Source organism: Pseudochrobactrum kiredjianiae (assembly GCF_030362795.1).
In the GTDB taxonomy this organism is placed as follows: Bacteria; Pseudomonadota; Alphaproteobacteria; order Rhizobiales; family Rhizobiaceae; genus Pseudochrobactrum; species Pseudochrobactrum kiredjianiae.
This window is the reverse complement of sequence record NZ_JAUCBM010000002.1, coordinates 344,946-385,876: the sequence shown is the minus strand read 5'-3', so window position 1 is coordinate 385,876 and position 40,931 is coordinate 344,946. Positions and strand designations below refer to the sequence as shown.

Below are 40,931 nucleotides of genomic sequence, written 5' to 3'. Positions count from 1 at the left end.
TGACCTGCCACTGAGAATTTCCTCCAGAATGGATTAGAGTCCGGCCCGATAAAGGACGGACGAATGAAGAAGCAGCGATTTACGGAAGAGCAGATTATTGCGGTGCTGAAGGAGCAGGAGGCAGGCATGAAGGTGGCCGACCTGTGCCGCAAGTATGGGATTTCGGACGCAACATTTTATAACTGGAAAGCCAAATACGGCGGTATGGAGGTGTCCGAGGCGAAGCGCCTGAAGGCACTCGAAGAAGAGAACGCCAAGCTTAAGAAGCTGTTGGCCGAGCAGATGCTCGATGCCGCCGCACTCCGCGAGCTTCTCGCAAAAAAATGGTAGGGCCTGCCGCCAAGCGTGACGCCGTTGCACATCTGAAGGACATAATGGGTCTTTCGGAGCGGCGGGCCTGCCAGATTGTTTCGGCTGATCGCAAGATGATCCGCTATCGGTCCTGCCGACCGCCGGAGGTCGAATTGCGAGCAAAGTTGCGCGATCTCGCCAACGAGCGACGGCGCTTCGGCTACCGACGGCTGTTCGTCCTGCTCAGGCGGGACGGAGAGCCATCCGGCGTCAACCGCATCTATCGGCTGTATCGCGAGGAAGGGCTTTCGGTTCGCAAGCGGAAGGCTCGACGAAGGGCCGTCGGCACGCGTGCGCCGATCCTGGTCGAGGCGAAAGCAAATGCCCGTTGGTCTCTCGATTTCGTGCACGACCAGTTTGCATGCGGGAGACGGTTCCGGATCCTCAATATCGTTGATGATGTGACACGGGAATGCCTGGCAGCAATCCCGGACACCTCAATCTCCGGCCGCCGTGTCGCCCGAGAACTGACGACGCTGATCGAACGACGCGGCAAGCCCGGAATGATTGTCTCCGATAACGGCACGGAACTCACCTCGAATGCCATCCTGGCCTGGTCGAAGGATCACAAGGTTGAGTGGCACTATATCGCGCCAGGAAAGCCTATGCAGAACGGCTATGTTGAATCCTTCAACGGTCGGATGCGCGACGAATTGCTCAACGAAAGCCTGTTCTTTGGCCTCGATCACGCCCGCAGCGCCATCGCCCAATGGGCCGACGATTACAACAATTTCCGGCCACACTCGTCGCTGGGATACCAAACCCCGGCAGACTATGCTGGATCCATCGCCGCAACCGGCTCCAACGCTGCGCAAGATGAAAGCTTGGCGTTTCCGCCGGTTGCTACCAACACGCCAATTGGCGTAGTCAAAACCGCCGAGGCTCTAATCGCCGTTGGATGAAAGTTCAGTGGCAGGTCAGCCCCGCCAAAAGGTGCCTCTATTTGCACAAAGTTGGTTAATAGCGATGGCTCTTTTGATGGTGTATAATTGGTTCGTGGGTGCATTTGATCACAACCGTTAAAATCACAACCAAAGCCTACGAATGAAGCCCTCGACTTTTGTATCGCTTTGAGTAAAGTCACCTGATTATTGATGGGTGTTTGCATCACCGAAATTTACGACCAACCCGGCACGCAGGCAACCGTGAACTGCTTAACGTGACAACACCCTGACTTGTCTAACGCGGGATCAGCGTCGACCACAACAAGCGACCAGCACACGTGGCGTTAAACCATATGACTGAAATAATGAGCAAATAACCATCCAAAGCCACTACGAAAACGAAGCGTAACAATGTACATATTACGATGGGACTCCTTGGGAAGGTAAAATTGTGCATTTCGACAAATCATCAAAAGTTTCTTGTGTTTATGAGCTATTAAAAACCGATATTTTACATATTAAAATCCCCCCGAGCGCTCCCTTAAAAATAAGCTGGCTGCAAGAGAATTATAATTTTGGAGCAACACCATTACGTGAGGCGTTAACCCGCCTTGAAAGTGATCGTTTAGTCGTGTTGCACCCTAATAAAGGATATTTGGCAGCACCGGTTTCCATTGATGAATTGATGGAATTATACAAAAGCAGAAGATTGCTCAAACAGCATCTTTTAAAAGAGGCAATGCTTTTCGGTGACATAAACTGGGAAGCTGAGATTGTTGCGAGCCATCATCGGCTTTCACGCGAAGTATCACCGTCAGAAGGTAAGTGCTCATATGAGGAGTATATTGCATGGACGCAAGCACATGATGCCTTTGACGATGCTTTAATTGCGGCTCATCGCTCACCTTGGATGAACAGCTTTCATCTGCTGCTTACCGAGCATATACGACGCCAAGGCAGAGTAATGCGGATTTTAATGCCAAGCTTTGAAAACCAGGAGTTTTCAATCGCAACACTAAAATCCCCTGCACTTCGCACCTTATATGCCTTAGAAAGATATACAGACCTAAAAGAAGCCGTCCTCAGTCGCAATTTCGACCAAGTAACATTTCTAATAAACAGACATATCGATCTCGTCATGTCTACATATGACGAATTATATGCGGAGAGTAAGAGCGGATGATGCAAACTATCTTTTAAGTTTGATCCCTGTATATCACTGCGCAAAAGGCCACATGCAAACTGCCAGTCAAAAAGGTCAATTTCATGAAATGTCTACGCATTTACGCCACACCAGACGGTGAATCCCATTTTGATGAAGTCGAGCTGCCAACGAGAAAAATATCAGTTCATCCCGATGCTGCGCCATTCGATGCTACAACCAATTATCCGGCATCTCAGGTTCGCATCACCCACATTCCCGCCGGGATGCGGGAAGTAGCGTGGCACGGGGTCCCTGCACCGGTGCTAACGGTCAGGCTTGATGGTTCCGTTGAGTACGAAACAAGCGATGGCGAAATCCGAAATGTTTCTGCAGGCAGTTTTGTGTTGGTGGAAGACACGCATGGCAAAGGACACCTCTCACGCCACTCACCTGAGGCACAAACTGTTATTTGGATAACATTGCCCAACGGCTTAGAAAACCCATCCACATAGAATATAAAGAATTATTCTTCATAAAACGAAAGCTATCTATAGCCATATTTAGCCATACAGTGCCAAACCCATTTTGCAGTGGGATAGACTAGAGCATAATTCCTTAAACTTGAATCAGTTTAAGGAAAAATTATGCTCTAATTTTAAAGTGTTAGAGCGACCTTTGTGTGCCAAGCCTGGCACACAAAGGTCGCTCTAACACGCGATCACGGCCTTAAACTCCGTCCTGCTCTCACTCATGCCAGCAATGATTATTCGCTCTCGGCAAGTCAGTTTCAGCGCAGTATCATTTATCGTCATAAGTTACAGTCAGTTATTGTGCCGAAGGTAGCCCGTTGGAATAGGCCTCCATTTCACTTGCAAAAACCCATCCCTGCGGACAGCCGGAATACCCCTTCTGGCTGTCAGACTGACAGTTAGCCATTGTCTCTTGATAGTCCTTTGGAAGCGGCTGAGGTTTCTTACACAATTCCTCACCCTTGCATTCCGGACCATGATCCATCGGCAGCGCCATCACATAATATTCCATGTCTGTCGCATTCACTTGTGCCGCCGCTTTAATACAAACCAATTGCTCAGATGCCAGCGCACCCTCTGTTTTACCGTCAGTACCCGTTGTCGCGACTGTTTTTCTCAAAGAAACCGGCTTATCGCTTATCCGACCAAAATAAGCGGCGTTTATGCAATCTCCGTAAATCCGTACGTTATAATAATCACCGCTTTCGACATTACCGGCAATACAAGTCGCATTCTTGTTTGCATCGCAAGTGATACCTGCAGCTTGCTGAAGCTCAGCTTGCTCTTTGGCAGATAAATCTCCGGAATTTGATGAGGCCGCTAACGCCTGCGTAAATGACAAGGACAACACGCTTAGAAAAATCGTTATTCCGCACAATGTTTGTTTCAGGGTGATCATCGGGGAGCTCCAAATTTCTGCTCAGCGTTAGCGATATGCGGATGGCATTCCATCCACGCCCATAATTTTACTCTTCGGCAGAAACCTTCTAAACTGAAAACGTGTTTCATGAAAGAGCCACTCTTTCAGACCGGATTGAGAGGAAGAGTTGCCATAGGCCGTCAAAAGCCGCCCAGCGGGCGGCTTAACGGGTCAGATTAACGAAGCATAGGCTGAAAGAGGCTCTATAATTTTACTGCAGAATTCCCTCCATCCGCAAACAATGCAGAACCGGCAACAAAACTCGACATAGGACTTGCAAGGAAAAGTGCTGCTTTTGCAATTTCTTCCGGCTGCGCAATACGTTTCATAGCATGCAGGCTGGCCGCCCACTCTTTCTGCGCGGCATCTCCCGCCATTCTTGTATCGGTTCCACCCGCCATCAATGCATTTGCGCGGATGCCCTTAGCAGCATAATCGGCAGTAATTCCTTTTACCAATCCCATCAATCCTGCTTTGGCAGCAGCGTAAACGCTCATATCCGGCAACCCCACGCTTGTACCAACAAAACTGGAGGTGAAAATGACTGACCCGCCACCGCGCTTCAGCATTGCTGGAATTTGGCGGCCTGAGCCCAAAAATGCGGATGTCAGGGTTGCAGCAATCGTGTCCTCCCACTCCACATAAGAGACATCAGCCAGCGGCTTAATTGGCCCTATTGTTGCTGCATTGTTGAAGGCAATATCAAGACCTCCGAATGTTCTTTCAGCCTCACGTACAAGCCTTTCATGCGTCGTCATCAATTTGACGTCACCGGATACCGTACGAACCTGACCGCCTGCAACACGGATCGTTTCCGCAACTTCCTGCAAGCCCTTTTCGCCCCTGGCGTTCAATACAACTGCCGCACCTTCCGCACTAAACAACATAGCGGCAGCGCGCCCAATTCCGGATGATGCACCGGTGATAATCGCGACCTTGTTCTGCAACATTCCCATGACTACTCTCCTTTGAATAAAGGAAAGCGATACGGAATCTTCAGGCGATGCCACTATGCATTTCTTGTGATCAAATTATTATCCTTAGGCTTTCACTCATTACCAGTACCGGCCGTCGAAGCAGACGTGTTCTGAGCCAAACCGGACAAAACAGCTAGGATCGCTCCGCATGATTTATTTAGTACGCCATGGTCAAACTCAGTACAATGCAGCCGGCCGATGGCAAGGACAAGTCGACTCTCCCCTAACAGAATTGGGCATAACTCAAGCCACAGCAGTTGCAGAAAAACTTAAAACTCTCACTCAAGGTTCAACAACAGCAATCTTTGCCAGCCCTTTGAGCAGAGCGCATCACACTGCAAAGATCATCGCAAAAAAGGTCTCATCTGAAAATGACATAATACTCGATCCGCGTCTGATGGAAATCGGCATGGGCTCCTGGGACGGCTTGACGGATTACGAAATTGAAAAAGAATGGCCAGATTCCCTTGCCGGATTGGATCGGCATGAGTGGTTTTTCCATTCTCCCGATGGCGAGACATACGAAGATATGTCCGTTCGGGTCGAAGCAGTTCTGAATGCGATCGATAACCACAATGCACAAATCAAAATCATTGTTTCTCATGGCGTAACCGGCAGGTTAATCCGTGGTATTCATTCTAAGCTGTCTAAAGAACACAGCGTGAGACTGGATGTCCCGCAAGATGCAATCTTCAAACTATTCGAGAGTGGCAAAATTGATCGTATTTCAGTGATGTAATCACTCGACATTTCCGACGCTGACAGTAAAGTACCACCATAAAGATCGCCCCTCGAAAACATAAGGTAACCCGCTATGTTTCAAGAAGCCTTTCAAAAAAAACTCATCATAGTCAGTTGCTTGGTGCTGGCTATTGCGGGCTTCGCTGCTGGTACTCAAATGAAGTCTTTTCGGAGTGCAAAATTAAAATCTGCCAGTGCAAACATATATGTACCACCCGCAACAAACTTATAATTTAAAAAACAAACGCCAGCAGACATAAAAAGTGCCCCACTCCCTCAGCATCCCTCTCAAGGCTTCCTTTGGTGGCTGGACATTCCTCCCATGGTTTGCCTGGGGCTCGAATAGTATGAAGCCCAAGCTCATATTACACGCTGACACCATTGAGTTTCGTTTATTCCGCTTACGTCAAAAGCCCTACACAAGCATTGCAAAGGTAGATTACCGATCCGCATGGCGTACTGAAAATATCATCATAGAATTCAGCGACAGTATAAATACTTTTATTGGTAATACCGGCGACCGCGATATAACCCGCAATGCAATCCAACGCTTAAACGAAAAAGGATGTTTATTGTCTGATGCGGCCACCGCACTCATCGCATATGACAGGGCATAGTCTCGCATATTTAGAGTATTTCACAGTCAAGTTGGATCAGGTGGACTGTGAAATGCTCTAGAGAGTGGAGCTCGCCCTTCAGCAGAAGTGCTACTTTCTGTTACGACAACGGCTACAGCGCTATATTAACCTGCCATTGAAAATCCAAACTGATCATTCGGCTACAGCCGATCACTGCCAGCTTGTGTACTGGCAAGCGTCTAGATGCCGGGCAAAGAAACGATGCCATATTCAAAACTCTTTTGACATCAATAAGCGTATTATTGATAGTTACTCGGCAAATGCCAACCGGAAGATCATGCTTTTCTTGTTATTGATAACACAGCACCGCTAGCTGATTTTGAACAATAACTGATACATCCCCTCTTTCATCGCAAACCGGCAGTACAATACATATTGCCGAGCAAAAAATACTGTCGGGACAAGTGCCCATACGCTCTGTTCTCCTGCAAAAATTTCTAAAGACAGTGACCATTCAGGTTGGTGTCAGCAAAACCGTTCACTCGTGCTGTCCGAAGAAGAAGCATTTCAAGGACAATGAGCCATGGCATTGAAAATTCCGGCAGATTTGCGCCGCCCGCATATTGAGAGTGTTACCTTAAGCATTATCGTTGCCGGTTATCTTACCGCCGTGAATAATGCGACTTTCTGGCAGCGTTCGCAGGAATTATTACCGACAGGCGCGCTACTGGCGCTTGTTGCTGGACTTTTCTGTCTGTTAGCAGCGCTTTGCATCACCATTTCGGTGAAATATGCCACTAAACCGCTGTTTATCCTGCTTATTATGATTTCAGCTACAGCATCTTGGTTCGTCGATAAATTCGGCACGATTATTGATGTGGAGATGCTGCAAAGCGCCCTCGACACAACTAATGCCGAAGCCGGACATCTCATCAGTTTCGGCTTTATCCGCCATGTTGCGCTTTACGGTATTTTACCCTCTCTGCTGATTATATGGGTCAAGATCGAGCATCGCTCCATTTGGAACAAATTGAAGCAGAATTCTGCTTATATTTTTCCCGCGTTGATCGTAGCAATAACAATATTCATCCTCAATGCCAGCACGTTCACATCCCTGGGACGCGAGCATCGGGAATGGATTGCAACGCTTAATCCGGTGATGCCGATTGGCAATGCTGTGAAGCTCGGTATTCGTTCAAGCAAAAATCAAAACATTATCGTCCAGCCTCTCGGGTTGGATGCGAAAATCGCATCCATTACCTCCGGCACAAGAAAACCAAAGCTCACCATTGTTATTGCCGGTGAAACTGCCCGCGCAGAGAGCTTTTCGCTCGGGGGTTATAAGAAAAACACCAACCCTGAACTTGCTAGCCAGGACATCACCTATTTCTCAGATACCAGCAGTTGCGGTACAATCACGGCCGTATCCTTGCCATGCATGTTCTCTGTCTATACGCGTGATGACTACAGCCATGAAAAAGGACTGGCGACAGAGAACCTGCTTGATGTGCTCAAACATGCTGGTGTGCGCGTGGAATGGTGGGATAATAATACCGGAGACAAAGGTGTTGCCGAACGTGTGACCAATGAAGCGCTGTCCGGGTCAAACAATCCAAAATACTGCAAAAACGGCGAATGTCTGGACGGCATTTTTCTGGATAAGCTCGACGCATGGATGCCAACTGTCAAGCAAGACACGGTTCTGGTTCTGCACCAGCTTGGCAGCCATGGTCCTGCTTATTATCTCCGCTATCCTGAAGAATATCGTCGCTTCACACCGGATTGCCAAAGCGCGGAATTTTCAAAATGCAGCCGTGAAGAAATTCTGAACGCCTATAATAATACGATCGCCTACACGGATCATATTGTTTCATCGGTGATAAATAAACTCAAAGACAAACAGGATACGCTCGACACATCCTTGATCTATATGTCCGATCACGGTGAATCCGCTGGTGAATTTGGTCTGTATCTTCATGGTGCGCCCTATTTTGTAGCGCCGTCACAACAAACCCATATCCCTTATGTCTTGTGGCTCGGAAAAGATGCCAAAACCACGATCAATCAGGACTGTCTCACTAAAGAAGCACCTCAACCGCAATCGCACGACAAACTGTTTCATACGGTGCTTGGTCTGATGCAGGTTAAAACGCAGGCCTATCTGCCGGAACTGGATACGCTTGCATCCTGCCGTTTGAAGACGACAGATCCTGTAGTTGCACAAAAGCTTGAACCACAGACCGCTAAATAAAGACTTGAAACATGCAATGAGGTGATGGATTGTCCGCGGACAATTCATCATCAAGGCTATTTGCCGGAGAATATTGCGTGAGAGTTCTGCTTGTCGAAGACGATGACACACTTGGTCAGGCCGTGCGTGATCATGCTCTGGCCAGCGGCCATGCTGTGGATTGGATGCAAACGGCAGAAGATGCAGCACTGGCTGCCACAAGCGTCAGCTATGGCCTGATCTTGCTGGACCTGCGCCTGCCGGATGGCAGCGGTCTTGATATTCTAGCAAAGTTGCGCCTCGCCAAGAATCCGGTACCGGTCATTATCCTTACCGCGCACGACCAGATATCGGACCGGATAGAAGGGCTGAATGCAGGGGCTGACGACTATCTGGTCAAGCCTTTCAATTTGGATGAGCTAACCGCACGAATGCTGGCGGTATCGCGTCGTTATGGCGGCAATAGTGCATCCGTGCTGCATGTCGGTGATCTCGAGGTCAAAATCACAGAGCGCAATATCCAGTCGCCGCAGGGGGAAATCACTCTGTCAGGCCGTGAATGGGCGGTGCTGGAATGCCTGCTGCACCGCTCCGGCGCGATTGTTTCCAAAACCCAGATTGAAGAAGCGCTTTATGCTTTCGGTTCAGAAATTGAGAGTAATACAGTCGAAGTCTATATCAGCCGTTTGCGTAAGAAGCTTGGGTCTAACCGTATCAGCACCGTGCGCGGTGTCGGTTACAAAATCGAGGACAAAACATGAAGTCTCCCAGTCTGATCGGACGCCTCATGTTTTCGGTCACCGCTGCAGTGGTGTCTTTCTGGATCGTTGCAGCGGTTGGCGGCATTATGGTGATGAAGGACGAATTTGCCGAAATTTTTGATAGTGCCTTGCAAGAAACAACGGAGCGATTAGCGCCGCTTATCGTTGATGATATCCAGCATGGTGATCATTCTGATGAGGTTTTATCGCTGGAAAACAGTGCGCAAGCCTCCTCCCGCCAATATTTGACCTATCAGGCGCGTGATGCTGCCGGCAAGATACTCATTCACTCCTCTGACATTATCAAAGGCCCCTTCCCCGCGCCTCTGACTGAGGGTTTCTGGGAAGATGATGATGCACGCTATTATACAGTTGCCGCAGCCGATAACACGATCTTCGTTCAGGTTGCGGATCAGATGGCAAATAGACGGGAGGCCATTAACGAAGCTGCCCTTGCGCTATTGCTGCCAATTCTCGTGCTGGTACCGCTCAGCCTCTATATTATTCGCCTTGTGGCACGGCGTTCCGTCAATCCTATCAATGATTTGCGGCAGGCAATTTCTGAAAAAGACAGCGGAGATCTCAACCCGATCAAAGCTGAAGGACTGGCAATTGAACTGCAGCCTATCGTTCATTCCGTGAATATTCTGATGGGGCGTGTACAGTCCGCTCTCGAAGCTGAGCGCGCTTTCACAGCCAATAGCGCCCATGAATTACGCACGCCGATTGCCGGCGCGCTGGCGCACACGCAATTGCTGATGACCGAAGTGAAAACGACGTCAGGGCAGGCACGGGTTGAGCAGATTGAAGCATCACTGCAAAAATTGAAGAGACTGGTTGAGAAACTGATGCAGCTGGCACGCGCCGAAGCCAATATCGCGCTGGCCGATAAACCCGCAAATCTGTTGAGTGTTCTCGACCTTCTGGTTGAAGAGTTCCAGCGCAACATGCATCGTGATGAGCGGATTATCTATGAGCGCAGCGCTGAAGCACGCCTTGTTAAACCCGTGAATGAAGACGCTTTTGCTATCGTCATACGCAATTTAATTGAAAATGCCCTGCTGCATGGCAAACAGGATGAGCCTGTATTGATCCGCGTCGAAAAAGACAGCACCATTCGCATTATCAATGGGGCTAAGAGCTTGTCGTCTGAAGAGCTTGCCAATGCGCAGAAGCGGTTTGGGAGAGGAACAACGACGGCACCAGGCTCCGGTTTAGGTATGCCAATTGCCATCGAAATTACGGGACAGATGCATGCGCAATTGCAATTCCGGTCACCGGCTACGGGACGCACAGATGGCTTTGAGGCCATTTTAAACTTTATAACTCCGGCCTTAGCCGGAGCCTAGAGCATAATTCTGCTTTGAACAGAAAGTCGGTCAGGCGCTTATGCCTGACCGACCTGTTTTTTATTTCCTTGCAACAGGGCGAACCAATGGTGTCACACGCCGGATTGTTACGCGGCGGTTTTCCTGTTCTGCGGTTTGTGTCTTAATTTTCAGGAACCGTTCGCCATAGCCTTGCGTAACAAGATTTTCTGCAGGGATGTCATAAACTTCTGTCAGCAGACTTGCCACGGATTCGGCTCGGCGGTCGGACAGAACCAGATTGGACTTGTCGGAGCCGACAGCATCCGTATGCCCTTCGATGAAGAAGGTTTCGCCCGGATCTTTCGCCAATACTTTCTGCATCGCAACGGCAACTTTACGCAGAGTTTTAGCCTGAGAGAGCGAGACTTCTGCACTGCCGGTGGCAAAATGGATCGTATCGAGGTCAATACGGCGAACTTTGTCGCGCAGACGGGCAGAATGGCGCACTTCATCAATGGAATAGATGCGTTCTACCGGTTCAACCGGCGGCAGGCTGAGGAAGTTATAGAAGTCACGATCAGGATCAGTCGCCACATCAATGATGTAGTCACGCACCGGCATGGTCAGACGCATCGGCGGCAGATCATAACCGACATCAAATATTGCTGCGCGCGGCGTATCATTATAATCGGGTGCATAGATCATCAGATATTCATTGCCGTCGCGATCAATGCGGGAGCGCTGCACAATATCACCGTAACGATCATAGATTGTCACGATCTCATAACCACCGGGACGGACAATGGTTTCGCGGGTACGGCCGTGCGGTAGCTGATCATAATAAGTGCGTTCAGCATCACGGCGCAGACGCGGACGATCATCGCCGCGTACAAAGAAGCGGTCGCCGGTTTCCAGAATGATGCGGTTATCAATCTGCTCAACAACTTTGACATTCGTGACGTTAGTCACATTAGTTACATTCGTAACATTGTTGATGACCGTATTATTAATCACGGTGTTGTTGTTATTGATAATATTTGTCGTATCCGGAACTACGAAAACCGGCGCTTCTTTAATACGCGTGCCTTCTTCTTTGAGGTTGGCCTCAATTTTTTCAGGTAAAGTGACTTTCAGTGCATCAGGGATTTCAACCTGCGCAGCGGCATCAGTAACCGGTGGCGGGGCTTTGTTTTCATCTGCAATGCGCTGTTGTTCACGCTGCTTGCGACGTTCTTCACGCGATTGATTGCCACCGGAATTATCCGCGTCCTTGTCGCTGTCCAGAATAGCGGCACCATTTTCAACCGGCAGCACAATGGTTTCATCAGTGCTGGCAGGGTTTTTGGCAACGTCCTGTTTCTGCTCCACTGTGCGATCGTCGATAATCTCAGCTTTTGGTTCCGGTGCCGGATTATCAACCGGTTGTTTGACTTCCGGTTCAGGTTGCGGCTCTGGTTGTGGCTGGGGCTGGGGCTGGGGCTGGGGCGCTACCTGCTCCGGCTGCTTCACAGGTGCAATTTCATTGTCCTGAGGCTTTACTTCAGGTGAAGGTGTTTGCGGTGCTGGCTGCGCAGGTTGCGTTAGAGGTTGCGGCTGTTTTTCAGGTTCTGGAGCCGGTTTCTGCTCTACAGGTGCAACAGGCACTTCTTCAGAAGTCGCAGGTTCGGGCTGCGGAGCTGGCGTTTCTTTAGGTTTAGCTTGTTCCTCAGCATCCTTCGTCTGCTTCTCAGCGGCGGCATCAATTGCTTTCTGCTGCTCAACTGCTTCGCGCTGCGCTTGTTCAGCCGCTTGTTGTTTCTGTTCTTCAGCCTGTCGGGCTGCTTCTTCCTGAGCGGCTCTTTGCTGCTCTGCGGCTTGTTTGGCCTGAGCTTCCTCTGCGCGTTGTTGTTCCGCAGCACGCTTAGCTTGCTCTTCGGCTTCTTTCTGTTGCTGGGCAGCCTGACGAGCAGCAACTTCAGCCTCTTTACGGCGCGTATCTTCTTCCGCCGCACGCTGTTGTTCTGCGGCGCGCTGCTGCTCTGCGGCCTGACGTTCTGCTTCTTGCTGGGCAGCGCGTTGCTGTTCCTCAGCTGCGCGACGTGCCTCTTCCTGCGCTGCACGTTGTTGCTCTTCAGCAGCCCGTTGTTGTTCCGCCGCTTGTCGGGCTTGTTCTTCCGCCTGTTGCTGGCGCAGCAGCTCATCATTAGATGACTGATCGCTGTTTTCCTGCGCAAGAATAATCACTGTTTCCGATGCACTGACCGAAACAGGTTGCATCATAACGGAGGCTGAAAATGCAGGAAAAACAACTGTTGCAAGCAGTTTGGAACGAAAACTCATAATCCCTCTCCTTCGGAAGGCAGAAACTGCACAGGTTGCATTGCATCAGCCTCTGTTTGAAGACCGTCTGCTGCCACCCTTATGATTTGCTGATTAATAGCAAATTTTGGCAGCATCAGGAAATTGTTAGCTAAAAAATTATGAACCGTAGCTGAATGTAAAAACACGATTATGCTGGCCTGTGTAAACGGTCACGCCTGAAAAAACAGGCCGAATTGACTTAATTTGAAACCGCCGGTTGACTTTGAATTTATCTACCTTATATTTCTCGTATCGATATTTGCTTGTTAGCTTTGCTATTTGCGCAAAATTTGCGCGTCTGACGAACCTTCCTTTCAAAAGATCGCTATCACTCTCGCAGTGTAATCGTGCATCGCGAGTATCTAAATTTTGTTACGAAAGGGTTCGTTATGGCCACTGGTACAGTTAAATGGTTTAATTCCACAAAAGGCTTCGGCTTCATTCAGCCTGATGATGGCGGCGCAGACGTGTTCGTTCACATCTCAGCTGTTGAACGCGCTGGTATGCGTGAACTCGCAGAAAACCAGAAAATCGGTTACGACCTCGAGCGCGACAACCGTTCGGGCAAGATGTCTGCTGGCAACCTGCAGGCTATCTAATTCGGTATCTTCTTTCTCTTTCCGCAGGCAACTGTGGTAAGGTTGAGAGAAATTACCAACAAAGGGTCAGACAATTTGTCTGGCCTTTTTTATTGTTCAATGATGATCCTCATCACAACCAATTTTATAGTTTTGGTGAAATTAATGCATTTTCAGTCAAAATGCGAAACGGCTTTGTGTGAGAATAATGCATGAAAGCAAAGAATCACAGACCTCGAATGATTCCTTTGTAATTTGAATTGCCGCGAGTCTGAGTTTTCTCTTTAAACTACTGGCCTCACGCCGCCTTCTGCAATTTCACCTGCGTTTATTAGCTAAAATCTTGACATGATGAGATAGCATACGTTTGTATCTTACAAACTCAAGCGCCCAGATAAGACAACAAATCAAAGTAGCTGCATGCCAAGTGAAACAGATAACGAGATCAATGCGTCTCTTTCCTCACCCTTTGGAAGAGAGCGTGTTGAAGCCGCTTTAAAAAAAGCTGAACAGCGCCGCAAAATCATTCTATCCGCAAGCATAGTCGTTACATTTTCAATCGCATTTGCGGTATTCCAAATAAGCTTTTTCGATATTGCAATTATAGGCTCTTATGCTGCAGCTCTGATGGCAGCTTCTTTGTGCTGGACGCTCTGCAACAGGATGTGGCGCAGTGTTGCTATTTGCAGTATCGCGCCAGAAATAGGCGCACGATACGGGCAGATCAATATCCAGAATGCATGGGAACTCCTGACTCTGGAGGATTGGCTCAAAGCCACTTTCACCGCCAAAGACATAAGGTCAACCACATGGAAAAGCGATGGAAAGTACCAGGAAATTTCGTATCGCCTGAGCGAAGTGTCCATTACTACTAAAAATATCAACCATGAACGCGCTCCGAACCCACCCTCTTACATGCTGGTTGCAGAAATCTCAGTCCCTGTTTCATTCACAGGCTGTATTGAGATCAGATCGCGCAGCCGCGTTTTAGGACAAATTACCAGCATCATACAGCATATTCTCGGTGATGAGACCCGCTACTATACGGGCGACCAGCATTTCGACGAAATGTTCGAAACATATGTCAAAAATAACAAGAATTATCAGGAGCTGCTCAGTCCGGCCTTTCGGGTAAGTCTGCTGAATATGACCCGCCATGGGCTGAGAACTGAATTCTCCGGCCGGTTTGAATCAGGGTGGTTTTATCTTGAGGTTCCAATTCAAACCAAGACCTTCAAAAACGCCTCTCTACTGAAGCCTATGCCCGCACTGATGAATGAAACGCAGGCATTATGGTGGGATCTGACCGTACCCCAGCGCCTCATTGACGGGCTTACCGGCAAGTATGACGGGCCTCTTCACTAGAGCATTTCACCGTCAGGTTGGATCAACTTGACGCCCATGACAATGCGACCAAATAAGGAACCTAGAGCATAATTCCTTAAACTTGAATCAGTTTAAGGAATTATGCTCTAATTTTAAAGTGTTAGAGCGACCTTTGTGTGCCAAGTATGGCACACGGCGCTCTAGAGCGAACGCTATGATCCAATCTGGACGTAAGCCGCTCTAATTCAGCGCTTCAGAACAAAACTGGCGATGCTTAACATTACTGACGACAGCATGATTTATGTCTTGACTATAAAATGACTAATTTTAGCATCGCGCTGCATTCTTTGCTGTTCTTTAATGCTCAGTATTGTTTTAATATTGAAAGCGGCTTAATCAGAACTTTAGAAAAATCCCCATACATGCGGGCGTTTATTTAAAATCATCCCAAAAGAAGGTGTACAAAATGGTCATCCGACTATCAAAAATTTCAATGGTAATGGCAATTGCCTTATTTGCGTCCTTAGTCGCCTTTGGTAACATTACCGATTACGGCTCTAATTTTGCATTTGTTCATCATGTCTTCCTGATGGATACAATTTTCCCTGATGCCACGATTAAATACCGTGCGATTGAAGCTGAATGGCTGCACCATGTCGGCTATATCGGAATTATCACGCTCGAAACTCTGACCGCAATTATCTGCTGGGTTGCCGGTTTCAAACTATTAGCCGTTCGCAATGAAAGCGCTAAAATCTTTAATAAAAGCAAAAATCTCGCTGTTATCAGCCTGACGCTGGGCTTTTTGACATGGCAAGTTGCCTTCATGTCAGTGGGCGGCGAATGGTTCGGCATGTGGATGTCAAAACAATGGAATGGCGTTCCAGATGCCTTCCGCTTCTTCATCACAATCATTCTGGTGCTGATTTATCTGGTTCAGCCTGAAAAAGATGAAGATAGCTCATCATAATATTGACAGATTATTCCCTGTAACGAAACTTCATCGTTGCGGGGAATAAGCTTCTGACACATTGTGTCCAAACCATATTTCACACCTGTTACACGGCCTGCCATTGGACTAAATTATTTAAATATCCCATATACTTAATTTTAACATCTGCTGTTCAATTTCAAAATCGTAGTTTAGAGTAGTATTACTAAATTTTGCCGCATTCCCGGCTCAGGTATCCTTATCATTGATGCTTACGGAGCAAATTATTATGAAACGATACTTACCCTTTGCCTTACTGATACTATCGGCTGCAAGCGCATTACCAGCGCATGCGGCATCCCGCGAAGCTGTTCATTCGCCAAAACAGGGTGTTATTTGTGACAAATACGCATGCGCAGATGATAAAGGTCTCTCCAAAACGCTGACCGAAAAATATATTGGAAAAAAAGCTGCGACAAAACTCTTCTCCCAGGGCGAGTTTGATACGACTGAATTCACACTTTCCAATGGTATTTTTTGCGATACGAAAGAACGGTTATGCAGAAAAGACCGTTATTTTGGAGCCGGCGGCAAACGCAGCGCTGTTTCGGATAAATATACAAAAATGCTGTTCGGTAAATAGGTCTTCATTGTCCTCTGCCATCAGGAACAGGGGACATAATGCCTCTGACCAATCCTCTTTGGTGAATTGGTGCGCCCTCAAAAATTACAAATAGCCGGACTGTAATACAAATTTTTACACAATGTGAAAGTTGTTCAGGCGCATTTTTTATTTCACCATGACTCCAGCACCGAAATTCGCTGGACTACGCTACAGCCCGATACAGCAGGTTTATCAATGACTTAAGCGAGTTCAACATATGCCGGTGCTTTCCGAAACCTGACCTGACTTCCGACCGCCTGACTCCTATCCGGCCCTTGGAATCCAGGTCTTTCCAAGGAGTCATCATGGCTAAGATCAAACTCACTAAGTCCGCTGTCGATGCGGCGCAACCCCAGGCAGAGGCCGTCGAACTCCGGGACACGCTGGTCCCCGGCTTCCTGTGCAAGATTACCCCGGCGGGTCGCAAGGTGTTCATGCTCCAGTACCGGACGAACGCTGGCGAGCGCCGCAAGCCCTCGCTAGGACTGTACGGGGAGCTGACCGTCGAACAGGCGCGGTCGCTGGCGCAGGAATGGCTGGCCCAAGTCCGCCGAGGCGGAGATCCCGCCGCAGAGAAGGCGGAGGCGCGCCAGGCACCTACGGTCAAGGAGCTATGCACGAAGTTCATGGAGGACTACTCCAAGAAGCGCAACAAGCTCAGCACCCAAGCCGGCTATCAGGCTGTCATCAATCGCAACATTATTCCGCTGCTGGGACGCAAGAAAGTTCAGGACGTGAAGCGTCCTGAAATCGCCGGACTGATGGAAAAGCTTTCGTACAAGCAGACCGAGGCGAACAAGGTATTCAGCGTCTTGCGCAAGATGTTCAACATGGCCGAGGTATGGGGCTATCGGCCCGACGGTACCAACCCTTGCCGTCACGTCCCGATGTTCCCTGCCGGCAAATCGACTCACCTCATCAGCGACGAAGAAATGGGCAACCTGTTCCGACAGCTCGACAAGATCGAGTCGGAGGGGCTGGAGAACTACGTCATCCCTTTGGGAATCCGCCTGCAGTTCGAGTTCGCCGGCCGCCGCTCGGAAATCATCGCGCTGGAATGGAACTGGGTTGACTTGCAGAACCGGCGCGTCGTCTGGCCTGACAGCAAGACAGGCGGCATGTCTAAGCCCATGAGCGAGGAAGCCTATCGGCTACTCTCGACGGCACCCCGGCAGGAGGGTAGCCGCTATGTGCTGCCTTCTCCTAGCCACGCTGGCAAGCATCTAACCACGGGCGAGTATTACGGTGGCTGGAGCCGTGCGCTCAAGGCGGCTGGCGCTACGCACGTGGGCACGCACGGCATCCGCCACCGTTCGGCGACCGACATTGCCAATTCGGGCATCCCGGTCAAGGTCGGCATGGCGCTAACGGCGCACAAGACCGTCGTCATGTTCATGCGCTACGTCCACACCGAGGATAAGCCGGTGCGAGAGGCGGCCGAACTGGTGGCGAATCGGCGTAAGACGATCACCGGGATGCAGGGAGCCAAGGAGGTGGCCGCATGACCCGGCGCAAGGCATCCGTCTCAGCGCCAGCAGCGCCGCCCGCGCTGCTGGGCGACATCCGGGCACTGATCGAAGCGTCGCGCCAGCGCGTCGCCTCGGCGGTCAATGCCGAGCTGACATTGCTGTTCTGGCGCATTGGCCAGCGCATCCATACGGAAGTGCTTGCCGGGCAGCGGGCCGGGTACGGCGACGAAATCCTGCCGACCCTGGCGGCGCAGCTTGTCCGCGACTACGGACGTAGCTTCGCGGACAAGAACCTGCGCCGGATGGTGCAGTTCGCCGCCACCTTCTCGGACGAGCCAATTGTCGTGACGCTGTCACGACAATTGAGCTGGTCGCATTTCGTGGCGCTGCTGCCGCTAAAAGACCCGCTCCAGCGGGACTACTACGTGCAAATGGCCAGCGCCGAACGCTGGAGCGTGCGGACGCTACGCGAGCGCATCGACTCGATGCTATACGAGCGCACGGCGCTGTCCAAGAAGCCGGACGAGACGATCACGCAAGAGCTGGCGGCGATGCGCGATGCGCAGCGCATGTCGCCGGCGCTGGTCATGCGCGACCCGTACATCCTCGACTTCCTGGGCCTGCGCGATACCTGGCAGGAAGGCGACCTGGAAGCCGCGATCATCCGCGAAATGGAGTCTTTTTTGCTGGAGTTGGGCGCGGGCTTCTCTTTCCTAGCCCGGCAGAAACGCATCCAGATCGACGACGAGGATTTCCACCTGGACCTGCTGTTCTATAACCGCAAGCTGCGGCGGCTGGTGGCGGTGGAGTTGAAGATCGGCGAGTTCAAGGCAGCATACAAGGGGCAGATGGAGCTTTATTTGCGTTGGCTCGACAAGCACGAACGCGAACCGGAGGAAGCCTCGCCGCTGGGCATCATTCTTTGTACCGGCAAGAAGTCAGAGCAGATCGAGTTGCTGGAGCTGGACAAGTCGGGCATCCACGTAGCCGAATACCTGACGACCCTGCCGCCGCGTGCGGTGCTGGGGGAGCGGTTGCAGCAGGCGACCGAACGGGCGCGGTTGCAGATCGAGCAGCGGCAGCCTGGCGAGAAGTCCTGACAGCAGCATCTGTCCAACCGTACACCCAAACCACAGCACGAGCATGTGGCAACGGATCTCTTGCTCTATCGAGGCTCCATGCTAGTGTGGAATCGCCATAGGCCGATAAGGAACTGGCCTGCGGCTCAAGGATGCGCTGGGGCTAGTGGGCGCGAGCGCCCAATCACATGATTATCGCGGGCAGCAGCGCCATGTTCTATGCCGATCGCTGTTTTAATTAAATATCTCAAACTATAAAGTCAGTTAATTTTTTCAAAATATTCACGAATCAAGTCATCATTTTTTAAATACGAATCGAGAACCTGAAACAGAAAAAGATCCCCGCTAATATTTATATCAAACGGGATCATTGAGTTATCTATTTTGAATGTCTTTATTTTTCTATGCCCCTTGATGTTGGCATTGCTCAATCTTTCTTGATAGCTATCCAACGTATATACGATAAATTCGTGATCCAAGTGAGTTATAAAAAAATCATCGCCTTTTGAACTGTATTCAAGATGGATGACTTGCGTTACGACGTCGTCGCCTGCCACCTCAAAGTCCTCCATCAATTCTTCAAAAGTCAAACTTAGCTTCTCTGCGTCATGGTGAATCCATAGATTGTTCTCATATTTATCGGTGGAGTAGAACTTTGACAATCTAGGAAGGGAAGATATTTTCAATCGCAACGGAGCGCCAAACTCCATCTCCTCCATTGCAGGGACATAATCGGAGACGTAATCAATCCTGAATGCTATTTCGGACAGCATTCCTTTTTCAATGAGTTCCTCGATAGAGGTAAGCAGCTTCCTCGGAACTTTTATCCAGAAGTGTCGCCCTATGCGTTCATCGCGTATTGTCTGACTATCCTTGTCGTTGAATATCTGAATATTCTCGTTCAGGCTGACAAGACTATATTTAGAGAACTGAGCATCTTCCTTTCTTATGTCAATTCCAATTTTCTCGTACTCACGTTCAACTACCTTGGAATATTTTAGCTCCAGCATCTCAGCCCTCCCCATGATTGATTGGTGCTTGGAATAAAAAATGCAGCCAATGCGATAATTTGCGTAATTTTCTTTTATGTACGAAACACCATCTTCGTCATGGATATGCTTGTAGGAATTGTTGAGAATTTCTAGCGATCCCGGATACTCGTTGAGATAATTATTTAAGTAGTCCATTAAATGCTGGATTGTCTTTATAGCCAATCGCTTGTCCACTAGATCAAGCTGTGGCCCATAAAACTTGGCTGCGTTTGGATGGTCGCGTTTGGCTTCAAATTCTTTCAGAATGGCCGCCTTTTCATTCATGCAGCCCTCCGTATAAGCACGCATTACGTCTGCCTGAAAGCTCTCATTTGCCAGAGAGGTTTGGATGAGGGGAAGCAATTTCTTGACAAAGATCGGGTCTTTATTAAGAAAGACGTAGCAAAATTTCCCAAAGCTGAATAACGCGATTTTTTCCGAAGAAAATTCATTGATTTCTTCAAAGATATTTTTCATATTTTTTACTCAACTCGCCGTAGTCCAAATAGTAAGCGACGGAACCTTGAGCGTCTCCACTTTGTGGATCGCGCTGCTCCACGTTCGCTATTCGCTCATCCCTGACGGGACTGGCATTCGCCAGCCCTCCACGGCCCGACACTGTGATCCGGGCCTGCGCGCTCCGCTTGCATGTTGAGCTGGCGACAGCAGGGCATGCAGAGCGAGCCGCGCGCAGATGATTCAGCCAAACGCTAAACAAAGCTGTAGGGCATCCCATAGAGAGCGCGGTTGCGCTACTCGTGATTTCTATGGAATTTGATCGTATCCAAAACTGCATGAGGCAAGCTTGCGAGTTACTTGATACTCTTCGCCAGAATACTGGCGAACTCGACCTCGTTCCGAAACAAGGTGCAGGTTCTTCCTTGCCCGCGAACCAATGACATACAGCAATTTCATCGCGCTTTCTTGACCGTTCGGATCATTGAAATGCGGCACCATATCTTCTAATAATGCATAAGCGATCACTGCATCGAACTCGGCTCCCTTGACGCCGTGTATCGTCGAGATGGTGATTCCAGTCCTATGCTGAAATACCTTCCTGAATGTCTCAATATCGCCTATAAATTCGCTACCTTCACTCTTCAATCGATTTACCCGGGCTTGCGAACTATCGAAGAAGGCAACGTGATGCTCTTGAAGCAGCGTGAAAAGGCGAAAGTCGATTGCTAAGTTTGCAAACAGACGCTCGAAAAATGCGCTCAAGTAGGTAAGACCATCTGTTTCATCGATCTTAATTGCATTGCACTCCCTCAACAAGGACCTCCGCGTGAGCTTCGACACGCTAGCCCCGGCCGCCTCTAGGTCATTCAGAATCTCCCCGGCCCACCGCAGTCTGCGCACATACATTCCCGGCGATGCCTGAGTAAGTGCAATCTTAGAAAGCCTGTACCAGAAATTCTCTGTGTCCCGTGCAAAGGGAACCATACCGGGGCCATCGAATGAGTACTCCGGCATGCTGGCGACCAAACGACGTGTCATGCTTGCAAGATGCGTCCACTGTGGCGCGAGAATGCACACCTCGTGAGGTGAGATGCCCATAGTCTCAATGTTGAAACGGATGAGCCGGATGAGCTCAGCGTCCAGATCATTTTTGCTCACTGTGTCGTCGAATGAAATAAGGCTTGGGTACGCCTTGTCCTCGGATGCGGCTTCGATGCGTGTGTTGTGAACGTTGTAGTTTCCGAAGTACTCAATGATGCGCTCAGAAGAACGGTAGTTCCGCGACAGTTCGAGTTCGTCCAAATCGATATTGGCCATCGCCTTGAAATCCTCGAAGGCAATCGGATATCCGCCAAGCGATTGATAAATCGCCTGGTTAGGATCTCCGACAATAAAGGCCTTGGTCGCACCTTGACCAGCTTTCAGAATGGCGGTGATGATCGAATACTGAATTCGTTTGGTGTCCTGATACTCGTCGATCAGCACGAAAGAGAACAACTGTGCCAGAAGAGTGCTGATCGCAGGATGACGTGCGATCAGTTGGTACGCATAGTAAAGAATGAGCTCAAAGTCTAGCTGCCGACTTTCGTGCAGAATCTCAAAATACTTGCCCAATATGACGTGAAGACCCGAATGCTTCCAATCTTGTGGGCAGGAGAGCACATATCCAGTTTCGGTGTAATAAAACTCACAATCCCAGAATGTTATTTTTGGCTTCTGGTAAGGCTTGCACAATGCCTCCAGGATTTTCTCGCGCTCATGCTGATCGATCACACGGAAGCCTCGATCCAACGCTTCGTGATAGATGCCGTACGGTTTCAATATCCATTCAAGACAGAACGAATGTATCGTTCCTATCCATAATCGGGATGTATCCACCCCAAGGCTCTCAATGCGCTCGTGGATTTCGTCGGCGGCACGGTGCGTATAAGTGATGGCAACGACAAACTGCTTGTTCGATTTCAGCCTGGACAACTCATAGGCGATTTTGTAGGTGAGCGTGCGCGTTTTCCCGCTGCCCGGGCAAGCGATGAGAAAGACGCTCCCTGGCTTCAGAATGGCTGCTTCCTGCTCGGGATTCAGATCATCTTTGTTCCACATGAACATGATCAGAACACCGCGAGTACATCGTTGATGCGATCATCTGGGAACGTGGCAAGCATCTCGTTTCGGATGCCGACGAAGTCGATGTCTCCATTTCGGAAGGCCAGCAGCTTGGCCCTAAAGTCGTCGAATACGGCAGACGCAGTGAAGATATCTTCTGCATCGATGTAGTTCACGCGGTAGCTCAGCACGTTAAACCAGACTTCCTTAGTGACCACCGGATGCGCAAAAGCGATGGCGTCCAAGATGTACTTCGGAATGGCGGTCTGCGGATCGATCTTCTTTCCCAGCAAGATGGCAAACCATCCCTTGCCGTAGTTGTCCGCCATGGTCAATGCGCGCTGACCGAACAACGCGATGTCCGCTGATTCGAGCTCCGCCTTGGCCGTCGCGATGGTTGGTGCATCCTTGTAGACATCAGGAAGGATGCCGACCACCTTACGCGCATTGCCGGCGGCAATGAAGTCGACCTCGAAGGTATGGGGGGCAAAGAATGGAGAAACCCACCCGTTATCTTTGAAGGTGTCTTCCAATAACGCTTTCCTGGCGACCCCTTTTTCCTGGGATGCCTGATACTTGCCCTTGCGCCGGAGCAGCCCTTCGGAGTCTCCCGCCGCCGGCGTTGTGTCAATGATGGACTTGTCAAGGTCGGTGACGATGCTGCACCGCTTCCGGATTCGGGCATCATCGAAAAGAACCGCGACGTTCTGAAATCCAGTGCTGCGGATATTAATTAAACTGATGCCGAGTTCATCAAGGCTGACGCCTAGCACGTTCTTGATCAGGATCGGAACGAGAATTTCTTCTGCATCGCCCTCCACTAAGAGGACGCTCTTGGCAAACAACAAGTTGCTACGGACAGCATCCAGGTAGCGTTGAATGTTGCCGATCTCTTCTGGGTTTAGGCCAATTGCAGGCTGGTATGCCTCGCAACGATCACCTTCTCTGCCGAGGATGTTCACGTTCTGAACATTGCTGACCTCAGAGATGTGCGTCGAATGGGTCGAATAAATGATCTGTGTGTCGTCGTATTTGAGCTTGTCGAACAGTGTTTTCTGGATATGTGTGTGAATGTGAGCTTCCGGCTCTTCGATAAGCAGAAAGTTGGCGATCGACTGTTTAGCCTTTTGATACTTGAATTCAAGCAGTTTCAACGTGAGGAATATCAGGTTTGCTCCACCAAGGCTCAGCTCGTGGATCGGTCCTTCGTGGCTCTCCCCCGATTCGCCAACGAACAGCTTGAGCGACTGGAACAACTTGTCAGCTTCGTCTGGCAGATCCGACTTGATAGAAAGAGAAGACGGCGAATACGCCTCACCCGCCGCATCCTTGATGGTGTCTCTGATATCCGTCCGGACGACCTGCACGTCTGGCAACGCTTCGATGGAGTCATTCAATGCCTTTACCCCGTCGGTGATAGCCTGGAACGCCACGGGGTCGATATCGCCGCTCTTGCCCTTCAGAAGCGAAAAGAGCGGATTTGTCCGGTTGTTGTGAAATTCGGAGACGACGTCCCGTAGCGCCTGGACGAAAGTGAACGAAATTTCTTTGGAGACGGACAGCACGTTCGGAATCTTCGCGCCGATAACACGAAATTCAACCTCTTCATTGAATCGAACATTCGCGAAGTCGCCGACCACATCCTTATAGAAGGCCTCGTCGTTGAAGTCGGCTTCACTCCGACCTGTGAAAATCGTTTCATAGTCGTCGATGGTGACCGGGTTCAGGATAGCGTCGAGGCCTGCCTGATCACCATCGTTCAATTGAGAAAGTCGCAGCCTGATTTCCTTCTTCGGACGAAAGATCAGGTTGTAAGTGGCCTTGCCGTTCGCCTCTTCCTCAATTACGCCCGTCCCATGTCGGAAGAGCGCCTGCACTGATTCATCCGCAGAGATTTCCTCAAACTCAAGACTGATGATGATCCAATGTCCCTGCCAGCGCCCTAGGCCGCGATGAAAGTCGGTATGCTCCAGCCGGTAGGCAGAGCGAATCATGTTGTCATCAAGCAGCAATCTGATTGCGCGAAAGAGATTGGTTTTGCCAGATCCATTTTCGCCGATGACAGTGTTGATACCCTTCTGGAACAGCAGCTTCGTGTTGGGAAAGTTCCGGTAGTTGACCAGGCTGAGCTTGGATATATGCATTTGATTCAATCTTGTTGTTGAAATCCACATGCCGATCGGCCGATGGATTGGTTGAACACTGCAGCCATTGATCCCAACTACGGAATGGCCAACTGTCAGTTGGTTTTAGAACGGCACCGTGTCTAAGGTAGGAATCGGTTGGAGCGCATTTTTAATCTCGGTTAGCCTTGCAAGTAGTTCATCGAAAGTCACGATCACGATCTCTGCGAACGCATTTCGAACGAGCTCGAATGACTTTCTTTGCTGATGCTCTTGTGGCGTCATGCCAGCGACAACTATGCAGCGAACCGCATAGCTGTGGAGGTCGTATCGGTTCATGTTATTTTTTATGACGGGTAGTTCACTCTGCAATTTGAAACGCTGATCTAGAATTTGAGCAATCGCTCCACCCAATTCTGTCGATGGGCCAAAAACATCATCTCCACGATAGGGAGATTTTCCTAGCAGTTCGGTTTGCGGCTTTTTTATCTCAATGAGGCCAAGATTGCCCGTGGAAGCGGATGCGTATAGAAAATCTGAAAATTTTCCGCCGGACCCGTTAAGTCGCTTGCCACCTGCATAAGCTTGCCCCTGAACCAGCATGGCTGGAACGGCAAATGCAAGACTAAGTATGAAAGGATTTTCCAGAAAGAAGCTTTGCCACTTGCTTTCCGTCAGTCCTTTTCCAAGCATTTCCTGGTATCGCTCAATCAGTTGATTCAGTGTGATGAGCTCAATATCATTCTTTAATGCCAGCAGCGAGCGCGGCTCAGATTCCGCCAGTGCTTCTATATTGTCTTGAACCATGCGAACAGCGGCGCGCCGATCACGCTTGGAAAGCGTCACATGCTGCCGCCCACCATCGGTCATTTCCGTTAGTGCATCAGGTCTTACGCTCTTCTTTAGAGCGGGAAATTGTGCTGAATCGGCAGCATGTAATAAGGTCTGGTAGACATGAAATTGCTTGTCCTTGCGCGCGTCTCTCTGGTGGCGAGAGGCTATGCGATTTAATTCTTTTCTTAATTCATGAAATCTTCTTATTCCGAGAATAAAGAATGGCGAATCAATTTTCGCGTCATTTCCTTTGTGGACAATGAGTATGCTTACGTTTTCTAAGCTGGCGGCTGTTTCGCAAATTTGCCGATATTCCCACAGAAGCCCCAAACCGAATCGAAAATCTTTGGCAAACCCATCCGGCAACTGCTCAAGAAGCCCAACGACATCGTCAGTAGTCTCTGGCAGTATGTAGGGCTCGATAACAGGCCGAGCGACGACGATGCGTTCAAGGGTGCCGTATTTAGGTTGCAGGTAATCGTCGCGATCTTCTCGAATATTAAGAGGCCAAATGGTCAATCTGTCTGGACACACATTGAGCAGTCTCGCTATTGGCGAATCCGGCTTGCGCTCCGCTGCGGGAATATCAGTGAAGAAAACGTTAATGCCTTCCTCTTCCGGTTCGGCTGCTTCAATGACAAGGAAGGGGCCGCCGTCCAAACGCTCACGTTGATTGAATGCTGAAGGTCTGATAGATGCCATGAACTATTCTTGATCCCTACTGTTCAGAGAAACGATTTGCGGGCCTTGCCTCAGCGCAACCTTATGGTGCCTTCCGATCAGAATCGGACGACACACGATTGATGTCAAAGGGGAGTGCCTTATCTGCCGCGATTCGGGTCAGCAGCATCCGAATCGCATCCGAAATTGATAACCCCATTTCAGCCAGAACAACAGTTGCGGCTTCTTTAATCTGCCCGTCAATCCGGGCACGAACGACGTCGTTACTTGCCATTGTTGCGCTCACAATAGATGTAGCTACATTGTGGCTCATAAGTACTATTGCGTCACTTACATTTTGTTGTGAACAGTAGAGCATCCCGGCGTGCCGCCGTCGGGCTCGCGGGCGTTGCCCCGCGCCTCGTGCCGAGTCGCGGCCATGCGGCTTTGATCCCTGATGCCTCCGGCCGTCTCTTCGCTCCTGGCCTGCGCGCGGCGCTTGCCCTCCAGGGGATCGGCTGGACAGCCCATCCCCGCCGCGCCTTGCTTGGCGCCCCTCGCATGCACCGAACAGGTTGCACCTGATCGACCAACAGCCATCCAGCTAGGCGTGCCGCTGGCACGCAGGGGCGCTCGCCGCGCGGCGTTGGTTTCAGCGCACCCCCTGGCCCATTGGCCGCTGTTCGTCTTTCCCCAAGTTCATCGCTTTTTCCCGCGACCGTAGCCCGCGGTGCCTGGCCGTCAAGGCGCGCAGGGCCGAGTCCTCGCTGCGCTGCGGGCCGCACCAACCCTGCGCTTCTCCCTTGACGGCCAGTCCCTCGCTGGCCCGGTTTTTCGCGGGCGATGAACTCAGGAAAGACGGCGGCAAACAGGACCGGCCCAGGTCTCTGCGCCGAACCAACCGAAGCCACAACGGGCTCCGAATCTTGGAATCCGGTCAGCTTTGAAACCACAGCAACTCATTGGAGAAAACCATGCAACTCGCATCTCGATTCGCTTCCCATTCCCCGACGCTGCGCAGTGACTACCCGCTGTCCGACGACCAAATCCGCCGCGTAGCCCCGTCCATCTTCGCGGAGGCCCCGCACGATAGCCGCTCCGAACGGTACGCCTACATTCCCACCGCCGCCGTGCTGGCGGAACTGCGCAAGGAAGGGTTTGAACCCTTCATGGCAGCGCAAACCCGCGTGCGGCACGACGACCGCCGCGACTACACCAAACACATGATTCGCCTGCGCCATGCCAGTCAGATCAACGGCGCGGAAGCCAATGAAATCGTGCTGCTGAACTCGCACGACGGCACCAGCAGCTATCAGATGCTGGCCGGAATGTTCCGGTTCGTTTGCAGCAATGGCCTTGTGTGCGGCGATACCGTGGCCGATGTGCGCGTGCCGCACAAGGGCGACGTGGCCGGTTCTGTCATCGAAGGCGCTTTCGAGGTGTTGAGCGGCTTCGAACGCGTGAAGGAATCCCGCGACCTGATGCGCGCTATCACGCTGGACGAAGGCGAAGCCGAAGTGTTCGCCCGTTCCGCGCTGGCCCTCAAGTACGACCCCACCGATAACAAGCCCGCGCCCATCACGGAAAGCCAAATCCTGATGCCGCGCCGGTTCGACGACCGCCGCCCGGACTTGTGGAGCGTGTTCAACCGCACCCAAGAAAACCTGACCAAAGGCGGATTGCATGGCCGCAGCGCCAACGGACGCCGCCAGCAGACCCGCCCCGTGCAGGGCATTGATTCCGATGTGCGCCTCAATCGCGCCCTCTGGATGTTGGCCGATGGCCTGCGCCAGTTGAAGGCCTGATTCCCCACGCGGCAGGGGCAGGCAGCAGCCCTTGCCGCTTTCTTCGCTGCTGCATCCCTGAACCGATAGGAGTTATCACCATGAACGCCATTACCCAAACCGAAGCCCGCGCCCTCAACACCGCCGCCGCTATCCCGCTGGAAGCCGCCGACCCGACCAAGAACCTGATTTTGGTTCCGCTGTCGCGGCTGGTGTCGCGTCCTGCTGGCCGCAACGTGCGCAAGACCCCGCGCATGTCCATTCCCGAACTCGCCGCGAGCATTCAGCGTGTCGGCCTGCTGCAAAACCTCATCGTCATTGCCGCCGCCGATGGCGAGCATTACGAAGTCGTGGCCGGTGGCCGCAGGCTGGCCGCGTTGAAGCTGCTGGCGAAGAAGCGCCGCATCAGCAAGGAATGGGAAGTGCCTTGCCTGTTGGTGGCCGATGGCACCGCCCGCACGGCCAGCCTCACCGAGAACGTGCAGCGCGAAGCCATGCACCCCGCCGACCAGTTCGAGGCATTCGCCGCGCTGGTGGCCGAAGGCCGACCCATCGAGGACATAGCCGCCGATTTCAGCGTCACGCCGCTGGTGGTGCAGCGCCGCTTGAAGCTGGCGAACGTCTCGCCCCGGCTGCTGGCCGACTACCGCGCCGAAGCCGTGACGCTCGATCAGTTGATGGCCCTTGCCATCACCGACGACCACGCCGCGCAGGAAACCGCGTTCTACGACGCGCCGACGTGGCAGCGCAACCCTTCCCAATTGCGCGACCGCCTCACCGAGCGCGAGATTGACGCATACCGGCATCCGCTGGTGCGTTTCGTGGGGCTGGATACCTACGGAGCCGCAGGCGGTGGTGTGCGCCGTGACCTGTTCGCGGAAGGTGACGCGGGCGTGTATCTGACCGATGCCGCGCTGCTGGAACGGCTGGCGCAAGACAAGCTGGCAGGTATCGCCGCCGAGGTGAAGGACGAAGGCTGGGCGTGGGTGGATGCCACCCCCGCCGTGACCCATGCCGACCTGCACGCCTTCCAGCGTGCGCCGAGGGAGCGCCGCGAACCGAACAAGCGCGAAGCGCAGCGCATCGAGAAGCTGCAAACCAAGATGCACGAACTGGCCGCCGCCGTGGATGACGCGCTTGATACCGAAGACGAGGAAAAGGCCGATGCCTTGCAGGAAGAAGGCGAAGCCGTGGGCGAGCAGTTGCAGGCGCTGGAAGATGGCTTGCAGGACTACGGCACGACCGTGAAGGCCGCAGCCGGTGCCATCGTCACCATCGACCGCAACGGGCAGGCAGTGATTCATCGCGGGTTGATGCGCGAGGCCGAGGCCAAGGCGCTGCGCACACTGGAACGCCTGCGCCAAGGTTTCGGCAGCGAAAGCGAAGCCGGGAACGACGACGAAGGCGAGGACGACGAGCAGCCCAAGACCGCCGCCATGTCCGACAAGCTGGCGCAGCGGTTGAGCGCCCACCGCACCGCCGCGCTGCAAATCGAAGTCGCCCGGCATCCGCAAGTGGCGCTGGCCGCGCTGGTGCATGGCATGGTGCAGACCGTCTTGCAGGGCAGCCACTACGGCCACGACTTGCCGCTGGGCGTGAGCCTGAAAGCGCAAGACCGGCTGGAAGGCATCGCCCCGGATATACCGGATTCGCCCGCCGCCGTGGCGCTGCGCGAGTTGCAGCAGGTAGCAGGCGAAGGCTTGCCGGAGGACAGCGCCGAACTGTTCGCCGTGCTGCTAGCGAAGTCGCAAGATGAACTGGTGCGGCTGCTGGCGATATCCGTGGCCGTCACGGTGGACGTGGTGACACCCCGCGCCACGCCGCAGCAACCGGGCGCGGAACTGGCGCAGGCTGTCGGCTTGGACATGGCCGCATGGTGGAAGCCCACCAATGAGGGTTATTTCCGGCATGTGCCGAAGGCCGCGATTCTGGAAGCCGTGGAGCAGTACGCCCCGGCGCACGTCACCCGGCTGGCGAAGTTGAAGAAGGCCGACATTGCCAGCGAAGCCGAGCGGCTGGCCGATGGCACCGGCTGGATGCCTGCCATCTTCAAGGCCGAAGGCACCGACGACACCACGGCGCAGGATGCGCCGCAGGCGGTGACGAACGACGAGCCGGAAGCCATCGACAACGACGACGAGCAGCAGGCCCACGCACTCGCCGCCTGACCTTCACCACCACCGAGCGCCCCGGTTTCGGCCGGGGCGCTTCGCTGTTCCATCAGCATCGGCCCCAGGCCGTTCCGCCCTGGTGCCGATGGTCAAAAATCCGGGCGCGGCGGTGGCCGCGCCCGGTTTCCAAGCCCAAAGCCAGAACGCCCCTTCGCCGCCTTCGGGCGGACGGCGAAGGGGCGGCGCACAAGTGACCTTGTGCGCGGGAAACCCTCGAAGCCCATAAGTGCGTCGGCGCACAGCGCCGACGACATTCCGAACGCGCCCCACCGCAATGGACGGGCGTGTGGGGCTACGCCCCGGCTTGCTGCCGCAGGTTGCACGAAAGCGTGCCGTCCTCGACGCTGGCGGTTCGTCGCCTGTACGTCACGAAGGACGGTTCACCGACACGCCGCCCGGCCTTGCAATGGAGCTTCCACGCCACGCCTCACGCAAAGGGCCGCAAGCAGCAGTAGGGACGCTTTCACCTTGTCGCTGGGCATTGTCCTTGCCCGTGTCAGGGCGCAGGCCGGTGAAGCCGTCGCGCGGGGATGCCGAGTCGGCCATGCCTCCATTCGGGAGCGGGCGGCCAGTACGTCCTTGTGTTGTTGTGAATCCTGGCGGTGGCTGGGCTTCATGGCCGCAACCTTCCAGCGAAAACAATTCCCCCTGCGCTGCGCGCATTCCTCGCGGGACAAATTCTTTTCGCTTCCAGGTTCTCCACGGTGTTGCGACCGCTGCGCGGTGCGGCCAGCCCATCCCCCGCCGGACGGATCACAACAAGGACGCACTGGCGCGACCTTGTTCAACCCGAAAGGAGAAATCATCATGGCTAACATCGGCACCTTCACCGCAGAGAAAGACGGCTTCACCGGCCAGCTCCGCACCCTGACCCTCAACTTCAAGGTCAAGCTGGTTCCCAACGACAAGGGCGAGAACGAAAGCGCCCCGGACTTCCGCCTGCAAGCGGCCGGCCACGACTTCGGCGCGGCGTGGAAGAAAACCAGCGAGGCCGGGCGGGATTACCTGTCGGTGGCCATCGACGATCCTTCATTCCCGGCGACGGTCTATGCCCGCCTGATCGAAGGCGAGAATGACACGCACGACCTCATCTGGTCGCGCAGCAAGCCCAAGGCGGCCTGACGGCCGCCCACCGCGCCCCGCCCATTGCGGCGGGGCGCGGTGCTGCTGATCGCAGCATCGCACGCACAGGGTTTCGGCAGTTGCCCCATGTCCCGCATGTCCAAGGCCAGCATTGCATTGGTGATGGTCGAATGGCTCGAAGCCCGTGGCAGTAGGAACAGCATGGCGTGTCGGCGCATTGCGCCGCCGGGCTTTCGGGCTGCGCCCCATGCCGCCAATGGCGTCATGTCCATTCGGCTTCAATCCCTCACGCCTTCGCGCCTGGCGGCGCTGCGCGCTCCGCTTGCGGGCATTCAGACGCGCTAGGGCGCGTCGCGCTCTTTCAGCACGGCCTCGAACTCCTGGCGCACCCGCGCCAGCAGTTCGTCGGCCTTGTGCGTGTCGTCGCCGGCGTAGGCCAGCGTCAACAGCGTCAGCGGATGCACTTCCATGACCTCGCACAGCTCGGTCAGCTTGTGCAGGGTCGGACTTTTCAAGTCGCGCTCCAGCGTACTCATATAGGTGCGGCTGGACACGTCGGAGAACGCTTCCTGGCTCAAGCCTCGCGCCTTCCTGACTGTCCGTATTGCCGTTGCCAATGAGTGTTTCGCTGTCACTAACTTGGTTTCCCCATAAAAACCAAGATGACAGCCCATTGCGCCCTATAGGGCTACAATCTATAGTGTTCATTCATGGCTGAAAGGCCCGCTTTCGTGCTTTTACGGAAATCCGCAGATGCGGATTCCGACAGAACCGGGGAATCGCATCCGTGTCTTTCCGGCTTCCGACAATTCCGCTTCGGCGCTTCTGTTCTTCTACGGATGCGATGGCTTGCACATCGGTGCTTCCACACGAATGCACGGATGCGTTTCGGCAGTTCTGCGCTTCGGCACCAAAGCGCATTCGCGCATCGTCGGTTTCGTGGAGAAGCTGCCCATGACCCTGCCGCTTGTCACCGCTGATGAACGCGCCCGGCTGCTGGCCCACGGCGCGGCGCTCGCCGCTGGTCAGCGGCTCGACCCGCTGCCCGTGGTGCGCTTGTTCACCCCGGACGCGCATGTGACCTGGCTGCTGGTGTCGCTCGACCCGGCGGATGGCGACACGGCCTACGGCCTGATCGACCTCGGTATCGGTATGCCTGAGCTCGGGATGGTCAAGCTGTCCGACCTGGCGGGCATCGTCGGGCCGCGCAAGCTGCCGGTGCGGCGGGATCGGTATTTCCAGGCGGTGCGCCCGTTATCGGAGTACGTCCGGCTGGCGCAGGAGAACGGCGCGATCACGGACTGATGAAAACCAGCGCGGCCTAGCCAGCCGGGGCGCATCGTGACTATTTCAATCTTGATCAAGACCGTGCAGGTCTGAATCCGCATTCTTGCACCGAAGTGGTGCGATCCTGTTGAAAACAGTCCTGATCTTGGGCGCGGGCTGCGGCACGGTGTTCGGTGCTGCGCGTCATTTTCCTGAAGGCGTAGCCGTCGCATTCAGACGATTTCCGCAACACGCAGAGCCAAATGGTCTTGACACCGACAGTTACAGCCTAACCAATTTTGATGACGACCTGATGGCATTTCGATAGTTCCCGCATCGCGGAAATCGTGGCGACGCATCCCAAACAGAGGGAGGTTTCGCCATGACTGATCGCAGCGCCGAACACTGGTATCCGACAGCGGCCTATCTCTACGTTCTGCACCTTGACGGCCCTGCGCTGGCGTGGGAATACCTGCGCCGAAATCCCGACTACCGCCGCGACTGGCTGCGCCGCCGCCGCCGGCCGGACACGGCGCAGGCGTGGGGCCTGCGCCTGCTGGAAGACCCAGCCCTGGATGCGCGCGACGCGCATCCGGCCTGGTTTCCCGATCACGATGCCGTCGTGCAGGTTTACCCGGACGATGACCCGCCACCCGAAGCCCATGCCTTCGAGTTCTGGCGCGTCCCTGGCCGCAAGCAACTGATCCACGACGGCAAGCGCCTGGTGCTGGTGTCGCATTGGCCCGGCTGCTGCCTGCGGCTCGCGCTCGCGCCGGGCCTGGAAGACGGCATGGCCTACCTCTACGCCACCCGCGCCTGCGCCACGCCCTGCGCGCGCTATCGCACGCTCGCGTCCGAGCTGGACGCATTGGCCGTGGCCACGGTTGCCACGCCTGCGGCGGCGGCCCGTTCCAGGCCCACGACGGCCGCGGTGCTGGAACTGCACACCTTGCAGACGCTCGACGCGACCCTGGCGGGCGCGTCATTGCGCGAAGTGGCCGAAGGGCTGTTCGGCGCCGATGCCGTCGCCGCCGACTGGCACAAGGACAGCGCCTTACGTGCCCGCGTGCGGCGGCTGGTACGTCGTGGCGATGCGCTGATGCGTGGCGGCTATCGCCGCCTGGCACAGCTTCCGCCGCCGTTGCAGTAGGGGGGGACGTTTCGCGTCCCCCGTAGATCGTCCCTTAGCAAGCAGCCTCGCTTTCTTGAAAGTGCCTCTAACCGGCCGCGTGGTGTGGCCGGGCTTGATGGAGGTACATCCCATGCGACCCGCTCCCTTGCGGCCTGCCGCCGCTGCTGTCGCTGCGCCTGCGCAGCCCCAACGCTACCTGACCAACGACGAAGCCGCCGAGTACCTGCGCCTGTCGCCACGCACGCTGGAGAAACAGCGCGTGATCGGCGGCGGCCCGAAGTTCCGCAAGTTCGGCCGCCGCGTCATGTACGCGGTGTCCGACCTCGATGCCTGGGCCGACCAGCGCAGCTACGAGGCGACTTCCGACCCGGAATATGCCGAACGCCACGCGGGCGATTACCGTGATGGCCGCTGATCGCTGGCGCGTGGGTGGCCGTCGCCATGTCCAGCCCGCCAGGGCAAGCCTTGCAGCGCGAACAGCTCGACCTGTTCCGCGCGCTGCCGGGCGACATGGCACCCCGCGACAGCCAGGACTTGATGGCCTTTCCGTTCTTCTCGCTGGCGAAGTCGCGGCGTACCGCGCCGATCGACTTCCGCGCCGGCGGCATCACCATCCGCGTGGAGGGTACGCAGGAGCACGGCATCGCAACGATATGGGATGCCGACCTGCTGATTTGGGCCGCCTCGCAGATCGTGGAGGCGCGCGACGCGGGCTTGCGCCCGTCGCGCTGGATACGCGCCACTCCCTACGAGATCCTGCGCTTCATCGGGCGCGGCACGTCTCTCAACGACTACCTGCGCCTGAAAGCCGCGCTCGACCGGCTGCAATCGACCACGGTGGCCACGTCCATCCGCGAAACCACGGGAAGGCGATTGCATCGCTTCTCGTGGATCAACGAGTGGAAGGAACTGGCCGATGCCAGCGGCGTGCCGCTGGGCATCGAACTGATCCTGCCGGACTGGTTCTATGCGGGCGTGCTCGATGCCGCCTTGGTGCTGACCATCGACCCAGCCTATTTCCGCTTGAAGGGCGGGATCGAGCGCTGGCTGTACCGCCTGGTGCGCAAGCACGGCGGCAAGCAGCCGGGCGGCTGGCAATTCGACTTCCGGCACCTGCACCGCAAGTCGGGCAGCGCTGCGCGCTTCTCCGACTTCGCTTACGACCTGCGCGTCCTGGTGGCGCGGCAGTCGCTGCCCGGCTACGTCCTGGGCATCGAGCGAATGCCGGACGACGGACAAGAACTGCTGACCTTCCGGCCCGTGCTGCACACGGCACGGGGATAACTCGTGGAAAAGGTGTGGACGGCCTCGTGCTATCAGGAGTACCGGGTATCGTGCTATCGGGAGTACGCCTATCGTGCTATCAGGAGTACGAAAACGCCGGAAAGCCAATAACGGCGCGGGTTTGCGGCCCCTCTAACTTCCCTAACAAGAAATACATAACTTTTAGTAGAAGCGCGCCGTTTCGGTGGACAACCGAGAAACGGCACGGCGAACAGCGTTTTGCACGGCAGGTAAAGCCCGGCTTTCCAGCAGGGAGGGCCGCGCCATGATCCTCGCTCTGCTCAACCAGAAAGGCGGTGTCGGCAAGACCACGCTCGCCACGCACATCGCGGGCGAACTGGCGATGCGCGGCCAGCATGTCGTCCTGCTCGATGCCGACCCGCAGGGTTCATCCCTGGACTGGACGCAGCGCAGAAGCCAGCAAGGCTTGCCACGGCTGTTCAGCGCCGTGGGCCTCGCACGCGAAACGCTGCATCAGGAAGCGCCAGAACTCGCCAGGCGGGCCGATCACGTCATCATCGACGGGCCGCCGCGCATCGCCGCCTTGGCGCGCTCCGCGCTGCTGGCGGCCGAGCGCGTGCTGATCCCGGTGCAGCCCAGCCCCTACGACCTCTGGGCCAGCTCGGAAATGGTTTCGCTGATCCGCGAGGCGCAGGTGTTCCGGCCGCTGCTCCGCGCGGCCTTCGTCATCAACCGGCGCGTCAGCACCACCATCATCGGGCGCGAGGCGCGGCAATCGCTCGCCGAACAGCCGCTGCCCGCGCTGCGCTCGGAGGTGCATCAGCGCATCGTCTTCGCCGACAGCGTGGCCGCTGGCCGGCTCGCACGCGAGACAGCGCCCGACAGTGCCGCCGCCCGCGAAATCACCGCCCTGGTGGACGAACTGCTGCGGTGGCCGACATGACAGCGCAGCAGCCACCCAACAGCAAACGCACGGGCAAGCGCGTCGGCATCGGCGCACGTCCGCCCGCGAATCCGCACGCCGAGGCGTGGATTCGTCAGGGCGATGCCGACGCGCTGGGCAAAGGCGACCTCTACACGGCCCGCCTCACGCTCGACATCACGCCCGCCATGCGGGCGCGCATCAAGGTGTCGGCCTTCACGCAAGGCGTGACCGTGGCCGACCTGCTGCGCGGCCTGCTGGAGCGGGAGTTTCCGCCGGAGAACACACCATGAACGCATTCGCTTGGCCTGCCGCGAACGCGGCACCGGCTGCGCCGCTGCCTGCGCTTTCGGCACTCGCCGGACAGGCCGGCAATGTGCCGCTGACGCGCGTTTCGCTGGCCTACCTCGAACATCGCTTCAAGCTCTACCTGCGCTTCGGCGAACCGGCGCGCACGCTTCAGCTCGACCGCTGGCGGCGCTGCGCGGTGTTCCTGCCGGGCGCGATGCTCTGCCGCATCCGCTGGCAGGCCAACGACTACGGCACGATCCGCTGGCAACTCATGGTGATGCAGGCTTGCACACCGCTGGACGCGGCGCAGCGCATCCCCGGTGTTCAGCCGGGCGCGCGCTTGCTCCTACACACCGAAGGCGATGCCAACGTGCGCGCCGTGCTGGAGCGCATCGACGGCATCGAGGCGCTGGGCATCGCTGCCATCGACGTGTCGCCGGCGTACTGGCGCACGCTGGGCAACCGTCTTGCGGCTCGCCTTGCGCTGCCCGAATACACCACCGAGCGGCATACCGCCTGGCTGGCCGGGAAGGTGCTGCCATGACCGCCCCGACCACCACACCCAACGCGCCCGACGTGGCGCCGCGTCCTCGCTCACGCCTGCGCGCTCGCATCGTGCTGGCGACACTGGCCGCCATCGGCTTCGCTGCGCTGGCCTGGGCGGCTTTCGTGTCGCCGCTGCCGCGTCTGACCTACAACCCGTCCGACAGCGTGGCGGTCGGCTGGTATCGCATTGACCCGTTCGACCCGCGCACCGCCTCGCTGCCACGTCCGTTGTCCGTGGACAGCATCGTGCTGGTGCCGCTTCCGGCCACGGCTGCCGCGCTCGCTGCGCAGCGCGGCTACCTGCCGACGCGCGTTCCGCTGCTCAAACGTGTGGGCGCGGTCGCGCCGCAACACGTCTGCATCGTCGCCGGTCAGGTACGCATCGACGGCGTGCCTTCGGCCGCCGTACTGCCCGCCGACCGGCTGGGCCGGGCGCTGCCGTCCTTGCAGCTTTGCCGCCGCCTTGAACCGGGCGAACTGCTCCTGTTGAGCGTGACGAATCCAGCATCGTTCGACAGCCGCTATTTCGGCCCGGTCAGCGCATCCGCCGTGATCGGCGTTGCGCATCCGGTGTGGCCGGAGATACGCCCATGATGGCCGCCGATTCGCTGCGCTCTGACGTGCCATCGGGCATGTCGTTCTGCTGGCTGCTTCAGTGTCGCTGCGCCTGTCGTGCCGGTGCATTCGCACCGCACGTCGCGCAGCATCCGGCGCAGCCGTCCAACGTTCAGGCGTCTTGCCTCGAACGCGCCCGGCCTGCGGCCATTGGCGCTTTCGCCGGCGCGCTGTCTGTTCACGCAGCAGCGCCGCCGGGCCGCCGTTGCCTGGAGCGACAGCGAAGGGCAAAGGCGGAAGGCAAGACAAAAGGACGCGGCACCTGGCCGCGTCGAAAGCCAGTCAGCACATGGGGGGAACGCGGCACGGAGCGGCTTCGCCACCGTGCCGCGTTTGGCGCGAGGGTCGCGCCAATGCTGGCATGTCCGCGTGCTTCGCACGACAGGACACGCCCAAGCTTGCGGGGAGCGCAGCCATGACCGACAGCCGCGACGACGACTTTCGCGTGCGCCCCAGCGCCCCGAAGAACCGGGGCAAGGGCCAGGGGCAGAGCTTCGTTTCCAAGGTGCTCAAGCAGGCCGGCAAAGCCAGCAGCGGCAAGTCGGCAGTACGCCGTCCTGGCGCGGCTGGCACCGGCCAGCGGCCCGGCTCTCGGCTCGGACGTGGCCACACGGCGGCGCGCTTCGCCGGGGCGAAGCTAATGCCCATGTCGCGGCGCGTGACCATCAAGACCTTGCTGGTCAATCACCAGCGGGCCAGCCCGCAATCGCTCGCCAAGCACCTGCGCTACATCGAGCGCGACGGCGCGGGTCGCGATGGCGAACCGGGCCGGGGCTACGGGCCACAGGCCGACGAAGCCGATCTGGACGCCTTCAAGGAACGCTGCGCCGACGACCGGCACCATTTCCGCTTCATCGTCTCGCCCGAGGACGGGGCCGAGCTGGACGACCTGCGCACCTACACCCGGCATCTGGTGAGCCGCATGGAAGCCGACCTGGGCACGCGGCTGGATTGGGTGGCGGTGGATCACTGGAACACCGACAACCCGCACACCCACCTGATCGTGCGCGGGCGCGACGACACCGGCAAAGACCTCATCATCGCGGGTGACTACATCGCCCACGGCTTCCGCCATCGCGCCGCCGAGCTGGCGACCGAGTGGCTGGGGCCGCGCACCGAACTGGAGATTCAGCAGACCTTGAGGCGCGAGGTGGAACAGGAGCGGTGGACGAGCCTGGATCGCACCTTGCAGCGCGAGACCGGCGAGGATGGCCGGGTGCATGTCGAACGGCTCAACGAGCCGAGGTTGCAACGCCAGCGCCTGCTGCTGATCGGCCGCCTGCAACGCTTGCAGCGCCTGGGCCTAGCCGACGAGGTGCAGCCCGGCACCTGGGCCATTCATGCCGATGCCGAGAAGACCTTGCGTGCCCTGGGTGAGCGTGGCGACATCATCCGAACGATGCAGCGGGCCATGAGCGGCCAGCCGCGTGAGCTGGCGGTGTTCGAGCCGGGCGACGATGGTCGCAGCCTCATCGGCCGCGTGGCCGCGAAGGGGCTTGCCGATGAGTTGCACGACCGAGGCTATCTGATCATCGACGGCACGGACGGTAAGGCCCACTACGTTGCACTGAACGCCCGCGACGAACTGGCGAACTATCCCACGGGCGCTGTGGTAGAGGTGAAGGGTTCGACTGAGGTGCGCACGGCCGACAAGAACATCGCCTCGCTGGCGAGCGATGGCCTGTACCGCACCGATCATCACCTGGTAATCGAGCAGGGCCGGGCTACGCCCGGACGCGACCCGCAGGAAGTCGTCGCCGCTCATGTCCGGCGGCTGGAAGCCCTGCGCCGGGCTTGCATCGTGGAGCGCGTGGCCGAAGGGCTATGGAAGGTACCGGACGACCTGGCCGAGCGTGGCCGCCAATACGACGCGCAACGGCTGGGCGATGTAGCCGTAGAGCTGAAATCACACCTTCCTATTGAACGGCAGGCCCGCGTCATCGGCGCGACTTGGCTTGACCAGCAACTGATCGGCGGTGGCCGTGGGCTGGGCAACTTGGGCTTTGGCGGTGATACCAAGCAGGCCATACAGCAGCGAGCCGATTTCCTCGAAGAACAGGGGCTGGCACAGCGCCGCGGGCAGCGCGTCATCCTCGCGCGCAACCTGCTGGGCACGCTACGCAATCGGGAACTAGTGCAGGCCGCGAAAGACATTGCGGCGGAAACCGGCCTAGAGCATCGCCCGGTGGCCGACGGGCAGCGCGTAGCCGGTATCTACCGGCGTTCCATTATGCTCGCCAGCGGGCGCTACGCGATGCTCGATGACGGCATGGGGTTCAGCCTTGTGCCGTGGCGGCCGGTAATTGAGCCGCGACTGGGACAACAGCTTGCCGCAAAGGTTATCGGCGGAAGTGCCTCTTGGGAACTTGGACGAAAGCCCAGTATCGGTATCAGTTAGATATCAAGGGAAGCTGAGTACCAGGCGCAGTCTGCTTGGCTGCTGTGATTCTTCTTAGAGATTCAATCAATGCCATAAACTCCTTGGATTGCCTCAGTGCTTCGCCTCCCGCAGTTTGCAGGTCCAAGACATCCGTAGCCTCGATCGTGAAGGCTGTGGGCACGCGCAGCAGCGAATGCCGGATCTTGTCGTCCGGCACGTCGTTCAGACTTACGCTTACTACGTAGATTTCTGCGTCGGCCGCAAAGGGGCTGTCCGCTTGGCCACGGGTGCGGACAATCTCGGAACGCCAGTGTTGCAGGTCGTCGTTAAGCATGGCCAGCGTCACCTGGGTCTCGCGAGCGCCGGCACCGAAGATCAGCGACTCAAGTACTTGCGTCGTGCTGGGAACTCGGTCGCTACTGTCCACTCTCTCGCTCAGTCCTCGTTCGGAGTTCACCGTCACCAACACGAGTCGGCGCAAGCTTCCGGGCTTGACCTCCGAGAAATTGGCGCTCATTGAGCCCGAAGCTACTAGCCGGTCTAGCATCAGACGTACGCCGAGGTTGTCGGAGACACCACCGTCCACGAGGTGGATATAGGGCCGATCGTGCGCATTGAGGTAGCTGTCTATGCCGCTTTGCAGGATGCGTGATCTGTAATTTTGCCCTCTGACAGGCAAAGATCGGAGAGGCGGCGGACAGGTATTGGCGTTGTTTCGCACCGTTACGGGCGACAGCACCAGCGGTACTGCCGACGAGGCCGCCACCGCGAAAGACAGCGGCGTTGCATCGAGGTCGGAACAGATTAGCCGGAATTGCTCGGTGGTGAAATCGAAAGGGGCACCGGTCGTGAGGTCGGTTGCCGTGATCATCAGTTCGGGCGCGCCCGGTCGTCGGCGCACGTCACCAAAGGTGCGGCCTTCAAAAAGTTCGTCCAAGCGTTGAGCCAGGATCTGGCTGCGCCCAAACCAAGGTGAAGTTAGTCTATAAAGACGCTCAGGCCACAGAGCTTCACGTATGAGTCGCCCCTCAAAAGGCACAAGCAGAAAATCCGGCTCGAAACGAGTCAGCGTGGCATCGCCGAAGGCCGCGAAGTGCGCGGCAAGGATGCTGCCCCCCGACACTCCGCTGACCAGGAACACCTGATCCAACAGAGTGGTCTCCTGGCCCTCTAGCGCGAAGCGTGTGGCCTTGAGTTCGCGCAGCACGCCCAGGCCGAAGGCCGCCGCCCGAGCGCCCCCGCCTGACAGTGTCACCGCTACAACCACCGGTTGGTTGACCTCCGACGGCCTGATGCGTTGGTCGTTCTCGGCGAGAGACATTAAGGCGGCGTCGGAAAGTGTCGGGTTGATCCAAGGACGGTAAGTGGAACACCCTGTCAGAACTACCGTTGCCAGCACACCGGCCAAACTCCATCGTGTGAATTTACACACCTCCAGGCGCTTTACCTCTGCAAGCAGCACCACGCAGCGTTT

The 40,931-nt window shown here is 55.4% G+C and carries 37 protein-coding genes; 27 read left to right on the top strand and 10 right to left on the bottom strand.

The window, feature by feature from the left end; translation table 11 throughout:
- The first annotated feature begins 63 nt into the window (after positions 1-63).
- The 3 genes from QUF18_RS07785 (at position 64) to QUF18_RS07775 (ending at position 2,891) form a co-directional block, all read left to right on the top strand.
- A protein-coding gene (locus tag QUF18_RS07785; protein WP_289386482.1) for an IS3 family transposase occupies positions 64-1,253 on the top strand; the annotation gives its coding sequence in 2 pieces (ribosomal slippage) (positions 64-316 and positions 316-1,253; 1,191 coding nt in all).
- A 433-nt stretch (positions 1,254-1,686) separates the two neighbouring features.
- Positions 1,687-2,418, top strand: a complete 732-nt coding sequence (locus QUF18_RS07780) for a GntR family transcriptional regulator (protein WP_289386481.1) — start codon at positions 1,687-1,689, stop codon at positions 2,416-2,418.
- Positions 2,419-2,501: 83 nt separating this feature from the next.
- Positions 2,502-2,891, top strand: a complete 390-nt coding sequence (locus QUF18_RS07775; protein ID WP_289386480.1) for a cupin domain-containing protein — start codon at positions 2,502-2,504, stop codon at positions 2,889-2,891.
- Between the two features lie 313 nt (positions 2,892-3,204).
- Here the strand turns inward: QUF18_RS07775 and QUF18_RS07770 are convergent, their stop codons facing one another.
- Positions 3,205-3,807: a hypothetical protein gene (locus QUF18_RS07770; protein ID WP_289386479.1), complete on the bottom strand. Its 603-nt coding sequence runs from the start codon at positions 3,805-3,807 to the stop codon at positions 3,205-3,207.
- A 224-nt stretch (positions 3,808-4,031) separates the two neighbouring features.
- Positions 4,032-4,784, bottom strand: coding sequence for an SDR family oxidoreductase (locus QUF18_RS07765; RefSeq protein WP_289386478.1), 753 nt, complete (start codon positions 4,782-4,784; stop codon positions 4,032-4,034).
- Positions 4,785-4,953: 169 nt separating this feature from the next.
- On the opposite strand from QUF18_RS07765, the gene QUF18_RS07760 reads away from it, so the two are divergent.
- The 5 genes from QUF18_RS07760 to QUF18_RS07740 all read left to right on the top strand — a co-directional run bounded on the left by QUF18_RS07760 (position 4,954) and on the right by QUF18_RS07740 (position 10,464).
- Positions 4,954-5,544 (top strand): histidine phosphatase family protein, encoded by a 591-nt coding sequence (locus tag QUF18_RS07760; protein ID WP_289386477.1) that lies wholly within the window; start codon positions 4,954-4,956, stop codon positions 5,542-5,544.
- Positions 5,545-5,893: 349 nt separating this feature from the next.
- Positions 5,894-6,163, top strand: coding sequence for a hypothetical protein (locus QUF18_RS07755; RefSeq protein ID WP_289386476.1), 270 nt, complete (start codon positions 5,894-5,896; stop codon positions 6,161-6,163).
- A 544-nt stretch (positions 6,164-6,707) separates the two neighbouring features.
- Positions 6,708-8,375 carry a phosphoethanolamine transferase gene (locus tag QUF18_RS07750; protein ID WP_289386475.1) on the top strand — a complete coding sequence of 556 codons (1,668 nt, stop codon included), beginning with the start codon at positions 6,708-6,710 and terminating at the stop codon, positions 8,373-8,375.
- Positions 8,376-8,452: 77 nt separating this feature from the next.
- Positions 8,453-9,115 carry a response regulator gene (locus QUF18_RS07745; protein WP_289386474.1) on the top strand — a complete coding sequence of 221 codons (663 nt, stop codon included), beginning with the start codon at positions 8,453-8,455 and terminating at the stop codon, positions 9,113-9,115.
- Complete coding sequence (locus tag QUF18_RS07740) at positions 9,112-10,464, top strand: sensor histidine kinase (RefSeq protein WP_289386473.1); 1,353 nt, start codon at positions 9,112-9,114, stop codon at positions 10,462-10,464. The genes QUF18_RS07745 and QUF18_RS07740 overlap by 4 nt, the downstream gene beginning before the upstream one ends.
- 60 nt (positions 10,465-10,524) lie before the next feature.
- Here the strand turns inward: QUF18_RS07740 and QUF18_RS07735 are convergent, their stop codons facing one another.
- A complete protein-coding gene (locus tag QUF18_RS07735; RefSeq protein ID WP_289386472.1) occupies positions 10,525-12,744 on the bottom strand; it encodes an OmpA family protein in 2,220 nt (739 codons plus the stop codon).
- 410 nt (positions 12,745-13,154) lie between these two features.
- Between QUF18_RS07735 and QUF18_RS07730 the strand changes: the two genes are divergently transcribed.
- From QUF18_RS07730 to QUF18_RS07705, 6 genes are all read left to right on the top strand, one after another.
- Positions 13,155-13,364, top strand: coding sequence for a cold-shock protein (locus QUF18_RS07730; RefSeq protein WP_289386471.1), 210 nt, complete (start codon positions 13,155-13,157; stop codon positions 13,362-13,364).
- Between the two features lie 399 nt (positions 13,365-13,763).
- The gene (locus QUF18_RS07725) at positions 13,764-14,708 is read left to right on the top strand and encodes a DUF3137 domain-containing protein (RefSeq protein WP_289386470.1); all 945 of its coding nucleotides are present in this window, start codon (positions 13,764-13,766) and stop codon (positions 14,706-14,708) included.
- Positions 14,709-15,135: 427 nt separating this feature from the next.
- Positions 15,136-15,639 (top strand): DUF2165 family protein, encoded by a 504-nt coding sequence (locus QUF18_RS07720; RefSeq protein ID WP_289386469.1) that lies wholly within the window; start codon positions 15,136-15,138, stop codon positions 15,637-15,639.
- A gap of 250 nt (positions 15,640-15,889) precedes the next feature.
- A complete protein-coding gene (locus tag QUF18_RS07715) occupies positions 15,890-16,243 on the top strand; it encodes a YcgJ family protein (protein ID WP_289386468.1) in 354 nt (117 codons plus the stop codon).
- A gap of 326 nt (positions 16,244-16,569) precedes the next feature.
- The gene (locus QUF18_RS07710; protein WP_004883034.1) at positions 16,570-17,769 is read left to right on the top strand and encodes a tyrosine-type recombinase/integrase; all 1,200 of its coding nucleotides are present in this window, start codon (positions 16,570-16,572) and stop codon (positions 17,767-17,769) included.
- Complete coding sequence (locus tag QUF18_RS07705; protein ID WP_004883035.1) at positions 17,766-18,833, top strand: PDDEXK nuclease domain-containing protein; 1,068 nt, start codon at positions 17,766-17,768, stop codon at positions 18,831-18,833. Before QUF18_RS07710 ends, QUF18_RS07705 begins: the two co-directional genes overlap by 4 nt.
- Before the next feature lie 239 nt (positions 18,834-19,072).
- Here QUF18_RS07705 and QUF18_RS07700 read toward each other — a convergent pair whose 3' ends face one another.
- The 5 genes from QUF18_RS07700 to QUF18_RS07680 form a co-directional block, all read right to left on the bottom strand.
- Entirely contained in the window at positions 19,073-20,320 is a 1,248-nt protein-coding gene (locus tag QUF18_RS07700) for a hypothetical protein (RefSeq protein ID WP_004883036.1), read from the bottom strand.
- Positions 20,321-20,608: 288 nt separating this feature from the next.
- On the bottom strand, positions 20,609-22,408 hold the full coding sequence (locus tag QUF18_RS07695) for a UvrD-helicase domain-containing protein (protein ID WP_004883039.1): 1,800 nt from the start codon (positions 22,406-22,408) through the stop codon (positions 20,609-20,611).
- A 2-nt stretch (positions 22,409-22,410) separates the two neighbouring features.
- The gene (locus tag QUF18_RS07690) at positions 22,411-24,549 is read right to left on the bottom strand and encodes an AAA family ATPase (protein ID WP_004883041.1); all 2,139 of its coding nucleotides are present in this window, start codon (positions 24,547-24,549) and stop codon (positions 22,411-22,413) included.
- Positions 24,550-24,654: 105 nt separating this feature from the next.
- Positions 24,655-26,064, bottom strand: a complete 1,410-nt coding sequence (locus QUF18_RS07685) for a Shedu immune nuclease family protein (RefSeq protein WP_004883043.1) — start codon at positions 26,062-26,064, stop codon at positions 24,655-24,657.
- Positions 26,065-26,125: 61 nt separating this feature from the next.
- Positions 26,126-26,317 (bottom strand): type II toxin-antitoxin system RelB/DinJ family antitoxin, encoded by a 192-nt coding sequence (locus QUF18_RS07680; RefSeq protein WP_004883046.1) that lies wholly within the window; start codon positions 26,315-26,317, stop codon positions 26,126-26,128.
- 679 nt (positions 26,318-26,996) lie between these two features.
- On the opposite strand from QUF18_RS07680, the gene QUF18_RS07675 reads away from it, so the two are divergent.
- The 4 genes from QUF18_RS07675 to QUF18_RS07660 all read left to right on the top strand — a co-directional run bounded on the left by QUF18_RS07675 (position 26,997) and on the right by QUF18_RS07660 (position 31,405).
- Positions 26,997-27,827, top strand: a complete 831-nt coding sequence (locus QUF18_RS07675) for a DUF932 domain-containing protein (protein ID WP_004883049.1) — start codon at positions 26,997-26,999, stop codon at positions 27,825-27,827.
- Between the two features lie 80 nt (positions 27,828-27,907).
- The gene (locus QUF18_RS07670; RefSeq protein WP_004883050.1) at positions 27,908-29,974 is read left to right on the top strand and encodes a ParB/RepB/Spo0J family partition protein; all 2,067 of its coding nucleotides are present in this window, start codon (positions 27,908-27,910) and stop codon (positions 29,972-29,974) included.
- A gap of 810 nt (positions 29,975-30,784) precedes the next feature.
- Positions 30,785-31,099 carry a DUF736 domain-containing protein gene (locus tag QUF18_RS07665; RefSeq protein WP_004883051.1) on the top strand — a complete coding sequence of 105 codons (315 nt, stop codon included), beginning with the start codon at positions 30,785-30,787 and terminating at the stop codon, positions 31,097-31,099.
- Between the two features lie 87 nt (positions 31,100-31,186).
- Positions 31,187-31,405: a hypothetical protein gene (locus tag QUF18_RS07660; protein WP_103790875.1), complete on the top strand. Its 219-nt coding sequence runs from the start codon at positions 31,187-31,189 to the stop codon at positions 31,403-31,405.
- Here QUF18_RS07660 and QUF18_RS07655 read toward each other — a convergent pair.
- Positions 31,402-31,734, bottom strand: a complete 333-nt coding sequence (locus tag QUF18_RS07655) for a helix-turn-helix domain-containing protein (protein ID WP_004883052.1) — start codon at positions 31,732-31,734, stop codon at positions 31,402-31,404. The two genes, QUF18_RS07660 and QUF18_RS07655, sit on opposite strands and share 4 nt — an antisense overlap.
- 79 nt (positions 31,735-31,813) lie before the next feature.
- Here QUF18_RS07655 and QUF18_RS20500 point away from each other — a divergent pair, with 79 nt between their 5' ends.
- From QUF18_RS20500 to QUF18_RS07610, 9 genes are all read left to right on the top strand, one after another.
- Positions 31,814-32,365, top strand: a complete 552-nt coding sequence (locus QUF18_RS20500; RefSeq protein ID WP_004883053.1) for a DUF2958 domain-containing protein — start codon at positions 31,814-31,816, stop codon at positions 32,363-32,365.
- Between the two features lie 343 nt (positions 32,366-32,708).
- Complete coding sequence (locus QUF18_RS07645; protein WP_004883055.1) at positions 32,709-33,476, top strand: DUF2285 domain-containing protein; 768 nt, start codon at positions 32,709-32,711, stop codon at positions 33,474-33,476.
- 112 nt (positions 33,477-33,588) lie between these two features.
- On the top strand, positions 33,589-33,873 hold the full coding sequence (locus QUF18_RS07640) for a helix-turn-helix transcriptional regulator (RefSeq protein WP_004883058.1): 285 nt from the start codon (positions 33,589-33,591) through the stop codon (positions 33,871-33,873).
- Positions 33,874-33,899: 26 nt separating this feature from the next.
- Positions 33,900-34,742 carry a replication initiator protein A gene (locus QUF18_RS07635; RefSeq protein WP_004883059.1) on the top strand — a complete coding sequence of 281 codons (843 nt, stop codon included), beginning with the start codon at positions 33,900-33,902 and terminating at the stop codon, positions 34,740-34,742.
- Positions 34,743-35,007: 265 nt separating this feature from the next.
- Positions 35,008-35,646, top strand: a complete 639-nt coding sequence (parA, locus tag QUF18_RS07630) for a ParA family partition ATPase (RefSeq protein WP_004883061.1) — start codon at positions 35,008-35,010, stop codon at positions 35,644-35,646.
- Positions 35,643-35,918 (top strand): hypothetical protein, encoded by a 276-nt coding sequence (locus QUF18_RS07625; RefSeq protein ID WP_004883063.1) that lies wholly within the window; start codon positions 35,643-35,645, stop codon positions 35,916-35,918. The genes parA and QUF18_RS07625 overlap by 4 nt, the downstream gene beginning before the upstream one ends.
- Complete coding sequence (locus QUF18_RS07620; RefSeq protein WP_004883064.1) at positions 35,915-36,460, top strand: DUF2840 domain-containing protein; 546 nt, start codon at positions 35,915-35,917, stop codon at positions 36,458-36,460. Before QUF18_RS07625 ends, QUF18_RS07620 begins: the two co-directional genes overlap by 4 nt.
- Entirely contained in the window at positions 36,457-37,056 is a 600-nt protein-coding gene (locus QUF18_RS07615) for a S26 family signal peptidase (RefSeq protein WP_004883067.1), read from the top strand. The genes QUF18_RS07620 and QUF18_RS07615 overlap by 4 nt, the downstream gene beginning before the upstream one ends.
- 436 nt (positions 37,057-37,492) lie before the next feature.
- On the top strand, positions 37,493-39,475 hold the full coding sequence (locus tag QUF18_RS07610) for a relaxase/mobilization nuclease domain-containing protein (protein ID WP_004883068.1): 1,983 nt from the start codon (positions 37,493-37,495) through the stop codon (positions 39,473-39,475).
- On the opposite strand, the gene QUF18_RS07605 is transcribed toward QUF18_RS07610, so the two are convergent.
- Positions 39,468-40,778, bottom strand: coding sequence for a patatin-like phospholipase family protein (locus tag QUF18_RS07605; RefSeq protein ID WP_023123864.1), 1,311 nt, complete (start codon positions 40,776-40,778; stop codon positions 39,468-39,470). The two genes, QUF18_RS07610 and QUF18_RS07605, sit on opposite strands and share 8 nt — an antisense overlap.
- Positions 40,779-40,931: the final 153 nt, after the last annotated feature.

Excerpts from the sequence above, each read along its gene's own strand:
- QUF18_RS07755 (WP_289386476.1), top strand. The coding sequence starts at position 5,894 with ATGAAGCCCAAGCTCATATTACACGCTGACACCATTGAGTTTCGTTTA.
- QUF18_RS07765 (WP_289386478.1), bottom strand. The coding sequence starts at position 4,784 with ATGGGAATGTTGCAGAACAAGGTCGCGATTATCACCGGTGCATCATCC.
- QUF18_RS07685 (WP_004883043.1), bottom strand. The coding sequence starts at position 26,064 with ATGGCATCTATCAGACCTTCAGCATTCAATCAACGTGAGCGTTTGGAC.
- QUF18_RS07635 (WP_004883059.1), top strand. The coding sequence starts at position 33,900 with ATGTCCAGCCCGCCAGGGCAAGCCTTGCAGCGCGAACAGCTCGACCTG.
- QUF18_RS07715 (WP_289386468.1), top strand. The coding sequence starts at position 15,890 with ATGAAACGATACTTACCCTTTGCCTTACTGATACTATCGGCTGCAAGC.
- QUF18_RS07605 (WP_023123864.1), bottom strand. The coding sequence starts at position 40,778 with ATGTCTCTCGCCGAGAACGACCAACGCATCAGGCCGTCGGAGGTCAAC.
- QUF18_RS20500 (WP_004883053.1), top strand. The coding sequence starts at position 31,814 with ATGCGGATTCCGACAGAACCGGGGAATCGCATCCGTGTCTTTCCGGCT.
- QUF18_RS07695 (WP_004883039.1), bottom strand. The coding sequence starts at position 22,408 with ATGTTCATGTGGAACAAAGATGATCTGAATCCCGAGCAGGAAGCAGCC.
- QUF18_RS07655 (WP_004883052.1), bottom strand. The coding sequence starts at position 31,734 with ATGGGCTGTCATCTTGGTTTTTATGGGGAAACCAAGTTAGTGACAGCG.
- parA (WP_004883061.1), top strand. The coding sequence starts at position 35,008 with ATGATCCTCGCTCTGCTCAACCAGAAAGGCGGTGTCGGCAAGACCACG.
- QUF18_RS07760 (WP_289386477.1), top strand. The coding sequence starts at position 4,954 with ATGATTTATTTAGTACGCCATGGTCAAACTCAGTACAATGCAGCCGGC.
- QUF18_RS07700 (WP_004883036.1), bottom strand. The coding sequence starts at position 20,320 with ATGAAAAATATCTTTGAAGAAATCAATGAATTTTCTTCGGAAAAAATC.
- QUF18_RS07610 (WP_004883068.1), top strand. The coding sequence starts at position 37,493 with ATGACCGACAGCCGCGACGACGACTTTCGCGTGCGCCCCAGCGCCCCG.
- QUF18_RS07775 (WP_289386480.1), top strand. The coding sequence starts at position 2,502 with ATGAAATGTCTACGCATTTACGCCACACCAGACGGTGAATCCCATTTT.
- QUF18_RS07770 (WP_289386479.1), bottom strand. The coding sequence starts at position 3,807 with ATGATCACCCTGAAACAAACATTGTGCGGAATAACGATTTTTCTAAGC.
- QUF18_RS07665 (WP_004883051.1), top strand. The coding sequence starts at position 30,785 with ATGGCTAACATCGGCACCTTCACCGCAGAGAAAGACGGCTTCACCGGC.
- QUF18_RS07660 (WP_103790875.1), top strand. The coding sequence starts at position 31,187 with ATGTCCCGCATGTCCAAGGCCAGCATTGCATTGGTGATGGTCGAATGG.
- QUF18_RS07615 (WP_004883067.1), top strand. The coding sequence starts at position 36,457 with ATGACCGCCCCGACCACCACACCCAACGCGCCCGACGTGGCGCCGCGT.
- QUF18_RS07720 (WP_289386469.1), top strand. The coding sequence starts at position 15,136 with ATGGTCATCCGACTATCAAAAATTTCAATGGTAATGGCAATTGCCTTA.
- QUF18_RS07710 (WP_004883034.1), top strand. The coding sequence starts at position 16,570 with ATGGCTAAGATCAAACTCACTAAGTCCGCTGTCGATGCGGCGCAACCC.
- QUF18_RS07740 (WP_289386473.1), top strand. The coding sequence starts at position 9,112 with ATGAAGTCTCCCAGTCTGATCGGACGCCTCATGTTTTCGGTCACCGCT.
- QUF18_RS07725 (WP_289386470.1), top strand. The coding sequence starts at position 13,764 with ATGCCAAGTGAAACAGATAACGAGATCAATGCGTCTCTTTCCTCACCC.
- QUF18_RS07640 (WP_004883058.1), top strand. The coding sequence starts at position 33,589 with ATGCGACCCGCTCCCTTGCGGCCTGCCGCCGCTGCTGTCGCTGCGCCT.
- QUF18_RS07675 (WP_004883049.1), top strand. The coding sequence starts at position 26,997 with ATGCAACTCGCATCTCGATTCGCTTCCCATTCCCCGACGCTGCGCAGT.
- QUF18_RS07680 (WP_004883046.1), bottom strand. The coding sequence starts at position 26,317 with ATGGCAAGTAACGACGTCGTTCGTGCCCGGATTGACGGGCAGATTAAA.
- QUF18_RS07730 (WP_289386471.1), top strand. The coding sequence starts at position 13,155 with ATGGCCACTGGTACAGTTAAATGGTTTAATTCCACAAAAGGCTTCGGC.
- QUF18_RS07670 (WP_004883050.1), top strand. The coding sequence starts at position 27,908 with ATGAACGCCATTACCCAAACCGAAGCCCGCGCCCTCAACACCGCCGCC.
- QUF18_RS07620 (WP_004883064.1), top strand. The coding sequence starts at position 35,915 with ATGAACGCATTCGCTTGGCCTGCCGCGAACGCGGCACCGGCTGCGCCG.
- QUF18_RS07625 (WP_004883063.1), top strand. The coding sequence starts at position 35,643 with ATGACAGCGCAGCAGCCACCCAACAGCAAACGCACGGGCAAGCGCGTC.
- QUF18_RS07705 (WP_004883035.1), top strand. The coding sequence starts at position 17,766 with ATGACCCGGCGCAAGGCATCCGTCTCAGCGCCAGCAGCGCCGCCCGCG.
- QUF18_RS07645 (WP_004883055.1), top strand. The coding sequence starts at position 32,709 with ATGACTGATCGCAGCGCCGAACACTGGTATCCGACAGCGGCCTATCTC.
- QUF18_RS07735 (WP_289386472.1), bottom strand. The coding sequence starts at position 12,744 with ATGAGTTTTCGTTCCAAACTGCTTGCAACAGTTGTTTTTCCTGCATTT.
- QUF18_RS07750 (WP_289386475.1), top strand. The coding sequence starts at position 6,708 with ATGGCATTGAAAATTCCGGCAGATTTGCGCCGCCCGCATATTGAGAGT.
- QUF18_RS07690 (WP_004883041.1), bottom strand. The coding sequence starts at position 24,549 with ATGCATATATCCAAGCTCAGCCTGGTCAACTACCGGAACTTTCCCAAC.